Origin of the sequence: Fodinibius roseus (assembly GCF_900129315.1) — a bacterium.
GTDB classification, from domain to species: Bacteria; Bacteroidota; Rhodothermia; order Balneolales; family Balneolaceae; genus Fodinibius; species Fodinibius roseus.
In genome coordinates this window covers 173,015-230,685 of sequence record NZ_FQUS01000006.1, presented here as the reverse complement: position 1 = coordinate 230,685, position 57,671 = coordinate 173,015, and the positions used below count along the sequence as shown (strand labels likewise).

At 50.4% G+C, this 57,671-nt stretch carries 51 protein-coding genes, 1 tRNA gene and 1 pseudogene (2 of these 53 running past the window's edge); 33 read left to right on the top strand and 20 right to left on the bottom strand.

From position 1 onward, the window contains the following. Positions 1-789: the 3' portion of a mechanosensitive ion channel family protein gene (locus tag BUB16_RS07620; RefSeq protein ID WP_073061707.1), read on the top strand. 606 nt of this gene lie to the left of the window's left edge; 789 of the gene's 1,395 nt are visible here — the last part of the coding sequence; its start codon lies off the left edge, out of view; its stop codon occupies positions 787-789. A gap of 22 nt (positions 790-811) precedes the next feature. On the opposite strand, the gene BUB16_RS07615 is transcribed toward BUB16_RS07620, so the two are convergent. After that, positions 812-1,174, bottom strand: coding sequence for a hypothetical protein (locus tag BUB16_RS07615; RefSeq protein ID WP_073061704.1), 363 nt, complete (start codon positions 1,172-1,174; stop codon positions 812-814). A gap of 80 nt (positions 1,175-1,254) precedes the next feature. Here BUB16_RS07615 and BUB16_RS07610 point away from each other — a divergent pair, with 80 nt between their 5' ends. From BUB16_RS07610 to BUB16_RS07585, 6 genes are all read left to right on the top strand, one after another. Then, on the top strand, positions 1,255-2,595 hold the full coding sequence (locus BUB16_RS07610) for a DNA polymerase Y family protein (protein ID WP_073061701.1): 1,341 nt from the start codon (positions 1,255-1,257) through the stop codon (positions 2,593-2,595). Between the two features lie 418 nt (positions 2,596-3,013). After that, entirely contained in the window at positions 3,014-3,418 is a 405-nt protein-coding gene (locus BUB16_RS07605; protein WP_139240226.1) for a hypothetical protein, read from the top strand. 60 nt (positions 3,419-3,478) lie between these two features. After that, positions 3,479-4,717: a TolC family protein gene (locus BUB16_RS07600; protein ID WP_084088114.1), complete on the top strand. Its 1,239-nt coding sequence runs from the start codon at positions 3,479-3,481 to the stop codon at positions 4,715-4,717. A 4-nt stretch (positions 4,718-4,721) separates the two neighbouring features. After that, the gene (locus BUB16_RS07595; protein WP_073061693.1) at positions 4,722-5,288 is read left to right on the top strand and encodes a hypothetical protein; all 567 of its coding nucleotides are present in this window, start codon (positions 4,722-4,724) and stop codon (positions 5,286-5,288) included. Between the two features lie 196 nt (positions 5,289-5,484). Further along, a complete protein-coding gene (locus tag BUB16_RS07590) occupies positions 5,485-7,152 on the top strand; it encodes an efflux RND transporter periplasmic adaptor subunit (RefSeq protein ID WP_073061690.1) in 1,668 nt (555 codons plus the stop codon). A 61-nt stretch (positions 7,153-7,213) separates the two neighbouring features. Then, positions 7,214-10,288, top strand: coding sequence for an efflux RND transporter permease subunit (locus tag BUB16_RS07585; RefSeq protein WP_073061687.1), 3,075 nt, complete (start codon positions 7,214-7,216; stop codon positions 10,286-10,288). Positions 10,289-10,595: 307 nt separating this feature from the next. Here the strand turns inward: BUB16_RS07585 and BUB16_RS07580 are convergent, their stop codons facing one another. Continuing rightward, on the bottom strand, positions 10,596-11,471 hold the full coding sequence (locus BUB16_RS07580; RefSeq protein WP_139240225.1) for a hypothetical protein: 876 nt from the start codon (positions 11,469-11,471) through the stop codon (positions 10,596-10,598). A gap of 405 nt (positions 11,472-11,876) precedes the next feature. Here BUB16_RS07580 and BUB16_RS07575 point away from each other — a divergent pair, with 405 nt between their 5' ends. The 8 genes from BUB16_RS07575 (at position 11,877) to BUB16_RS07550 (ending at position 17,898) form a co-directional block, all read left to right on the top strand. Then, a complete protein-coding gene (locus BUB16_RS07575; RefSeq protein WP_170864322.1) occupies positions 11,877-12,086 on the top strand; it encodes a PAS domain S-box protein in 210 nt (69 codons plus the stop codon). A gap of 273 nt (positions 12,087-12,359) precedes the next feature. Beyond that, the gene (locus BUB16_RS07570; RefSeq protein ID WP_073061680.1) at positions 12,360-13,238 is read left to right on the top strand and encodes a hypothetical protein; all 879 of its coding nucleotides are present in this window, start codon (positions 12,360-12,362) and stop codon (positions 13,236-13,238) included. After that, entirely contained in the window at positions 13,225-13,677 is a 453-nt protein-coding gene (locus BUB16_RS07565) for a hypothetical protein (protein ID WP_073061677.1), read from the top strand. Before BUB16_RS07570 ends, BUB16_RS07565 begins: the two co-directional genes overlap by 14 nt. A 202-nt stretch (positions 13,678-13,879) precedes the next feature. Beyond that, positions 13,880-14,074, top strand: coding sequence for a DUF6544 family protein (locus tag BUB16_RS22385; protein ID WP_350354133.1), 195 nt, complete (start codon positions 13,880-13,882; stop codon positions 14,072-14,074). Further along, complete coding sequence (locus BUB16_RS07560) at positions 14,049-15,614, top strand: serine hydrolase domain-containing protein (RefSeq protein WP_073061674.1); 1,566 nt, start codon at positions 14,049-14,051, stop codon at positions 15,612-15,614. The genes BUB16_RS22385 and BUB16_RS07560 overlap by 26 nt, the downstream gene beginning before the upstream one ends. Next, a complete protein-coding gene (locus BUB16_RS21450) occupies positions 15,589-15,756 on the top strand; it encodes a hypothetical protein (RefSeq protein WP_170864321.1) in 168 nt (55 codons plus the stop codon). The genes BUB16_RS07560 and BUB16_RS21450 overlap by 26 nt, the downstream gene beginning before the upstream one ends. A 124-nt stretch (positions 15,757-15,880) precedes the next feature. Then, a complete protein-coding gene (locus BUB16_RS07555) occupies positions 15,881-16,789 on the top strand; it encodes an alpha/beta fold hydrolase (protein ID WP_170864320.1) in 909 nt (302 codons plus the stop codon). Between the two features lie 41 nt (positions 16,790-16,830). Beyond that, positions 16,831-17,898, top strand: coding sequence for a BamA/TamA family outer membrane protein (locus BUB16_RS07550; RefSeq protein WP_170864319.1), 1,068 nt, complete (start codon positions 16,831-16,833; stop codon positions 17,896-17,898). Positions 17,899-17,941: 43 nt separating this feature from the next. On the opposite strand, the gene BUB16_RS07545 is transcribed toward BUB16_RS07550, so the two are convergent. The 6 genes from BUB16_RS07545 to BUB16_RS07520 all read right to left on the bottom strand — a co-directional run bounded on the left by BUB16_RS07545 (position 17,942) and on the right by BUB16_RS07520 (position 23,989). Continuing rightward, entirely contained in the window at positions 17,942-19,192 is a 1,251-nt protein-coding gene (locus tag BUB16_RS07545; protein WP_084088112.1) for a serine hydrolase domain-containing protein, read from the bottom strand. 58 nt (positions 19,193-19,250) lie between these two features. After that, a complete protein-coding gene (locus BUB16_RS07540; RefSeq protein WP_073061666.1) occupies positions 19,251-20,135 on the bottom strand; it encodes a CPBP family intramembrane glutamic endopeptidase in 885 nt (294 codons plus the stop codon). A 105-nt stretch (positions 20,136-20,240) separates the two neighbouring features. Then, on the bottom strand, positions 20,241-21,263 hold the full coding sequence (locus BUB16_RS07535; protein ID WP_073061663.1) for a DUF6268 family outer membrane beta-barrel protein: 1,023 nt from the start codon (positions 21,261-21,263) through the stop codon (positions 20,241-20,243). 389 nt (positions 21,264-21,652) lie between these two features. Then, positions 21,653-22,432 carry a helix-turn-helix domain-containing protein gene (locus tag BUB16_RS07530; RefSeq protein ID WP_073061660.1) on the bottom strand — a complete coding sequence of 260 codons (780 nt, stop codon included), beginning with the start codon at positions 22,430-22,432 and terminating at the stop codon, positions 21,653-21,655. A gap of 143 nt (positions 22,433-22,575) precedes the next feature. Beyond that, on the bottom strand, positions 22,576-22,995 hold the full coding sequence (locus BUB16_RS07525) for a DUF4386 domain-containing protein (RefSeq protein ID WP_084088120.1): 420 nt from the start codon (positions 22,993-22,995) through the stop codon (positions 22,576-22,578). Further along, positions 22,988-23,989 (bottom strand): NAD(P)-dependent alcohol dehydrogenase, encoded by a 1,002-nt coding sequence (locus tag BUB16_RS07520; RefSeq protein ID WP_073061654.1) that lies wholly within the window; start codon positions 23,987-23,989, stop codon positions 22,988-22,990. The genes BUB16_RS07525 and BUB16_RS07520 overlap by 8 nt, the downstream gene beginning before the upstream one ends. Before the next feature lie 384 nt (positions 23,990-24,373). On the opposite strand from BUB16_RS07520, the gene BUB16_RS07515 reads away from it, so the two are divergent. From BUB16_RS07515 to BUB16_RS22175, 4 genes and pseudogenes are all read left to right on the top strand, one after another. Further along, complete coding sequence (locus BUB16_RS07515) at positions 24,374-25,039, top strand: DUF6064 family protein (protein WP_073061651.1); 666 nt, start codon at positions 24,374-24,376, stop codon at positions 25,037-25,039. Continuing rightward, positions 25,032-25,859: a hypothetical protein gene (locus BUB16_RS07510; RefSeq protein ID WP_073061647.1), complete on the top strand. Its 828-nt coding sequence runs from the start codon at positions 25,032-25,034 to the stop codon at positions 25,857-25,859. Before BUB16_RS07515 ends, BUB16_RS07510 begins: the two co-directional genes overlap by 8 nt. Positions 25,860-26,395: 536 nt before the next feature. Further along, positions 26,396-27,253, top strand: a pseudogene (locus tag BUB16_RS21925) (IS256 family transposase). After that, a complete protein-coding gene (locus tag BUB16_RS22175; RefSeq protein WP_350354132.1) occupies positions 27,198-27,473 on the top strand; it encodes a transposase in 276 nt (91 codons plus the stop codon). Before BUB16_RS21925 ends, BUB16_RS22175 begins: the two are co-directional and overlap by 56 nt. Before the next feature lie 217 nt (positions 27,474-27,690). On the opposite strand, the gene BUB16_RS07500 is transcribed toward BUB16_RS22175, so the two are convergent. Beyond that, positions 27,691-27,764, bottom strand: a tRNA-Arg gene (locus BUB16_RS07500). Between the two features lie 423 nt (positions 27,765-28,187). Here BUB16_RS07500 and BUB16_RS07495 point away from each other — a divergent pair. Continuing rightward, entirely contained in the window at positions 28,188-29,339 is a 1,152-nt protein-coding gene (locus tag BUB16_RS07495) for a PQQ-dependent sugar dehydrogenase (RefSeq protein ID WP_084088119.1), read from the top strand. Between the two features lie 199 nt (positions 29,340-29,538). Here BUB16_RS07495 and BUB16_RS07490 read toward each other — a convergent pair whose 3' ends face one another. Further along, positions 29,539-30,552, bottom strand: a complete 1,014-nt coding sequence (locus BUB16_RS07490) for a hypothetical protein (RefSeq protein ID WP_073061644.1) — start codon at positions 30,550-30,552, stop codon at positions 29,539-29,541. A gap of 317 nt (positions 30,553-30,869) precedes the next feature. Between BUB16_RS07490 and BUB16_RS07485 the strand changes: the two genes are divergently transcribed. Further along, the gene (locus tag BUB16_RS07485; RefSeq protein ID WP_084088111.1) at positions 30,870-31,721 is read left to right on the top strand and encodes a dienelactone hydrolase family protein; all 852 of its coding nucleotides are present in this window, start codon (positions 30,870-30,872) and stop codon (positions 31,719-31,721) included. Between the two features lie 117 nt (positions 31,722-31,838). Here BUB16_RS07485 and BUB16_RS21445 read toward each other — a convergent pair whose 3' ends face one another. Beyond that, positions 31,839-32,006 carry a hypothetical protein gene (locus tag BUB16_RS21445; RefSeq protein ID WP_170864318.1) on the bottom strand — a complete coding sequence of 56 codons (168 nt, stop codon included), beginning with the start codon at positions 32,004-32,006 and terminating at the stop codon, positions 31,839-31,841. A 136-nt stretch (positions 32,007-32,142) separates the two neighbouring features. Here BUB16_RS21445 and BUB16_RS07480 point away from each other — a divergent pair, with 136 nt between their 5' ends. Together BUB16_RS07480 and BUB16_RS07475 are read left to right on the top strand one after the other, a co-directional pair. Beyond that, a complete protein-coding gene (locus tag BUB16_RS07480) occupies positions 32,143-32,814 on the top strand; it encodes an FAD-binding oxidoreductase (RefSeq protein ID WP_073061638.1) in 672 nt (223 codons plus the stop codon). A gap of 168 nt (positions 32,815-32,982) precedes the next feature. Continuing rightward, positions 32,983-33,606, top strand: a complete 624-nt coding sequence (locus BUB16_RS07475) for a class I SAM-dependent methyltransferase (protein WP_170864317.1) — start codon at positions 32,983-32,985, stop codon at positions 33,604-33,606. 46 nt (positions 33,607-33,652) lie between these two features. Here BUB16_RS07475 and ppgK read toward each other — a convergent pair whose 3' ends face one another. After that, positions 33,653-34,417 (bottom strand): polyphosphate--glucose phosphotransferase, encoded by a 765-nt coding sequence (gene ppgK / locus BUB16_RS07470; protein ID WP_073061633.1) that lies wholly within the window; start codon positions 34,415-34,417, stop codon positions 33,653-33,655. A gap of 6 nt (positions 34,418-34,423) precedes the next feature. Beyond that, on the bottom strand, positions 34,424-37,819 hold the full coding sequence (gene secA, locus BUB16_RS07465) for a preprotein translocase subunit SecA (RefSeq protein ID WP_073061630.1): 3,396 nt from the start codon (positions 37,817-37,819) through the stop codon (positions 34,424-34,426). Positions 37,820-38,070: 251 nt separating this feature from the next. Between secA and rpmH the strand changes: the two genes are divergently transcribed. The 6 genes from rpmH (at position 38,071) to BUB16_RS07435 (ending at position 43,394) form a co-directional block, all read left to right on the top strand. After that, positions 38,071-38,226 carry a 50S ribosomal protein L34 gene (gene rpmH, locus BUB16_RS07460; RefSeq protein WP_073061627.1) on the top strand — a complete coding sequence of 52 codons (156 nt, stop codon included), beginning with the start codon at positions 38,071-38,073 and terminating at the stop codon, positions 38,224-38,226. Continuing rightward, on the top strand, positions 38,207-38,641 hold the full coding sequence (locus BUB16_RS07455; RefSeq protein ID WP_073061624.1) for a ribonuclease P protein component: 435 nt from the start codon (positions 38,207-38,209) through the stop codon (positions 38,639-38,641). Before rpmH ends, BUB16_RS07455 begins: the two co-directional genes overlap by 20 nt. Beyond that, positions 38,638-38,871, top strand: a complete 234-nt coding sequence (gene yidD, locus BUB16_RS07450; RefSeq protein ID WP_073061621.1) for a membrane protein insertion efficiency factor YidD — start codon at positions 38,638-38,640, stop codon at positions 38,869-38,871. Before BUB16_RS07455 ends, yidD begins: the two co-directional genes overlap by 4 nt. Positions 38,872-38,885: 14 nt before the next feature. Continuing rightward, positions 38,886-40,697 carry a membrane protein insertase YidC gene (gene yidC, locus BUB16_RS07445; protein WP_073061618.1) on the top strand — a complete coding sequence of 604 codons (1,812 nt, stop codon included), beginning with the start codon at positions 38,886-38,888 and terminating at the stop codon, positions 40,695-40,697. Positions 40,698-40,924: 227 nt separating this feature from the next. Continuing rightward, the gene (locus BUB16_RS07440) at positions 40,925-41,842 is read left to right on the top strand and encodes a type I restriction enzyme HsdR N-terminal domain-containing protein (protein ID WP_073061615.1); all 918 of its coding nucleotides are present in this window, start codon (positions 40,925-40,927) and stop codon (positions 41,840-41,842) included. 220 nt (positions 41,843-42,062) lie between these two features. After that, positions 42,063-43,394 (top strand): aminopeptidase P family protein, encoded by a 1,332-nt coding sequence (locus BUB16_RS07435; RefSeq protein ID WP_073061613.1) that lies wholly within the window; start codon positions 42,063-42,065, stop codon positions 43,392-43,394. Between the two features lie 123 nt (positions 43,395-43,517). Here the strand turns inward: BUB16_RS07435 and BUB16_RS07430 are convergent, their stop codons facing one another. Then, entirely contained in the window at positions 43,518-45,191 is a 1,674-nt protein-coding gene (locus BUB16_RS07430) for a UDP-N-acetylmuramoyl-tripeptide--D-alanyl-D-alanine ligase (protein ID WP_073061610.1), read from the bottom strand. A gap of 120 nt (positions 45,192-45,311) precedes the next feature. Between BUB16_RS07430 and BUB16_RS07425 the strand changes: the two genes are divergently transcribed. Then, positions 45,312-46,322, top strand: a complete 1,011-nt coding sequence (locus BUB16_RS07425) for a sugar phosphate nucleotidyltransferase (protein ID WP_073061607.1) — start codon at positions 45,312-45,314, stop codon at positions 46,320-46,322. Here the strand turns inward: BUB16_RS07425 and BUB16_RS07420 are convergent. After that, positions 46,315-47,247, bottom strand: coding sequence for a cation diffusion facilitator family transporter (locus tag BUB16_RS07420; RefSeq protein WP_170864316.1), 933 nt, complete (start codon positions 47,245-47,247; stop codon positions 46,315-46,317). The genes BUB16_RS07425 and BUB16_RS07420 overlap by 8 nt on opposite strands. 405 nt (positions 47,248-47,652) lie before the next feature. Between BUB16_RS07420 and BUB16_RS07415 the strand changes: the two genes are divergently transcribed. The 3 genes from BUB16_RS07415 (at position 47,653) to BUB16_RS07405 (ending at position 52,838) form a co-directional block, all read left to right on the top strand. Further along, a complete protein-coding gene (locus tag BUB16_RS07415; protein ID WP_073061602.1) occupies positions 47,653-49,074 on the top strand; it encodes a CCA tRNA nucleotidyltransferase in 1,422 nt (473 codons plus the stop codon). A 352-nt stretch (positions 49,075-49,426) separates the two neighbouring features. After that, entirely contained in the window at positions 49,427-50,290 is an 864-nt protein-coding gene (gene ispE, locus BUB16_RS07410) for a 4-(cytidine 5'-diphospho)-2-C-methyl-D-erythritol kinase (RefSeq protein ID WP_073061599.1), read from the top strand. 79 nt (positions 50,291-50,369) lie between these two features. Further along, positions 50,370-52,838, top strand: a complete 2,469-nt coding sequence (locus tag BUB16_RS07405; RefSeq protein WP_073061595.1) for a glycogen/starch/alpha-glucan phosphorylase — start codon at positions 50,370-50,372, stop codon at positions 52,836-52,838. A gap of 10 nt (positions 52,839-52,848) precedes the next feature. Here the strand turns inward: BUB16_RS07405 and BUB16_RS07400 are convergent, their stop codons facing one another. The 5 genes from BUB16_RS07400 to BUB16_RS07380 form a co-directional block, all read right to left on the bottom strand. Next, complete coding sequence (locus BUB16_RS07400) at positions 52,849-54,228, bottom strand: amidohydrolase family protein (protein WP_073061591.1); 1,380 nt, start codon at positions 54,226-54,228, stop codon at positions 52,849-52,851. 535 nt (positions 54,229-54,763) lie between these two features. Then, positions 54,764-55,438, bottom strand: coding sequence for an alpha/beta hydrolase (locus BUB16_RS07395; RefSeq protein ID WP_073061588.1), 675 nt, complete (start codon positions 55,436-55,438; stop codon positions 54,764-54,766). An 84-nt stretch (positions 55,439-55,522) separates the two neighbouring features. Further along, positions 55,523-56,455 (bottom strand): VOC family protein, encoded by a 933-nt coding sequence (locus tag BUB16_RS07390; RefSeq protein WP_073061585.1) that lies wholly within the window; start codon positions 56,453-56,455, stop codon positions 55,523-55,525. A 10-nt stretch (positions 56,456-56,465) separates the two neighbouring features. Next, positions 56,466-57,395 (bottom strand): VOC family protein, encoded by a 930-nt coding sequence (locus BUB16_RS07385; protein WP_073061583.1) that lies wholly within the window; start codon positions 57,393-57,395, stop codon positions 56,466-56,468. Between the two features lie 242 nt (positions 57,396-57,637). Further along, positions 57,638-57,671, bottom strand: the 3' portion of a protein-coding gene (locus BUB16_RS07380; RefSeq protein ID WP_073061788.1) for an alkene reductase. 1,076 nt of this gene lie beyond the right edge of the window; the window shows 34 of its 1,110 coding nt (coding positions 1,077-1,110); the start codon falls outside the window, past its right edge — the gene reads right to left on this strand; it ends in the stop codon at positions 57,638-57,640.

The window sequence follows — 57,671 nt, the reverse complement described above, 5'->3', positions numbered from 1 at the left end:
GCTGACTTAACCGGTGTGGCCCTCACGGTATTGGGCGGTACCGGCCTGCTGGGGATCGTTTTGGGGATCGCATTCCGGGATATTACCGAAAATTTCCTGGCCAGTATTTTTTTGAGCATCCAAAATCCTTTTCGCGCCGGTGATCTTGTGGAAATTAGCGGCACCACCGGTTTTATCCAGCGACTTACCGTTCGTGCGACGCTGCTTATGACGCTGGACGGCAATCATATCCAAATTCCGAATTCCACGGTTTACAAAAGCAGTATCCTCAATTTTACGAGCAATCCCAATCAGCGGACGACATTCACGATCGGGATCGGCTATGATGACAGTATCACCAAAGCCCAGGAAATAGGGGCGAAAATTTTAGAGGATCATCCCGCAGTACTCAGGGAACCGGAGCCCTGGGTTTTACTGGATAAGCTGGCCGCTTCTACCGTCAATGTACAGTTTTACTTTTGGGTGAATGCCCATAAGCACAACCTGCTGAAAGTCAAGTCCTCTTTGTTGCGGTTGATAAAGACAGCCTACCAGGAAGAAGGAATTTCTATGCCGGATGAAGCGAGAGAGATGGTCTTTCCCAAAGGTGTGCCGGTACAGTTAACCGGGGATTCCCCGGCTCCCCAGGGAAGGGAAAGGGAAAAAGATACGGAGAATCAACTGTCAGAGGATTCCAAAGTGGCGGCCGAGGGGGAGGGTGAATTAGAAAGTAATGATGAAGAAATACGGGAGCAGGCCCGCCAGTCGCGATCGCCGGAAGAGGGGGAGGATCTCCTGAAGCCGGAATAGCCGTTGTTCTGATCCATTCCAATTACCTTTCAGTTCCTGATAACCCATTCCACTGAATCTCGACGTCCACCTCTTTTTCGTCAAAGAGCATCTGGTCATCGAACTCGTAGAGCAGGATCCACAGGATCTTATCCGAGTCGTAGACCAGGTGAAAATAGCGGTCGCCTTCGCAGCAGATCACGAAATGGACCTGCAGTCGCTTCCCCTTGCGCTGGGCGTAGGAGCGGCGCACCTCCGTGACGGTCAGCACTTCGCCCTTTTTCCGCTTCACATAGCGCGGCTGGATGCGCTTGTGTTCCCACCCGCTGCGGGTGTGCTCGGCCTGGTCCTTGAAACTCCGGAAGACCGCATCCACGTTAACCTTTTCTTTTAATACGGTTTGCATTGGAGATACTTATTTTTAGTTTTCATATTTCTTTTCATGTATATTACTAATAAAACACCCAATAGTTCAATACTATTTTCATGGTTGAATTTCCCGCCGTCGATCCCGGCACCTATCATCCGGACGACGATGTGCATAAGATTACCGACTACCGCTGCGTCAGCCGCGACATGCAGCACGCCTCCATCAAAGAGCGGCTGTACCTGCACCTGGACATGAACTGTTTCTATGCCCAGGTGGAGCAGCAGTGTTTTAAGCTCCACGGGCTGCCGGTCTACATCGGCGGGTGGTACAAAGGAGAGAAAGGCATCCCGCGCGGTATTGTGGCTACCAGCTCCTACGAGGCCCGGGCGCTGGGCGTCAAGACGGCTATGAGCGCCTACGAGGCCGAACAGATCTGTCCCTATATCATCGGACTGCAGGCCGACTATGAAAAGTACAAAGGCATCAGCGGACTCATTGAGGATGTGCTGGGTGATTTCGCCCCCACGGTGGAAAAATATTCGATGGATGAGTATTTCCTGGATATCAATTTCTTAAAGAATAAGCGCCGGGACGAAATTGCCTGCTACGGCAAGACCCTGCGGGACCTGATCTACCGGGAGGTCGGCCTGGTCTGCTCGATCGGTATCTCCTACTCCAAAACCTACTCCAAGCTGGCCAGCGATCTCAACAAGCCCGACGGGATCACCCTGGTCCTGGATAAAGAGGAAGCCGCCGAGCAGCTGGGTCCCAAGCCGCTGGACGAGGTCTGGGGCATTGGACGCAAACGGTACCAAAAGCTCAGGCAAAAAGGCCTGCGGACTATCGCCGACGGCATCCGGCGGGGCTACCCGGTTTTCCAGGAGCTGTTTGGCGCCTATTTCGGAAAGCTGATGTACGAAATGGTGGCCGGCAAAGATCGGGCCCGGGTACTGGCCGACCAGCTGGCGACCAGGGACCAGCTGAACTACATGCATACCTTCAGCAGCCAGTCGACCGACGTCACCGAAATCCGGGGGGAGATTATGAAAGGAATTTCCCGGCTTTGCTACCGGATGCGGGGGTACCTAATGCGGGCGCGCACCTATTTTTGTTACCTGCGCATCCAGCACCGCGAGCACCGGGGACTCACCTTCCGGTTTAATACGGATGGGTACACCAATATTGACGGTTATATCCACCACGAGTGCATGAAAAGGGCAATACCCCGCATCGAGAACCTGCTCCGGGGCGGACATGCGCTCCGGGGGATCGGGATCGGCACCGTCAGCGTCGACCACTCGGGCCAGCAAGAGCTGTTTTTCAGGGAGGACGCCCAACAACGGCAGTTCTGTCTGGTCCAGGACGCCATTAATAACACCCACGGCTCCCATACCATAACCAAAGCGGCCATGATGGACGCCGTGCCGGGGAAGACGCATTTCCTGAACCGGTCGTAAGGGATATTACCTCCTCTACCGCTTCCGACATCCGGGAGGGAGCTGTTATCAATAGCGATTTCCGTTGAACGAATTGGCTCTAAAAGCAGGTTGGTGGATTTATTGGGACCGTTTTTACGGTACCTCCGCAAATCGCGTTCTGTTTTTTGTGCTCCAAATAAGTTGCCGGGATGCCGGCAATATCCACAGCAGCTCATCGTAAAAAGTATCCGAATGGACATTTCAAAACTTCGCCGGGGGTCTGTTCAACGTTCCGGTATAGCGGTAATGTTTCTAAAAGAAGAATCTTTATCAACTGTTAATGGGCTTTTTTGATGGTGCATCATTTCACAGAACTTTCTTTTAATGTTGATATTAACCACCCTTCTAACTATCCTTAAAGGTGTTTAATTATAGTACGCATAACGTCAACAGATTTTTGGCCCATCTAATATTGCTGGGAAGCCTTTTCTGTGTTTTTTTTGGACAGGGGCTTCATATCCATTCGATTTCCCTGCATGTTGAGGATTATTTTGATATCCATGCTCATATGCACGCCCATGAAAGTCATGATGAGCCGAGGCAGGATGATCATAATGAAGAGGAAGATAATCACCAGCATGAGGTGAGTACGGCCTCTGATATTATTGGGACTCTGACATCCCCATATCAGGTAGAACCGGACATGCAGTCGTATGCAGTTCATGGGTTTGATACTGAATATAATTCCATCAATCCGGGGCTTGAGCAGTCCCCGACACTTTTCGGCTTGCCGCCGCCGAGGCTGTTAGCCCACCAATATCACCTTTCTTCTTTCTCCAGTCGCGGCCCTCCTGTAGCCTAACTTGCCCTTGCCAGGGATCCCCTCTTCCTAACTGTACACTCAAATTATAATTTGACCGCCATGAACAGGTATATCCGGTGGACTCTATTGCTGGTAATCTTTCCCGTGACAGTCCATTCGCAATCAACGTCCATTTCACTTGATGAAGCCGTAGAGCTTTTTAAGCAGAACAGCCTTCAGCAGGAACTGGCGCGGTACGACCGGCTGCGCAAGCAGGGAGAAGCGATTCGCTACAAATCGTATCCCAATCCGGAAGTCAGTATTAACCGGGAACAGCTCAATGCCGGAACTATTGATTACCGGGAAACGACTTATATGCTGTCTCAGCCTGTTGAGTTGTTGGGACAGCCCTTTCTGCGCAGCAGGAGTGCCTCCAAATCACGGGAAGCAGCTGAGCTTCAGTTTGAATATAACCGGTTGCAGCTGTTGGCACAGGTAAAGGTACTATATGCCGAGTACTGGCAACTGTCACAAAAGAGGGAGATTTACAGTCAGGCACTGGAAGTGATCCGGAAGGCCCGGGAGTCGGCCCGGGAAAGACAGGCCGAAGGCACCTTTTCCGGCCTGCAGGTACAACGCTTCAACGTGGAACTCAGCCGGTATAAAAAGCAGCGCGACGAGGTTAAGCTGGATCTGCGGCAAACCGGGAACCGGCTCGCCAGCTACCTTTTTGCCGGGGAGAATCCGGAAACGGAATTTCAGCTCTCAGATAGCCTAACTGTAACTCCTGTTGCCCTTCAAGAAGAAGCAATTATCCGATACGCCCTGGCAAATCGGGCGGATTTGAAGGCCTTGAAGCAACGGTCTGAAGCTTCGAAGCTACGCTATAAAGTAGAAAAGCGGGATCGCCTGCCGGATCTGAATATTGATGTTGGATATAAACAGCAGTCAGACGGTGCAGAAGGTTTTGTCATCGGCGGTTCTGTGAAGGTCCCGATTTTTGACCGGAATCGCGGGAATGTGACCATGAGGAAGGCGGAAGCGCGTTCGCGTGAAACCGAAATTACCTTAAAAAATCAGCAGGTACGCAACCAGGTGGAAACCGCCTACGAGCGAGTGGAACTTATATTAGAGCAGTGGCGGTCGATGCAGGAAGATGACTTACAGGCTTCGATGCTGGAAGCGGCACGCGCTGCTTACCAGGAGGGCCGGTACTCGCTTGTTGAACTGCTTGATGCCACCCGGGCATATGTAGATGGGCAGACGATGATCTACGAAACCATAGCAGAATACAACCAGGCTCTTTTTGGACTGGACGCAAAAACCGCAGGACAAATTTCTAACGCTCAAAACAACTGATATTATGAAACGCATACTTCTTATTCTATCGATCGCAGCAGGATTAACCATAACCGGATGTGGCTCAGATGATTCCGGGCACAGCCATGGCGAAGGGGCCGATCATAGCCACGAAACCGAACAGCACGCCCATGATGATACGAATGCAGGCCACCAGCACACAGCTGAGGAGGGCCATGATCACTCTGAGGGGGAAGATGGACATTCCCACTCCGGGGAAACTGCGTCCCCTCATGGAGGCGAAGATTCCGGGATGATGCTGGGACCCGGCGAGACCTACGAGGACGTCCGAAAGGGTATCCGCCTGACCTTGTCTTATAACAGTGAAACCAGCTCTTTCACCGGCACGGTAGAAAATACTACCCAGGATGCGCTCCCACCGGTATCGGTTGGAGTTGAATTGTCAAACGGAACAGAGCTTGGCCCGACTACCCCGTTCGATCTTGCCGCCGGGGAGAGTCAGTCCATTGAACTGGATGCCGCCGGGGAAACCTTCGACAGCTGGACCGCTCATTCCGAAATGGGAAGTGACGGGCACAGCCACGGCGAAGGCGGCGACCATGAACACTAATACAATACATGTTCTCGCAGAAACAGTTCAACATACAGGTATGGCTGCCTGTAAGTCCCCCCGGAAGGGGGACGCGTGGAACGAGGCGGGGTGGATTTCGAAGCTGATGAAGTCAGGCTAAGAACAGAAAATATTATTGACACCACACGCCATGGGCTGATGGAAAGCAAAATCTAACTCAAAATACCGAAGACCTATGAAGCGCTTAATCATACTCTTATTTATAACCACAGGGTTCTCGATCGCCGGCTGCGGTTCCGGCGATGACGGCCACAGCCATGGCGAAGGAGCAGACCACAGCCATGAGCAGCCGGCCGGGCAATCCCAGCAGGAACATACGCACGAACAGGAGGAGGATCAGCATGAACACGGCCAGGGAAATGCTTCCCAAAATAGCGGGACGCAACGTGAGGGCAGCGGTTCTGTGACCCAATGGACCGGCGAGACTGAGCTTTTTATGGAATACCCGGAAATCATCGTCGGCCGGGAAGCCACTTTTGCGGTTCATCTGACCCGCCTTTCCGATTTCAGCCCTATCTCCAACTCTGAGGTGTATTTTACGTTCCGCTCGGATAACGGCACTGAGATATCGAGAAGGGAAACCGAGGTGCAGACGGCCGGTATTTACGGCCCGGATATCACTTTTAGTGAAGCCGGGCGGTATGACCTGACTATCGAGATTTACGGCATGGTCAACGACACGATACGGGTAAACGGGATTCCGGTGTATAATTCAGCTGACGAAGTACCCCATGCCCACGCCGGGGAGGACCCCAACCTGATTACTTTTTTAAAAGAGCAGCAGTGGGACATACCCTTTGGAACGCAGGAAGTGCAGCAGCGAACGCTTACCCGGACAGTGGATGCGACCGGAGAAATTATGGCCGCTCAAAATAGCCAGGCGATGGTCTCTGCTCCCTTTTCCGGTATTATATTGTCCAGCCAGAACACCAGCCTGCCCGTTGAGGGACAGCAGCTGCAAAAGGGCGCCTCACTGGCGGTGTTGAACCCGGCTATTCAATCCGGGGAAGGTGACAACTACGCCCGGCAGTTTATCAATGCGCAATCGGAGCTGGAGCTGGCCGAATCCAATGTAGCGCGTTCCAGGCGCCTGTACGAAAAGGAAGCAATACCGCAGACGGAGCTCCAGAAAGCCCGGATTGAATATCGGCAGGCGTTGACCCGCTACCAGACGATCAGTGAAGTTATACAGGTGGATACCACGGCCATCAATGGATATGGAAGCTCAACCGAATCCTATCGCTTCGAGATCAAGGCTCCTTTAAATGGTACTATTGTCAAGTCCTACGTCACCCCGGGCATGCAGGTTGAGGCCGGCCAACCGCTTTATCGTATTGCGGATGCCACCAAAGTGTGGCTCAGAGCAGAGGTCCCTGCGGCTCAGTACAGCCGTATCGCCAATGCCGGTAATGCGGCCTTCAGCGTACAGGGGAGTGGCCAACTGCACGAAGTCAGTGACTTAAATGGGAGGTTGATTAGCCGCTCCAACAGCATTGACCCGCAAAGCCGGACCCTTCCCCTGATTTATGAGCTTGACAATACGGAAAGCGGATTGCCCCTGGGCATGTTTGCTACCGTACATGTAAATACCGTCACCAAGCAAAAGACACTGGTTGTGCCGAAGTCGGCACTGCTGGAAGAGGAAGGTACGTATAACGTGTATGTACACGTCTCGGGTGAAGCCTTCGAGAAGCGCCGGGTAACAACAGGCATTGGGGACCGGGGATGGGTAGCGATCACTTCCGGGCTCCGGGAGGGAGAGCATGTGGTTACAAAGAACGCCTACCAGGTAAAACTGGCCTCGCTTTCCTCCGAAGCTCCGGCGCACGGACACGCTCACTAATCCCGCTTTCTTGCCAATATCTTTGTGAGAAAACCGGGCTAAACCAAAAGAATATACTAATATGTTAGATGCCATTATCCGGGGATCGCTCAGGCAGCGTCTCCTTGTCGTTATTACTTCAATTGTGTTATTTTTGGCCGGCGCTTGGATTGTCTACCAGATGCCGGTGGATGTATTTCCGGATCTCACCGCTCCAACGGTTACCGTAATGACGGAATCGCACGGCATGGCCCCTGAAGAAGTGGAAAAGCTGGTAACGATTCCCGTGGAAACAGCGGTAAATGGGGCAACCGGCGTTCGCCGCGTGCGGTCTTCCACCTCAAAAGGCATATCGATTGTATGGGTGGAGTTTGACTGGGGCACTGATATTTTCAAAGCCCGCCAGATTGTAAGTGAGAAACTCCAGCTTGTTTCCGGGCAGCTGCCGGAAGGGATTTCCCAACCTGTTATGGGACCCATTACATCTATTATGGGCGAGATTATGCTGGTGAGCGTGGACAGTGAGCAGCACTCCGAGCTGGAAGTCCGTACGGTAGCGGACTGGGATATACGTCGTCGCCTGCTGGCGATTCCCGGAGTAGCCCAGGTAATTCCGATCGGAGGCGGACAAAAGCAATACCAGATCCAGGTCAACCCCGACAGGCTTAAGGAGTATAATATAACACTCGACCAGGTGTTGGGCGCTGCCGAAGAGGCCAACAGGAATTTTTCGGGAGGTTTTTTCCAACAGCACAGCCAGCAATATACCATCCGTGGGATCGGGCGGGCTTATTCAGTGGAAGATCTTGAAGAGTCAGTGATTACCGAACGCGGAAATCAGCCCATTGTGATCGGCGACGTAGCGGAGGTCACCATTGCGGCCAAACAAAAAATAGGGGATGCTTCCGTTAATGCCGACCCGGCCGTCATTATATCCATCCAAAAACAGCCGGGAGCCAATACACTGGAGCTCACCGAACGCGTAGATCAAACGCTGGCCCAAATTGAGCAAAGCCTGCCGGAAGGTTATAGCGTCAATACCCACCTGTTCCGACAAGCTGACTTTATAAGTTTGGCCGTTGGCAACGTGGCGGAAGCTTTGCGCGACGGGGCAATTCTGGTTGTGATTATCCTGATGTTGTTTCTGGTCAATTGGCGAACCACGGTGATCTCGCTCACGGCCATTCCGATGTCGCTTATCTTTGCCATCTTTGTACTGGAGTTTTTCAATATTACGATCAACACGATGACGCTGGGGGGCATGGCGATTGCTATTGGCGCGATTGTGGATGATGCCATTATTGACGTGGAGAATGTATTTCGAAGGCTCAGGGAGAATACTGAAAAACCATCGAGTGAGCAACGTCCCTATATGGATGTGATTTTTGAGGCGTCCAAAGAAATTCGGACGTCGATTATCAACGCGACCCTGATCATCATGATCGTCTTTATCCCGCTCTTCTTTTTAAGTGGTATAGAGGGCCGGCTATTGCAGCCATTGGGACTGGCGTATATCGTTTCCATTGGGGCTTCTCTGGTTGTTGCTTTAACACTCACCCCGGCACTGTGTTCCTACCTGCTGCCACGTCAGGCCCGGCGGGGCAAGCTGGAGGAGAGCTGGTTTACAAAGAAGTTAAAACACGGGTATGACCAGGTACTCGAATCGGTTCTTGCCTACCGGAAGACGGTCATCATATCTGCGCTGGTACTGTTTCTGTGCACACTGGTCATTATACCATTCCTGGGACGCTCTTTTCTGCCGGAGTTCAATGAAGGGACCCTTACCATCAGTGCTGTAACCATTCCGGGTACTTCTCTCAGTGAATCCAATGATATAGGCCGGCGTATTGAGGAGATATTGCTGGATCATCCGGCCATAAAGTCGACTTCCCGCCGAACCGGACGCGCGGAGCTGGACGAACATGCCCAAGGGGTCAACTCATCAGAAATTGATGCCGACTTTACCCTCCCGGAAGATATGAGCAAGGAAGAGATGCTGGCCCAGCTGCGGGAAGACTTCAGCGTAGTTTCGGGTACGAACATCACGATTGGCCAGCCCATAGGTCACCGCATTGATCATATGCTGTCGGGAACCCGAGCCAATATCGCCGTGAAGATTTTCGGAGAAGACCTCTCCCGCCTGCGGACGCTGGCCGAGCAGGTCCGGGGCCAGATGGAGGGCGTGCAGGGAGTGGTGGATCTTTCCGTAGAGCAGCAGCAGAATGTGCCCCAGATTCAAATACGTCCCAATCGCAGGGCGATGTCCCGCTACGGCATGACCGTGGGAGAACTTTCGGAGACGATTGATGTCGCATTCGGCGGAGAAGTGGTCTCCCAGATGCTCGAAGGGGAAAAGTCCTTTGATGTGACTGTTCGCTACGACGAGGAACACAGAGGCAGTATCGAAGCGGTGCGAAACGCACAGTTTACGGTAGAAAGCGGAGCGGTCGTTCCGTTGACCGAGTTGGCCGGCGTTCAATCACGCAGCGGCCCGAACACCATCAGCCGGGAAAATGTGCAGCGAAAGATCGTGGTTTCGGCCAATGTAGCGGGACGCGACTTGCGTAGCACGGTGGAAGAAATACAGGGCAATGTGGCGGGCAGCGTGAGCTTTCCGCAGGGATACTTTGTGGAGTATGGCGGACAGTTTGAAAGCGAGGCACGGGCATCCCGGATTATTTCGTTGCTCAGCATTGTGGCTATTCTGGGTATTTATCTGTTGCTTTATCTTGAATTTGGCTCTCTTAAAACCGCGCTGCTGGTGATGGTCAACCTGCCGTTGGCGCTGATCGGCGGTATTCTTACGGTTTACTTTACCAGTGGTATAGTCACTATTGCATCACTGGTTGGCTTTATTACGCTATTCGGTATCGCCACCCGAAACGGTGTTCTGATGGTTTCCCATTACCAGTACCTGCTGGAAGAAGGCAGGGACTTTATGCAAGCCGTCCGCCAGGGATCTATGGAGCGGCTCAACCCGATTTTAATGACTGCTCTCACCGCCGGCCTCGCATTGGTACCGCTTGCCCTGGCAGCTGGCGAGCCGGGAAATGAAATTCAGTCACCGCTTGCACAAGTTGTCATCGGGGGACTGATTAGCTCTACGCTGTTGACCCTTGTGGTAATTCCGGCACTGTTTGCGCAGTTTGAGGAGTGACTTATTTATTTCTGCTGGATTTACGATGGAATTACTTTTTAACAGTCCGAAAAGCCGGTAACGAACCCGCTCTCCGTAAAACCAAAATAGCCGTAAACAATCAAAGCCCGGAGTCGAACCCGGGCTTTGAGTAAGTTTTGTTAGCTGATTATAAGAAGCCTTTGCAAAACCGTTCTTTTTGGTTAATCTCGGCGTTATCGGTCGGTTGAAATCCTCACGTATGGGCGATATGCTGCGAGGGCAACCTCCCTGGGGCTTTAACCTTGAACAAAATCCTGTTTTTTCAAAGGCTTCTATAAGATACAAGTTAATCATCGTCTTCATTATCATCGTCATCGTCTTCGTCCTCCTCATCGTCGTCTTCAAAATCATCGTCATCCACTTCGATCTCCTCTACGCCGTCTTCGAACTCAACTTCGAATTCTATCAGCTCCTCATGTTCATTCCAGTCGTACTGCCTGAGATCAAGGACGGAGCCATCCTCGTTTTCCAGCCACTTTGCGGGATTGATGCGAACCGAAACAACTTGCTGTATATTATCCTCAGTCACCTCAAGCGGCGGATTAAATTCCCGCTCAATCTCAATTTCGGCCTTGGCAAAAACTTTAAACGATTGTGGCTGGCCATCCGTGGAGGTAAACGTACCTGTTAATACCATGCTGGCTTCATCCGGCCAGTCAGAAAACCCGGAACGGATGGAATCGGCCAGGGCCTGGTGTTCCTCTTTTTCTTCATCTTCCGCCTCATCGAAATCCAGGTCCTCAACCTTGAATTTCAGTTCTTCATACAAACCGGCCCGGACCTGACTGTTGGCAAGGCTGAGTGTCTCTTCCCCGAGGGGCAGGTCAACAAAAAAGGGTTGCGATTCAAACTCCTCGATCTCCTCAGAGTCCCCTTCTGTATCTGCGGGCTCCAGTTCAAATTCTGAAACGATAAAACGAATATCATCAACCTGTAAGGTCCCGTTGGTGCCCTTTATGGTGAGCGAATCGTGCGTGGAGGCAATGGTGCCCGATGAAGCGGTCTTAGCAGTGGAACTGCCGGAAACCGTTTTAAATTGCAGCTCAACTGTTCCCTCTCCTTTTTCCGGTTCCGTGTTGGTACTCGTTGTGTCACAACCGGTAATTAAGAATGCCAGTAATGCAAAAAGCGTAGTGAAAGAGCGTAGGTCGGTTAATTTCATAGCGTATAAAAAATTGCAGGTGATCATTAAACAGCGTATGTAAGACGATTGAACTGCGAAAAAGTTACATGCCTTTTAAGCTCTCGGGTTTTAACATATGGTTAAATTAAACTATCGGGATTTCATTTATTTTATTTAAACAATCGGGGTTTAGTGGGTACGGATAGCTTAGCGAAAGCTTGCAATTTTATTGCAGTTATTACCTACAATACCATGAATAGTCGGTAATACGGGATGTATAAACTAAACTCTGTCTGATTTGTTTACTTTTTTTTAATGTATTTCTAAAACAGTTAAGAATAAGAAAAGATCAGCCGATCAAGGCTGACCATTAGTTGAATTTCTTATCGTTTTAAGGAATATTGAAAACTCAGGTAACGCCATTCTAAGATGCGGGGGCAGATTATGGAGATTAGAAATTTCGATCAGTTTTTCCGTGATAATCCCATTCCTATTTGGGTGTATGATCCAGAGGATTATTCAATACAAAAGGTCAATCAGGCCATGGCCGATAGCCATGGGTATTCGCGGGAAGAGATGCTCTCGTTCACCTTGTTTTCTGATTTCCCCGGCGCACCTGAAGGGGAGCATATATTGGTTTTAACGGGGGAATGATTTAAAGATTCTATTTCTAACAGGTTTGCTTGATAATAGTCAATGACGAGACCAGTATCTGCGGCTCAGATAGTCCCCCACTATCTCAGTGTGTAATAATATTCTTACCGGCGGTAAGTGGATGTAAATTTGCGAAATTACGCTTGGCTTTATTGCAAGATTGCAATAGCAACATGCCTTAAATAGAGTCCCATTAAATAAATGAGAGGATAGTACATTGGCACAATATTTTCTGTATATATAAGTAACTGCAGTAATAATTGCTGAACTATTATGAAATACCGAAAATCCATAACTCTTTTATCCTCAATCATAATAATTCTGGCAGTTGTCGCGGCATCAACGGGCATTTTTTCGACCGGTGGTCCCGGCCCGTATGACATCGAAACGGTAAGAGGGGAAACGGTGACTGTTTACGGGAAAGGACTCTATAAACATATGTCGCAGGATGTTGCTCCACAGGGCATTGCCCAGGATTATGTAACCCTGTTTGTCGGAGTGCCACTATTGATACTATCACTAATTTGGGCACGCAGTGGTTCTATGAAAGGCCGGTTCCTTCTGGCAGGCACGCTGGCCTATTTTCTGGTAACTTACCTGTTCTACCTTGTGATGGGAATGTACAACGTGTTGTTTTTGGTTTACGTCACACTACTTGGCACCACTTTTTTTGCCTTTGCCCAAGCGTTACTTTCGTTCGACCTTCCCAGTATTTCTGAGCGATTCAGCGAAAGCACACCGGTAAAATTTATTGGCGGATTTCTGATATTCAACAGCATAGCAATTGGACTCATGTGGATGCAGGTAGTTGTTCCGCCCCTGCTGGACGGATCGATCATCCCTGGCCAAGTGGAGCATTACACAACGTTAATTGTACAAGGATTGGACCTCGGTTTGCTGTTGCCGCTCTCATTTGTTTCCGGGCTGTTGTTTATCCGGGGAAAACCATTTGGGTATTTGCTTACCCCCGTATATTTCATCTTCCTCTCGATATTGATGACAGCCCTGACCGCAAAAGTTGTAGCCATGGGAATGCTTGGACAAAACATTATGCCGGCAATCGTAATTATTCCATTCTTTGGGGTGGTCTCGATTATCTGCTCGATTCTTATTTTTAAAAATATCAGGGAGCCAGCTCATGAATACGCCTGACAAAAGGCCTATCAGTTTTTATGCGCTTCTGACTTTACTTTTTTTTCAGTCAGCAAGTGGACTCTATGGCGGGACCGCTTTACTAATGGATCCCACCGGTAATTTACTGCAGATTCCAATGGCCCTTCTAGAGAGTTCACCTTTTCAAGATTTTCTGATTCCCGGCATCATACTTTTCTCTATTCTGGGGATCTTTCCGATGATCGTATTCGTCGGCTCGTGGCAGCGAAAAATGTGGGCGCGGCCGGGAGCTATATTGGTAAGTATGGCGTTGATTATATGGATCGGGGTGCAAATAGCCATGATCGGCTATGAACCCGAACCACCGCTTCAGCTTGTCTATGGATTGGTCGGAGTCGCATTGTTGATTTTAACCCAACTATCGGCTGTACGGAAAATACTAAAATCAAAACCTATTCATAATGAAACCAACAATTGATTTAGAAAAAGTTAGTAGAATACGGGATAAAAGCACCATCGGGTCACAATACTCAGCCTTGGTACTTCACGATTGAAGATAATGAAATCGAGATCCATCCTGACTTCAGTTGCGCGTTGCCAGTGGTGGACAGCGACAATCATGCTCTTTATATAAGCCTGGGTTGTGCTGTTGAAAATATTGCTGCTATCGAATTTAGACCTTGGTCCAGTATTATTCCCTGCACCCTAACTACAAATGGACAACCCCATTAAGCAATTATCGTGATTATAAAGACAGGAAAGTAGCATCACACGGAGAAGCGGTTTGGCATAAATCGGATGGGAAATCTACCTGTGCCAAAATAGATCTGGAGCAGATAAATTACACTTATGATGAGATGGAATGGTTTCAATAGCTTTATGAAAATATGGGCAAGAAAGGTGTTTTCTTTGTTGCTTGTTTATTCGATCATATTCTTAGTAAGCTTTGCTTGTTCCAATCATCAGGGGACACAGAAAGCAACTCTGGAAACATTCACCCAACAATTGGATGCACGTATATCGACAATAATGGATAGGTACGACATACCCGGTACTTCCATTGCACTCATCCAGGATAGGAATTTAGTATGGTCCAATGCCTATGGTTACGCTGATATTGAGCAGCAAAAGAAGCTGACTATTGACGCTGTCTGCAGGACAGAATCCATCTCAAAGTCAGTTACAGCCTGGGGCGTGATGAAGCTAGTAGAGCGTGGCCTGATAAACCTGGATGATCCTGTCAAACAATACCTTGGTAATTGGTCCCTGCCTGAATCGGAATACAATCTGGATGAGGTAACCATCCGAAGACTCTTAAGCAATAGTGCCGGGATACCACTCGGCTCACTTGGTGAGGAATATTCGCCCAGTAGCGAGAAACCCTCATTGCGGCAATACCTTAGCGAAGAGGTACAGCTAACCTATGAACCGGGTTCAACCTACGAATACTCCAATCCCGGGTTTAACCTGTTGGAATTGGTAATCGAAGAGGTGACGGGACGCGATTTTAACGATTATATGGCGAATGAGCTGCTCATCCCACTTGGCATGCATAACTCAAGTTTTGACTGGGATGAAGAGTGGTCCTCAAGGGTGCCCATGGGATATGACCTACAGGGCAATTCTGTTCCTCCGTATGTATATCCTTACAAGGCATCCGGCGGTTTGTTTTCAACGGTTGAAGATATCGCTCGCTTTGCGATTGCCGGGATGGCTCAGGGCAATAAACGGCAGCCTAAAGTCCTGAATAGGGAAAGTATTCAAGATATCCAAACCCCACAGATCAATACTTCGGGTATTTTTAGCTTTGTGGCAGACGATTATGGCTTCGGACACTTTATTGAAACGTTGCCGGATGGCAAAAAGGCGGTGTGGCACGGCGGGCAAGGACATGGCTGGATGACCCACTTTCATGTTATTCCAGAAACAGGTGACGGTATTGTGATTTTTTCCAACAGTCAGCGCAGCTGGCCATTTATAGCACAGGTATTAAATGATTGGTCGCGTTGGACGGGCTTTGGGCCCGTAAAATTTGGCCGGATCATCAAGGTTGTAACCGGCTTGAGAATCATCATCGGGCTGGTTTTGCTTGTTACGTTTTGGCGGGCAGGCCAGGTTTTCTATGGAATTATTACCGGTTACAGAAAGCTGAAGATTACTCCAGGTAAAGCTCCTATTATCAGAGTCACAGAGCTAGCTGCAGGAGTAGCCATACTTACCATTCTTATATGGTCCGTTAGCCAGGATTATCTATTCATCACGTCTGTATTCCCGGTAGGGGCCATCTGGTTAGGATGGGTACTGCTGTTTTTATCCCTGACCCTTTTGTGCTCTGCCCTGCTACCGGTTCTCAGTAACGATCAACTATCCAATTTAAATCACGAAAGAAATGAAAATAAACGAAAACTGGCATAAGAAGCACCCGATGCCCAAAAATCCTACTATTGACCAACGTATCGAGTGGCATATCGAACACGCGAAACAATGCAAGTGCCGTGATATTCCTGAAAAATTAAAAGCTGAGATGGTTAAACGTAAAATTAAATTTCCTAAATAAAATGAAAGTAAAATGGGTCGCATATTTATTGACCTTTGAACTCTTATCAAGTTGTGGAGCGCGTACAGAATCCATACCTACGCCAAACTCTGTTGCAGATTTACTATCCCTCGAGATTGGTGGAATGCAACAATGGCTTTTAATCAGGGGCGAAAATAACGACCACCCTGTTTTACTTTGGCTACATGGCGGACCGGGATCGGCACAAATGCCGGTTCATCATGCCTATACCAAGGAGCTCGAAAAGGAATTTATTGTGGTACACTGGGACCAACGTGGTGCAGGCAAGTCCAATACCCCTGAATTCAGGGAAGAAACGATGACGCTTCATCGCTTCATCGAAGATACTCATGAGCTGACGAGATATCTGAAAAAGAGGTTTGATAAAGATCAAATTTATCTGTTGGGACACTCCTGGGGTACGCTTCTCGGTATCCACGTTGTGAAAGAATATCCTGATGATTATGAGACTTTCATATCGGTATCGCAGGTCGTGGATCCTGCAAGAGCCGATAGTATTTCATGGAGCTGGCTACAGGAAAAGGTTCAGAAAAGTGGTTCCCGGGATGAAATAAAAGCATTGGACAGGCTCGGTGGTCCACCTTTTGATGATCACGATCGTTTTGTCCGCTTCATTAAAATGGTGGATTCTTTTGGCGGGGGCATGGATGCCGGCTTTACCCAACTGCTGTGGAAATCACTTGGGGCCAGCGAATATACCCTAACCGATTATATAAAGTGGTTCAAAGGGGCAAACAGGGGCAGCGGGCCAATGTGGGAAGAGACCAGAGATATTGACCTGTTTTCTTCAGTCGACTCACTGCGTATTCCGGTATACTTTTTTACCGGGGAGAAAGATTATAATACTCCGAACCAGCTGGTGAAAGCGTATTATTACTTTTTGGATGCTCCCCAAGGGAAATACCTGGTGCGGTTTACAAATTCTGCCCATACTCCTTTTATCGCAGAACCGGAGAAGTTCAACCGTGAGGTAGTTCGCGTAAAACAACAAACGGAGCGGCCCATACCATGAAATCTGTCATCATAGCTTTCCTCTTAACCGCATTTCAACTTTTGTCACTTACTTCTCTGAGTGCACAGGACAGTACCTTGGTTGTTCTGCCCGAATACAAAAACAAGCTTCTTTTTTTACCGGCCATAGGATCAAGCCCTGAGACGGGATTCCTGTTTGGGGCAGTGGTTGTTCCCCAGTTTAAAATTGGTGCAGCTGGCCCCGAAACCCGCTCCTCAAGCGTGTTTACCTCAGCGATCTATACTGTAAAGAATCAGATCCTCTTTAGCGTACTTCCTGATATTGTTTTGCCGGGAGAAAGTTGGACCTTGAACGGCAACTATTTTGTCAATTACTTCCCGGAAAGCTACTGGGGAGTAGGCCCCTCTAGTAGCGAGACGGATGAGGTGACCTCGCTCTATACCCAGGTAAATCTGGAACAGAACCTGTTGCGGCAAATAGAGCCGGGATTCTTTGTTGGGCCCCAGGTACGCTTGTCCAAGCTTTATAACGTGTCGTTTGAAGATAGCGATGGAGAACGAATAGCTCCGCCAGATGTCAGTGGTGCGGGTGGGAGCACAACGGCAGGGATTGGCTGGATAACGCGCTGGGATCGCCGAAACAGTAACATGATGCCTACCCGAAATCATTTTGTGCAATTCACAATTATGGGGAACCCGGACTGGTTGGGCAGTACTGAATCTTATACGCTCTATGAGTTGGATGCGCGAAAATACCTGGAATTGTCAGGCAATAGCCGGACCGTACTTGCAATGCAGAGTCTGGTTACGCTTCATTCGGGAAACCCGCCCTTCAATGATTTGGCAACCATGGGGGGCGATCGTATTAATCGTGGATATTACAGCGGTAGGTACCGGGATCAAAATGCCGCCCAGATACAGGCAGAACTTCGACAGCATGCCATCGGCAGGTTCGGCTTCACGGTTTTTGCTGCAAACGGGGAGGTTTGGAACCGCTTTGAGCATTTCTCGCTAGATAACTACAAGTGGACGGCCGGTGCCGGCTTGCGTTTTAACATCAATAAAGACGATCCAACGAATGTGCGCATTGATTTCGGCATAAGTAAGGAATCCACTGGATTTTATCTGCAATTTGGAGAGGCGTTTTAACCTAAATGTTGTTAAACAAAGTATAATAGTTTCTGATAATTATTTATTGCTTCGATGATAGCACTATCTCAGCCAGCCGGGATTCCATGGTTTGTACCACCGAGCTGGTATCTTCTACAATTCCAATATCGGTGTTGATCTGAAATGCGATTGTAACACCATAATCTTCATAAAAACGAAGACTGGAGCTATATCCAGGAATCCATCCACCATGTCCATAGACCCTGCCGTAAGGCCCATCCTGATAGATAGCAACTCCCATACCGTATTGAACTTTTGGGTTGCTTGAATCAATCGGCTTAGAGTCAAGCAGCAGATTGAGAGCCTCTCCTGATAAAGCTTTTCCCCCAAACAGATATGCTCCCCACCGGGCCAAATCACTTGAGGTGCTGACTAAGCCGCCCCCTGTCCATTCTATGCCAGGATGCCAAACCATCTCACCCTCTGATGTTGTTGTTTTTTCTGGAAATCCGAATGCGTTCTCAGCTGCATATCCGGATGCGAGTCCTGATAGAACTCGGGTGTTTGAGGGACTTGTGAATTTTAAATTGAGCGGAATCAGAAATCGTTCTTCAATAAGAGCATAATAGCCCCGGCCAGTTGCCTGTTCAATGATCATGCCGACAAGTATAAAGCCCGTATCTGTATACGCCCAACCTTCACTGACCTCAAATAATGGGGGCTTATCCAATATAAACTGAACCAGTGAGTCCGGTGGAAACGGAAGATTTTGTGCACGCCATCTCCGGGAGGCTTCGGCTGCAAATTCGTCCATATAAACATGATTAGGAAGTCCCGATCGATGGGTGAGCAAATGGCGCAATGTTATACTATCGTGATTCGGAAGACGGGTAAACCATGATCTGTCACCTAACCACCGAACTATTGGAACATCCAGATCCAACACGCCTTCATCTGCTAATGAAACTGCAGTCGCTCCTACAAAAGTTTTCCCGATACTTGCTGCCAGCATACGAGATTTAGGGGTCATGGGAGTACCCACTTCTACATCAGCAAATCCTGAAGCGGCAACTCCTGCTGTGCCGTCTTTCAACACGTACGCGGCTGTAGCACCGGGAAGATCATAGCTCACACGCATCGAATCTAGGGTTTCTTGGAATACATCCCTCAGACTAATATTACCTGTGGTGATTGATACTTCTTCTGCATTTTTCTCGTATTGACTCGGTGAATTCCAAGCTAGAAAGAAAATTCCGGCCGTCAGAATAAACAGGACATTTTGAAATATCCCTGAGGATTTCAGCCGAATGTAAGTTTCTTTTTGGTAATCCATATTGATCAAATTTTTGTTTTAAAGTACCATATCATGATTTCTTTATCTTTCGATGTGGTCATGTTCTGTGGGATACCGGTCGTTTATTTTTTACCTCTTTCATTTCATTCTCCTTAGATTTTAGTGGCAGTAGAATCGCTGTAACACCGCCATTCTTCTTGAGCATTGTTTCCCGATTCAGCCAAACAACCAGGATAGCAACAATAACAAATGGAATCGTGTCATAGGGTTGGGCATCAGGCCAGAGCGGATTTATAACTTGAAGGTGGAATAGGGCTGGGAGCAAGATACTACCGCGAGAAGCGTTGTAAAGGGCCGTTGCGATGATACTGAGCGCAATGGTGCCGATAAAAAAATCAGAAAAAGACCAGGCGCTTTGTGGAGTCCCACTTAATAGGAAGGCGGGCAGATGCCAAAATCCCCAAATGATACCAATTAGGAGTCCCGCCCAAAGTGGTGACATTTTGCGCTGCAATAGAGGAAGCGCAAATCCTCTCCATCCTATTTCCTCGATCGGACCTTTTATAGCAAACATGAAGAGAGCCACAAGATAGGTACCTAATGATGAAACAGGGAACATTTCGGCTAAAGGAAGCCCTTTTATGGCGGCTCCAATGTAAAAGGGAGCTGGAACAACAAGAATTAGAAATAGATACCAAGCAGCAGGGGCGTGCCACATTAAGAGGCGACTGAGAAACCGTTTGGTGCCCTTAAGTCCAGTTTTATATAGAACGATAGTCAGTGCAGCAATTGCAGGCCCATACGTTGCAAGATAGAACAAGGGATGCTCTCCTGTTAATTGACCAAAGACACTAGCCATTTGATCCGGCAGGAAGATGTATAATGCAATAATTCCCCATGCTATACCAAATGTAATGATCAGAAATGGGATAATAGAGGAAATCGTAAACGAATCTGTGGAGGGGTTCTTTGAGTGTTTCATTTTTCAGTGCCTCGAAAATACTAAAGTTATGATGTTCATTATGTTATTCAGTGTATGCCGTAATTCATCATACTAGCTTTTTAAGCTATTCCAGATAATATTTTTTTACTCATCTCTTAATGGTGATTGACCTCCAACTGTAAACTTCCAGCGCAGGAAGCCTGCCTGATCAGGCTCAAATTTGATAACTTCATTCCTGCCATCAGTTATTTGCATTTGACGGTATATAGAAATTCCGGACTCTACATTTAGATTTAACCATGGGGTGAGATAAACAATGACAGATGGACCCAGAACGGTATCAAAGTAGTCTGAGTAAGGTTTATCTAAAGGAACAGTTCCTATTTCTGTTATGTGGTGACGATCACCCAGTGATTGCAATTGTATGCCAATTTCCACCCGTCGAGTTGGAATGACCCATGCTTCAATACTTGATGGCAGTAAGGCGTTGCCTCGCCATGCAGGTCCCCCGGCCCAGAGTGATGCTTGGTAATCAAATTGTAACAAAGGAATGGGAATCGGAGCACCGAAGTTTGTTGAGTAAGCAGCACCAAAGCCAAATGCGAAACGTTCATTTGCTTGTCGAATGGCAAGAAATGCACCTTCAATAGCAAAGTCTTGTCCTGCCAGCTTTTCTTCCAGCCCTGACTTTATTGCCGGAGTAACCTGACCAAGTAGCGACCAACGATTTTTCAGTTGACGCTGAACTATAATATTAAGATCAATGATATAAGCATCGGTAGGACGTGGTAATTCTTCAGTCCAATTTTCATGTCTGAACTCAATTCGCTGAAATCCGGGCTGGACATCTAAAAACATTAGTCCACCTTGCATTATGATAGGATATGATCCGCGTATAAACCTGGTATCTGTCCAAACCTTAAGATCGTCTAGACCTTGGTTATATGTTTGGTCAAGCTCTAAATTTGAAACCGACATTGAGGGCCATGTCTCATGCCCGAATGATAAGCTCGGTCTTAGTTGAGCAAGTACAGGTTGGGTATATAAAAGTGAAGAGCCAATAAGTAAAATACCTGACAGGTTCTTATAGGCCGATCCTTTCTTTTTTTTAGGAGTCCATAGATAGGTACTCACTGTTGAAAGTAGAAGGGTTTTTATTTGGTTCATGATTGGAGGGACTATTGGTTAGAGTTACTTCATCCAATTGATCCAGATAACCACAGCCATTACTGCTATACTGACTATTACCAGTATTGTAAAACCCAAAATTTCGATAATTTTACCGGCTTTGAATCTGGATTTTTGTACCATTGGATTGTTGACTTTTTGTTACAATATCAAAGTCAACCAGTTATGTATCGTCCTAACCTGTAGGGGTGAACGTATTAGGCGTCCAGAGTGATAGGGCTGGACCTATATATTTGATAGAACCTCAACTTTTTGGCAAATCAGTATATAGCTGTGAATGGAATTATCATTTCCTCGAATAAAAGCAAAGCTGGACAGTGCAGAAAGTCAGACTACCCTAAGAGCAAAGGAGTAAGACGAAGTATCGGTTATGAAGTGGATACCTTGCGAGTATTCAAATATTGAGAGGGGGTTTGGCCGACCATCTTTTTGAAAACTTGGTTAAATGAGGATTTGGAATTAAAACCAGAATCATAAGCAATAGCCAGTATACTGTAATTGCTGTTTTCTGGTTTGAGAGCTCTTCTTTTAAACTCCTCAATCCGGTACTCATTTACATAATCATAGAAATTTTTTTCTTCATATTGATTAATGACTTGGGAGAGGTGGTTCGGAGATATGTCGAGATAGTCTGCGAGTGTACTTAGTGAAAGCTTTGGTTCCAAGTACGGTCTTTGGGTTTCCATGATTTCGGTAAGATGCCGATGATAATATAATGCATCTACTTCTTTTAAACCAGAATGGTTGTATTCACCTGAAGTTTTAGGCTCGGCGAGTTGATTTGAATTCTTATTGACGGAAAAAGTTCCTTGATGAATAATCCCTGAATAACCAACATAAAAGATGAAAAGTATGATTAAGGAATAGAAAATGATGTCTGTATTAAAACCAAAATTGATTCCCAACCATTCTTGGGAAACTGCAAATGTTATTGCTATAACAAAAATTAGCCCGATCCCCCAGATAAAGTGTTTGAGCCAGTTCAAGTCAATTGATTTCCGAAAAGAAAAATTATGCTTGGTGAAATCTTGGTAGCGATTCAACATTTGGTACGAAGTAATGGCATATCCAACACCCGAAGTAAGGAAGGCCACCAGCGAAAATGTGATAAAAAATGAGTAACTATCCCCTAACCCATTATTCACCATTGATGTTCATTTTTGGGATACACCTCTTTAGCTATTTTATCCATTTACAGGGATACTGGGAAACTTACCCCAGTTTAGCCGGGATTCATCATCCTCTCCCCTTGCTACACGGACCACTGCTTTATCTCTATGTCCTGTTTTCCTTACGTGTTACCCAGCGTTTCACATGGTGCCAGCTGTTCCGGCCCGAACACTTCTCGGTACCCAGGATGCTGCAACACGTTCAGTGCGAGATAGTGGTTGAGCAGGTTCAGGCTCCCAATAGCCGGATGGGCGATCAACCGGAACGAAGCCGCGATCAGGGAAAGCGTATGGCTGACCGGTTTCAGCAACTGATAGAGTAGAATAGATACTCCCACATCACACATAAAAGCAATCAGATCACCAGCCAGTCCGAATCGCCAGAGTAGAGCAGATTCCTGTATGTTGGCAGCGCTCGCACCAGCATCTCCCGGGACAATGAGAGACTGCCGGATATACCCTTCGCTGAACCCGGCACAGATGATAATAACCAAGTATAGTATCCCTGCCAGCCGTGCTTTCTGTTTTAGGGGGTTATCCATGGTATTTTCTTCCTCCCTCAAGTGCAACAGTTATGACCACGTTGCCTTTTTTTCGGCCACTATCCACGTAGCTGTATGCTTTGGAAATTTCATCCAGAGGATAACTCCGATCAATTACCGGATGCAGTTCTCCCTTTTCAATTAAATTTTTGATGAAGGCCAGATCGCTGTTTTTCTGTTCCGCCGGTCTTAAACCGGTCAGGGCTAGTACTGCTTTTTTGCCTCTTAAAACAGAGGTCATCACCATTTGGCCGAGTATGGCAAAGCTCAATACAGTGGTTAAGTATAACCCTTTGTTTGTGAGCATATGTTTGCATTCCGGGAAGGAGTATTTACCGACGGTATCGAAAATTACATCCCAACGGCCGGATTGGTCCGTCACGCTTTCCTTTTTATAATCGATCACACGATCGGCCCCCAGGGTTCTGACAAGCTGGACGTTTCCACTGCTGCAAACGCCAGTCACTTCAGCCCCCAGATGTTTGGCAAGCTGAATCGCGTAACTCCCAACGCTGCCCGAGGCCCCGAGAACCAAGACCTTCTGTCCGGATTGTACTTTCCCGTTGTCTCGCAGAAACGCGAGTGCTGTTAATGCTCCATAGGTAACTGCGGCCGCTTCTTTAAAAGAGAGATTGTTTGGTTTCAATATGACCGGATCCTTTTTAGAGATTACTAAATACTCCGCATGTGCTCCGTAGTTCGTCCCGCTATCAGCAATCACCGGGTCACCTGGGCTGAACTCATGGACTTTTTTTCCGACTGATTCCACAACGCCCGACAGCTCGGTGCCAAGAACAGGTATTTTGGGATGCACAATTCCAGTGGCCAATCTGGGAAACATTTTATTACCCCTTCTAAATATGCTATCCACCGCACTTACCGTGGTAGCGATTACCTTGATGAGAATATCATCATCTCCAGGGATTGGCTTTTCAATTTCTTGTATCTGCACCACCTCTGGATCTCCATACCTTTCATATACTGCAGCTTTCATTTTTGTCCTGTGTTGTTGGTCGTTTTAAGAAATGGATATTAATCCAATTTCTACTTTTCAACAACTGGTAATATGATCATAAAAAACATGATAAATGGACCAGGATGCCACTGAAGAACTGATGAATTGCCTAACAGCGGTTTGAACGTGGACTTGGCCGCCATTTGCCATATCAAAATTCTTATACTCACAGAAATACCCAATTTTTAATTACCTTATTTGCCCATAAGGCCAAGCCGGTTAAACCGCAGGCCGTTATACAGAACTTCGAACAAATAGCATAATAAGGTTTTTCCCCACAATCAGTTTCCTAAAATCAACTTAATATAGAAAATGGGATAATTTATTATTTGTATGTAAATAAGAATATATAGTGGGGATATTATGGTAGACCTACCATTTACAACTGAGCAATTCCTTCAGGTATTTCGAGAATACAATTTGGCAATCTGGCCAATGCAGGTTGTAGCATATGTTTTAGGTCTCGTTTCCATAGGTTTGTCAGTATGGTGGCAATCATATGCTAACAAAGTTAACAGTCTTATCTTATTTGGAATGTGGATATGGATGGGGATGGCCTACCACATCACATTCTTCAGTCAGATAAATCAGGCTGCGTTCCTTTTTGGAGCTATTTTTTTACTACAGGGACTATTGTTTGCGTATTTTGGTTTCTTACGAAATGAGTTAAACTTTGGCTACAGGAACGATGCATACGGTATTATTGGAGCTATTCTTATTGTGTATGCAATGGTAATATATCCGATAATTGGTGCGATTCTTGGTCATACTTACCCCAGCTCCCCTGTATTCGGGGTTGCCCCGTGTCCCACAACCATATTCACTTTTGGCCTCCTACTCTGGACGCGACAACACGCACCATGGTGGCTGCTTATCATTCCTGGCATATGGTCTGTTATAGGTTTCACCGCAGCTATCAAACTCGGAATAAGAGAAGACATTGGATTACTTGTAGCTGGCATCATCGCCATATCGATGCTCGTATATCGTAATCGAACTAGGGATGGTTTAGAAACAGCCTATGGGTGAAGACATACAAAACAAACAAGTACGTAACTCCAATTTCTCAGATTCTCCAACATCTTCTACCCAAATATTTTTGGTAGTTGTAATCCTATTTTTAATATGGACAGGTACGACCTATTTGCTTGAGGGAAGGATTCTTACTTTTAATCGCCCAGAAGCAGTAGATGATAGACTGGTCTATACCCTAATCGCCAATGTACTGATTGGAGTCATAGGGACAATTATAACTCTCTGTTACTTTGTTCAGAAAGTCGATGTCAAACTGAAACGATTTGGATTCAGGGATACACGCAGAACCTTAATTGGTGTTATAACAGGTACAATCCTGGGATTTTTTATATTCGTACTTCAGGGTCCACCGACGTTGGAACCCGTTGTTCTCGCAAATGTCTTTTCCCAAGTATTTGTGGTATCGACTGCTGAGGTTATGGTTTGTTGGGTAGTTTTTGGGGGTGCTATTGAATGGATCAGTAGAGACTTTCCTACAGCAGTTATGGCCATCTTTGTAGTTCTGTCTTCAGCTGTCATCTTTGGACTTTATCACTATGCCCACAGTCCCCCCTTTAATACACTTTCTATGGTGTTACTATTAACAGGGATAGGTGTAGCCACAGGAATATTTTATTTTCTGGTTCGTGAAATATATGGTACGATCATTTTTCACAATTTCTTTGCTATGTATGGAATAGCAGATGCTTTAGCTAAAACTGGACAAATTGAATATTTTTCCGAACCGCAATATCCATTATTCTTCACTGCATTTGGAACGGTATTAGTTTTAGTCTACTTAGAACGTAAATTTTTAAGAAACAAGTGTTTATGAGGATTACAAAGAACGCATTTCTCAATACCTTTGTGATAACGAGATACTTTACATAAAGGTCATTGACAATTCTTCAGGCAGGCAAGGTTTAAGCGTTGAAGGTGCAATGTATCATGTAAGAGGGGAATACCTGCGACAGTATTTTGATGCCGTAAGAGATATTGTTGACTATATCATGTATCCACACACCAATGATAAACAGGCCCTGGCATCGCTCTTGAGCTACAGGATTTTGTAATTGGTGAACTGTACGAACGAAGCCAATCACACAAATTTTAATCCCTCTTTACACAGAATAGCCGACCAAGGCAACCACACGGTAGAAGCCTCCTATCTTAACTGGTAGGGGGCTTTTTTAATATTAATTTGATAACGAAAGAAAACATTGATATCAGATTAACTGATACATAATAGTATATCGGTATTAGTCCGATAGTGTCCCAAAAAGTGTGTCTGTAGTGTAGAAAAAGAAAGCCTCCTTGTGTAGGTTTGGAAGCGTCAAAACTAAACCAAGAACCCAGACACAAGAAGGCCCCATGAAGATTAGTAATCTGCAACTACGCACGCTTATTGGCAACCACCTAAAACAAGAAAACGGACTTAATGAGGTCTTGGAAATGACCCTTAACGCTTTGATGAAAGCTGAACGAAGTGAGCATTTAAACGGGCAGACCGGCAACAAAGCCAATGGGTTCCGACCCGGGCGGGTTTACGGCAAAGGCAAACTCCCGGAGCTGCGCATCCCTCGAGACCGCAATGGAAACTTCTATCCAAAGGTTCTGGCGCTGCTTCGGGCCCAGCAGGAGGAAACTGATCGGATGGTCAGCGCCCTGTACGGACAAGGGCTGACCCAGGCGCAGGTTGGCCAGGTCTTCGAGGAGCTCTACGGGCGCCACTACAGCCCCTCATCGGTCTCCCGGGGGACCCGCTGGATGCGCCAGGAGGTATCGGAGTGGTTGGAGCGACCCCTGGAGACGTATTACCCGGTGATGCCATTCACGTGAAGGTACGCCGGCAGAGCGTAGCCATGGAAGCCTTCTACGTGATTCTGGCTGACCCCCGAGCGACGTCGGGAGGTGCTGGAAATCGCTCATATGCCCAGCGAGAGCGCCACAGGATGGAAGCTACAGCTGCAGGTGCTTCGTCAGCGGGGCGCCCGAAAGATAGGCTTGGTGGTAGCGGATGGTATTATGGGACTAGAATCCGCTCTGTCTGCCAGCTTTAGCGGCACGCCTCTGCAGCGATGTACCACCCACATTAAACGGAACCTGCTGGCCCGGGTACGAGCGGGCGATAAACCGGAGTTGGCCGAGGATCTGAGACAGGTATTCCGCACCGATGCTCCCGAAGATAACCCCCCGGGCCGGATGGAAACGATGGCTGGCGATGTGTGAGAAATGGGGCCATCGCTATCGATCCTTCAAGAAACTAAGGGGTGATCAGAGCTATCGCAACGGCTTTACCTACCTGCAGTTTGATTACCGGATTCGCTCAATGATCTATACAACCAATTGGATTGAGCGGCTTAACAGAGACTTCCGCAGAGTCTTGCGGACTCAGCCAGCATACCGGGGGACCAGTCGGTTATTGTGCTGCTGGGTAATGTGGCCATGAATAAAAAAGCCTTTGTCCGAAGGCTCCCTAAAATGAACTACGACAAAAAGCTATTTCCAGAGGACTATTTACAGATGAAATAGTACCAGAATTGTATTAGCTTCCTAATCTATTGCAAGGAGCCCCAGACACACTAAATGGGATACTACCAAAAGAGAGGCTATTCACCAAAATAAAAAATCCCCTATCTGTATGACAGATAAGGGCTTATAGAAAGTACGCCCGGAAGGATTCGAACCCTCAGCCTTCTGATCCGAAGTCAGACGCTCTATCCAGTTGAGCTACGGGCGCAGGAAACAATAACAATGTGATATTTATCCATCTCGTATCAAAGCATCCGTCCCGATAATGTTTTCAGGGTAGCCGGTCGGCAGCAATGTGCTGATTCAAGATCCTCCTGGGTCCCTGTAACAATGCTACCGGGTTGCGAACGCAAAGGCCGTAAATATCTCGCTTCAAACGGTAAATTACAAGCTTTCAGGCTTAAAAACTTATTTAATTCCGGGAAATAAGCAGCTTTTGCCAAAATGTAAGTGCCAATATAAATATAAAATGTCGAGGGACGCTATTAGTCTCCAGCCGGGCCCATCAGTATTTACGGCCCCCGCATAAATAACATAAATAATTGGCAACCATACGATAAAAACCGCATATTAGCGCTCATAAATGTTTAGGGCTAATTATAAAATCAGGTATTGCATAATGAACACGATGATGAATAAACCGGTTATCTATTTTTTATTTCTGCTGTTGGCGGGGTGTGGCGGTGCTTCAGAAGAGGCGGAAAAACAGGGGCAGGGCGAAGCGGCACTCGAAACGCCCCGGGAATACACGACGGAAACGATCGTCAGCGGGGATGATATCCCGCTGCCGTGGGGCATGACGTGGCTTCCGAACGGGACGATGCTGGTGACCAACCGCGAGGGGGAGATCTATCTGGTCAGCGACGGGCAGCGATCGGAGGCGTCGCTGGAAGGCGTGCCGGAAGTCTGGGCCAACGGGCAGGGAGGATTGCTGGACATTGCGGTGCACCCGGAGTACGGGGAAAACGGGTGGATCTATATCACCTACTCCAGCATGGAAGGGCCGGGAGAAGGAGCAAATACGTCCCTCCTGCGCGCACAGCTGAGTGAGGATCGCAGCAGCCTGGTGAACAAGGAGGTGCTGTACAAGGCGGAGCCGAATACGGAAAAGGGCCAGCATTTCGGCAGCCGCATCAGCTTTGATGAGGAAGGATACGTCTATTTTAGCGTGGGCGACCGGGGCAATCGCGACGAAAATCCCCAGGATATTACCAGAGACGGCGGCAAGATCTATCGCCTGCACGATGACGGGACGGTGCCGGATGACAATCCCTTTGTGGGCGAGGAAAATGCCAAAGAGGCGATCTACTCCTACGGGCACCGCAACCCGCAGGGAATGGACCGGCAGCCCGGGACCGGTAGCATATGGACCCACGAGCACGGTCCCCGCGGCGGCGATGAGGTGAATCGTATTGAGCCGGCTAAAAATTACGGGTGGCCGGAGATCAGTTTCGGTATCAACTATGACAGCACTTCTTTTACGGAGGATACGGCCCGGGCGGGTATGGAGCAGCCCGAGTGGTACTGGGTTCCTTCCATTGCTCCTTCGGGCATGGCGTTTGTAACCAGCGATACCTATCCCGGCTGGCAGGGCGATCTCCTGGTGGGTTCCCTGAAGTTCAGCTACCTCGTGTTGTGCCGTGTAGAGGGCGGTGTCATTACAGGAGAGGAGATCCTGTTTGAGGATATCGGGCGGGTGCGCGATGTCCGGCAGGGTCCCGATGGTTATATCTATGTAGCCACCGAGGGCAACGGCATCCAGCGCCTGGTGCCGGATGAGTAAATGGGGCCTATTGACCAGTGAGCCTATTGGCTATTTTGATCATATTGCGCCCCTTGCCACAAGCGATATCAGTGTGTTACATTCATGAGTTAAAGCGTTGCTTTTCGCGGGGCGGTTCTCTTTTTTGAGGATCAACAGTATTCCCCAGTGCTGAATAGTCCTGACCCTTGACACCTTTGAGCTGGATGCGGAGGCGGGCTTACTCCTCCTCCGTCCCCTGCTTGTCCAGGTCTTTAACCTCGTCCACTTCCTTCAGTTTGAGGTAATCGACCAGGTCGTCCTGCAGCTTCCCCATAATACGATCCGGGTGGGTGATCTTGGTATAGAAGATGGTGAAGTAGATTACCTTGACCCCGGTCACGGTTCGGGCAACGAGACTGCTGATCAGCTTACCGATCCACAGGGCGATAATCACGGGCACCCAGCTGAACTGCAGGGTGGTAAACCAGTAGTCGGTGGGAACCTCAGAACCCTGGATTTCGGTGGAGGGCAGGGAACCGGACAGCCATACGCCCAGGCCAACCGATATAATAGCCAACCCGATATAAATCGGTACCACGATCTGCCGCGTCACGCTGCCCAGGAAGTCGATGCCGAAGACCCCGACCAGCGATTCGGGGACCTGGCTTTTTAGCTTTTTCATCTTTTTGACGGCCGGTTTGATGTCCAGCCGGTCGACGGCCACGGAGGGCAGCAGGTAGTGGTTGACCAGGTCCCAGACCTCTTCAATCCCGGCAATGAAAAACCGGATGAGCGTCATCAGGAATCCCCCGCCCGTCTTTTTGGCTTTATTAATGAAGGCCATGCCGATATCCAGCCAGGCGATTTTCCGGATCTGCGACTGTATCGGCTTACAGGCCGCCACGGCTGATTGGTAGGAGGGATCGTTGCCGATGATGGTTTCGTAGACGATGTGGCTCATCCGCATCTCCTGCTTGTTGTAATAAAAATACTTGTAGATGAAGAGGACGATCGCGACAAAGAGTCCCCACCCCTCAAGCGGGAGATCATACCACCAGCCCAGCCAGGCGTAGAACAGTCCGCTGACCATCACGAGGTTATAGAGCAGCATGCGGATCCAGGGCTTGATGATATCCTCATCCTCCCCGATAATGGTAAACGTGTATTTAATGAGATGCCCGACTGATTTCAGCCGGTCGGAAAAAGATAAGTTATCCAGGGCCTGTTCCGCTTTTTTAAAATCAAAGTCCATACCGTAAAGTTATATTAATAGTGATGATTTGTTTAGGGTGCTGATACTTAGCTAATGGTCCGGCCGCTCCTTTCTGCCTGAGGGGGGAACGGTACTTTCATCTTTTCTCCCCTTATATATATGCGTAACTCAAATAAATAAGGATCTCTCTCCCTTCCGGTACCAGCGGAGAAGAGATCATACCGGTGACTGTACCCCGATTCCCAATAGCCACTCATATATACGTAAAATCCCGTAAAAAGGGCTCAAGATTGTGATATAACTTTCTCCCCAATATTTTATACATTGAAGAATCAACCGCAATTAATCACGGGATTATGGAAAAAATTTGGATGCTTTGCTGGGCCATTAGTCTGGTGCTGTTGGCTATGGCCTGCAGCTCAGGGGAGAGTGATGAGTACATCGACCGCATGGACAAAGAACATGAAGGCGACCGTCCGGTCGCCAATGCCGCAACCCAGTCGGAGAATCCGGACAGGATAGCGGTGTCGGGCGAAGAGGTACCGTATGCCACAGTCAATGGAAAGGAGATCACCGGATACCTGTCCACGCCGGACGGAGCCGCGGAAGGCGGTCCCGCCCTGATCGTGATCCACGAGTGGTGGGGACTGAATGACAATATCCGGATGATGACCGACAAGCTGGCCGGGGAGGGATACACGGCCCTGGCGGTAGATCTGTATAAAGGAAAAGTGGCCGAGTCGCCCGACAGCGCCGGCACCTATGCCCGCTCGGTCAATGAGGATGAAGCGCTCGATAACCTGGATCAGGCCTACCGCTATCTCACCGGGCAGCAGGGAGCTGAGAAGGTCGGGACCATCGGCTGGTGCTTTGGCGGCGGATGGTCGCTGCAGACAGCGCTGGCGATGCCGGAGGCCATTGATGCGACGGTCATCTATTACGGCCGGCTGGTCACGGATGCCGGGGAGTTGTCCACCCTCGATATGCCGGTGCTGGGGATCTTCGGCGCCGAAGATAACGGTATCCCGCCGGAAGAGGTAAAAACCTTTGAGGGGGCGCTTGAGGAAGCGGGTGTCACCAACGACATCCATATTTATGAGGGGGCCGGCCACGCCTTTGCCAACCCGTCGGGCACCCGCTACAACGCGGAAGCTGCCGAGGACGCCTGGCAGAAAACGGTGGATTTTCTGGCGGAATATTTGAAGTAGGTGCCACAAAATCGGGCCCAGTGCAAAGTAGGATATTACTTCCTGGTCTACTCACGGTCGAAAATAATGTTATCCAGCGCCGCGCCCGGATCGGCTTTCTATCGGTCATCAGGCTTCTTAATTCAGGATTGAACTATATTCCGGAAGAGCTTGCGGCTCTATTCCATCTTGATAAAACTTTTTTTTACTTTTTTGAATGGAACAACGACAAAAAACATTTTTATAACGTGCTAAGCTGATATTATTTACAGAGGACATTGTAAAACCGGCTTTTTCCAGTGTCATTTTTTGGGCTGGTTGAAATTCTTACGTATGGTTGCATGCTGCGTTTTCAATCTTCCCCTTGGACAAAAATTCTGGTCTTCAATGGCCTCTTATCATATTAATGAATGATCATCCATAAAATTATTGAGAACGTATTATGAGCTACAAGGTAACGATTCGCGATATCCGGCAAATTACGCATGACGTCAAACAATTTAAGGTCGACAAGCCCGACGGCTTTGAATTTATACCGGGACAGGCGACGGAGGTATCGATCGACAAGCCGGAATGGCGGGATGAAAAACGACCCTTTACGTTTACGAGTCTCAACGGGGAGCCCGACCTGGAGTTTACCATTAAGATATATGACGACCATGAAGGAGTGACAAATGAGCTGGATACCCTGAATGTCGGGGATCAGCTGATCATCAGGGAGCCGTGGGGGACGATCCAGTATAAAGGTCCCGGCGTCTTCCTGGCCGGCGGGGCGGGGGTAACGCCGTTTATTGCTATTTTGCGCCGGCTGGCCCGCGAGGAGGATATTGAGGGCAACAAGCTTATTTTCTCCAACAAGACGGACAAGGATATTATCCTGGAAGAGGAGTTCGAGGCGATGCTCGGCGACGACTTCATCAATGTTATAACCGATGAGCCCACGGACCGGCATATATTCCTGGACGGATTTATCGACAAGGAGTTCCTGGAAGAGCAGATCGATGATGTTGATCAGCCTTTTTATGTCTGTGGACCGATGGCTTTTAATGATGCGATAATAGAGTACCTCCGAGAGCTGGGCGCCGATCCGGACGCCCTTGTTTTTGAGGAGTGAGGAAAACGGGATGGCGCATAGAAGGCATTGCAAAACAAAGATTTTTGGTTAAGATCAAGACCAGAGGGATTTTAAAATCCCAGTCACAATAAGTTTGGCAAGAAAAACCGTTTTGTAAAAGTCTTCGTATGGTATATCACAGAACATCAACCCGACATGGAGTATCTTATGAAAAAGACAATAATGCGGACGTGGTTTTTTGCGGCTCTTATTCTCATAATGGGGACGACAATGGCCTGCGGGCAGGAGAAAGAGGACGTCAGCTGGCTGATTGACGTGTTGAAACTTTCCGAAGGGTCGGTTGTGGCCGATATCGGCGCGGGCGACGGCAGCATTAGCCTGGCCCTGGCCGAGCATGTCGGTTCCGAGGGACGCGTTTACAGCACGGAACTGGGAGCGGATTCGGTGGAGTATCTCCGGGAGGTGGTGGATTCGGCACCGGTATCGAATGTGACGGTTTTAGAGGGACATCCGACGCGGACGAACCTGCCGGAGGGGTGTTGTAATGCCCTGTTTCTGCGCCGGGTCTATCATCATTTCAAGGATCCTGCCGCCATGAACGAAAGCATGTGGCAGGCGCTGAAGCCCGGGGGACGACTGGCGGTGATAGACTTTGCGCCGAGGGGCGGGGAAAGCGGTGATCCGGAGGGCCGGGCCACCGGTGATCACCATGGCGTGACGGCCGAAACGGTTGCCGGGGAGCTGCGGCAGGCGGGATTTACGGTCATTAGCTCAGAACAGCGTTCGGGCAGAGACGTTTACGTAGTGGTGAGAAAGCCCGATGACAGCTGACCCCTCTACAAGATTGCTGACAGATTCAGGCCGTCCCCGGCACGGTCTACCCCCGTCTTTCTTTTTCGGGCTGACGGGCGCGGGCTGCTGTCATGGCCGCACCGACGATGCCGGCGTCATTCAGAAGGGCGGCCGCTTTGAAAGGGGTCATAATCTTTATAAATGGGAAAACTTTTTTTGACCTCCGGCTCAGCTGTCCCCCGAGAATAAAAAGATCGGGATGAAAGATCTTTTCAAAATGTTCAAGAACCGGCTGCAGTCGGTTGGCCCAGCTTTCTTTGGAAATCCCCTCCTCCCTGCGAACCTGGTTGGAGACGCGCTGCTCGACGGTCATCCCGTCGATTTCCATCCGTCCCAGTTCCGTGTTGGGAATCATCTGACCATTCATGAAAAGCGAGGAACCGATGCCGGTACCAACCGTAAGTATGATGGTCAGGCCCTCCTGGTGCCGGCCGGCCCCGAAATGCACCTCCGCAAGTCCCGTGGCATCGGTATCATTGACAACAGAAACGGGATTATCCGTGATTTCGGAAAAAAGCTGCTCTGCATTGGCATCGACCCAGGACTCGTGAATCCCTCTGGATGACAACACGATCCCGCGGTTGACGGGGGCGGGAAAGGCACAGCCGACCGGTCCCTTCCACCGGAACTCTTTGTTGACCACCTGGTGTATGCGGGCCAGTATTTTATGCGGCGTGGTCTCCTCCAGCGGGGGCGTACTGACACGGTCCGACAGGATAGTGCCTTCGGCGGTATCCACAATACATCCCCTGAGGCCGTGGCTGCCAATATCAATCCCTAATACTTTCATCAGCTCCTATTTCTCGATGAGCACCCAGCTGTCCTCATCAATCATGCGCTTGGCTTTTTTCCACTTGATATCGATGACTTCCCCGCTGCTCATATTTTGGATTTTGACGTAGTCATTACGCCCGGGTTCCTCCTCAACGGTGACCGGTTCGGGCTTCTTGTCGCTTCGCTTCTGCTGTTGTTGAGGTCCCCCATTTTGACTTTGCCGCCCGCCGGTCTTGAAGCCCATATTTGTAGCATCGGAATGCTCTGTTTTGGCCTTGTCCATGTTGACTTTGGCACGTTTTTCGGGCGCCTGCTGCATGCGCTGCTGGTCAGCCTGCATCTCGGGAATGGCCTTCCAGATAAGCGAGATAGCCTCCTGGTTAATTTCATCCAGCAGCTGCTTGAACATCTCGAACGCCTCGCGCTTGTATTCCAGCAGCGGGTCTTTCTGTCCGAACGCCCGGAGGCCGATCCCTTCCTTGACGGCATCCAGCTCGCGGAGGTGATCCATCCACTTGTCGTCAATAATCGAGAGGATGGCGGTTCGCTCGAGTGCCCGGGCTACCTCCCGCCCCTCGTTCTCCAGGGCTCTTTCCACATCCACAACCACCCGCATCCGGCGGATGCCGTCGGTGAAGATCACCTGTACCTTGGTGGGTTTGTTTTCGGCGTCGGAAGCGTCGATATTTTTAATGACCTCGTGAAGCGGCTTCGAAATCATCTCCTCCTTCTGCCGATAGACTTCGTAGGCGCGTTCGATGATATGGTCGATGAGCATATCGGGACCCATTTTTCCCATTTCATCGCGCTCCAACTCGATATCGACGGCCAGAAAACGTAAAATGGTATCCCGGATTTCATCCAGCTCTCCATTGGGGTAGTGTTCTTCAACCACGCTCTCCACCAGGTCTTCGAGCATGTCATAGATGTCGCTGCGCAGTTCATCGCCCGACAGCGCATGCTTGCGGCGTGCATAAATAACCTCCCGCTGGTTGTTGAGCACATCATCGTACTCCAGCTGCTTTTTACGGATGCTGAAGTTGTTCTGCTCTACCTTGGACTGGGCCCGCTCCAGGGACTTGGTAATCCAGGAGTGGGTAATGACTTCGCCTTCCTCGAAGTTGAGGCGGTCCATGACTTTGGCTACGCGATCGGAGCCGAACAGCTGCATCAGGTCATCTTCAAGAGAGACATAGAACTGCGATTCGCCCGGGTCCCCCTGACGTCCCGCCCGTCCCCGCAGCTGCAGGTCAATACGGCGGGAATCGTGCCGCTCGGTCCCCAGGATAGCCAGCCCGCCTTTCTCCTTGACGCCGGGGGCCAGCTTAATATCCGTACCGCGTCCCGCCATGTTGGTAGCCACCGTAACGGCCCCGGGCTGTCCGGCTGCCGCAACGATATCGCTCTCTTCGGCGTGATGCTTGGCATTCAATACATTGTGGGGAATGCTCTCGCGCTTGAGCATCCGGCTGATGGTCTCGGAGACATCCACACTGGTGGTCCCTACGAGTACCGGCTGCCCTTTTTCGTGGTATTCGCGGATCGTTTCGATTGTAGCGTTATACTTCTCCCGCTTGGTACGGAACACCAGGTCCTCTTTGTCCTCCCGGATGACCGGCTCGTTGGTGGGAATGATAATCACGTCGAGGTCGTAAATTTCATTGAACTCGCCCTCTTCGGTAGCGGCGGTACCGGTCATACCCGCGAGTTTGTTGTACATCCGGAAGTAGTTTTGCAGCGTGATGGTGGCATAGGTTTGAGTGGCCGCCTCCACGCTCACATTTTCCTTGGCCTCCAGCGCCTGGTGAAGCCCGTCGGAATAGCGGCGGCCCGACATCACACGCCCCGTGTGCTCATCGACAATCTGGACTTTGCCTTCCTGTACAATATATTCTTCTTCGCGCTGAAACAGGGTATAGGCTTTCAGCAGCTGGTTGACAGTATGAATGCGGTCGCTGCGTTCGGCAAACAGGCGGTGCAGCTCGCTAAAGCGGCGTTCGCGCTCCTGTTCCACCTCCTGCCTTGCTTCTTTAATCTTTTTCTCCTTGTACTCATCACTGAACTCCTCGTTGTCTCGTATCTTGCCGATCTTCTCTTCCCGGAGCTCTTCGATCTCGTTCTCAATTTGAGAGGTTTCGGTCCCCAGGTCGGGAATGATGAAGAAATCCTCATCTTCATCGGCCCGCGTGATGAACTCCTGTCCCTTTTCGGTCATCTCGATGTTATTCATCTTCATATCCACCGAGTAGTAGAGCTCTTTATCCACTTCGGGCAGACGCCGGGCGTTATCCTGCAGATAGAACGCTTCGGTCTGCTGAACCAGCTTCTGGTTGGCCGGTATCTGCATCATCTTGCGGAACTTCTTGTTCTTCGGGAACCCCCGCTGCGCACGATAGAGCGCGAGTCCAGCTTGTTCTTCATTTCCCTGGTCCAGTTCCTCCTGTGCCTCTTTGACGAAGGATGCCACCAGCTTTTTCTGTGCGCTTACGAGCGACTCGACGCGCGGTTTAAGCTCTTCATATTTTTGCGACTTGTTGTCCTCGGGTACGGGACCGGAGATAATGAGCGGGGTACGGGCTTCATCAATGAGAATGGAGTCGATCTCGTCAATGATGGCGAAGTTATGGTCGCGCTGCACCAGCTGTTCGGCGTTGCTTACCATATTGTCGCGCAGGTAATCGAAGCCGAACTCATTATTAGTGCCATAGGTGATGTCGGCGCGGTACGCCTTGCGCCGCTGTTCGGAGTTCGGCTGGTACAGGTCCACACAATCGACTTCGAGCCCGTGGAAATTGAACAGGGGCTCGTTCCACTCCGCATCCCGCTTTGCCAGGTAGTTGTTCACCGTCACAATATGCACCCCGCGTCCGCTGAGAGCATTCAGATAAGCCGGCATAATGGCGGCCAGCGTTTTACCTTCCCCCGTTTTCATTTCAGCAATCTTGCCCTGGTGCATTGCGATGGCGCCCGCCAGCTGAACGTCATAGGGAACCATGCCCCATTCATTCATGCTGCCGCCGACCTTCCATGTCTTGCCGAGAAAACGGCGGCAGGTGTCTTTCATCACGGCAAAAGCCTCGGGCAGGATTTCATCCAGCACCTCTTCGATCGTATCGGTATGTTCCTGCTCAAGGCTGTCCAGCTCTTCGCTCAGCTCCCGGCGGCGTTCGACCGAGAGTTCTTCATTGCTGTTCAGAATTTTTTTAACGGCGTCAATTTCTTCGGTAACCTCCCGGGTGGCCTCATCTATCTGCCGGCGGAATGATTCTGTTTTTTGTTTGAGCTCTTCATCAGTGAGCTCCTCCATTTTTTCGTAGTGCTCGTTGATTTCGTCAACGATGGGCCAGATCTTCTTCAGGTCACGTTCGCTTTTGGTTCCGAAAATACTGGTTAAGATATCGCCTATTTTGTCGAACATATAAGAGTTGGTCTTATCCGCGGTAATTTATGTGAATTATTAAAGTTACGGCTTACACAGAGCCTGTTCAAATTAATTAGGGCTTTACCCCGCATTTATTACCGAAAAATATGGTTTAAGCTGCTTTTTTATCGTTTGTTGCCTTCACATTCATATAAATGTAACCCATAAATTATGGTTCTTATTGTCTAAATTTATTTTTAAATTATGGGACTCTCTACGAATTGAAGTTTTCATTAACCGATTTACCAATGAAACGCACGTATCAACCAAGTAAACGCAAGCGAAAAAACAAGCATGGATTCCGTAAGCGTAACAGCAGTAAAAACGGGAAAAAAGTTTTAAAAAAGCGTCGAAAAAAAGGACGCCATCGTTTGACCGTAAGTGATGACAAAGGACCGAAGTAATCAGTCTTCGGCCTCAAACGGTGATTTTAGTTTACCCAGAGGAAAGATCCTGAGGGGCCGGAAGAATTTTCAACGTCTCTTTGAAGGAGATGTGCGGATACTCCGCAAGAAACATGTGGGGTTGCGCTATCATCTTACGGATGATCCCTCTTCCGGCTGTCTCTTGGGATTTATTGTTAAAAAAAGCCTGGGCGATGCCCATAAAAGAAATCATATGAAACGGCTTCTCAGAGAAGCCTATCGGCTTCATCAACACATACTGACTGATCCATTGCAGCGGATCCAGCGAACGCTTCACGGTGCATTTATGGCCCATACCGTAGATGCCTCCTTTGCAGAAGTTGAGCACGATGTAACCTCGTTGCTCGCACAAGTTCGAGATCAACTACCTACCACCTCGCCCGATCATTCATGAAGTATCTCTTTATAGGACTTATTCGCGCATACCGGCTGGTTATCTCTCCGTGGATGCCCGACAGTTGCCGTTATCATCCTACTTGCAGCGCCTACAGCATGGAAGCATTCCGGCGGCACGGGGCGATCAAGGGACTATGGCTCACCGTCAAACGCATTAGCCGCTGTCATCCCTGGGGTGATGGAGGATACGACCCCGTACCCGAATCAAAAACAGAAACGAAATTTTAGACTGAGGATTTCTCTTGGATCGTAATACCGTAACCGGACTAATACTTATCTTAATAGTGATGGTTGCATGGGCCTATTTTACCATGCCTACCGAACAGGAACTTCGCGAACGCCAGGCGGAACAGGCCCGGCAGGATAGTATAACCGCTGTTCAGGAAGACAGCCAGCAGGTGCAGCAGCCGGCGGGAGACACTACAACTGCAGGGGAAGAACAGTCCGGTTCGGATACCGGTATGCCGTCTGTAGGGGGCCAGGAAGAGGATGAGATCCGGGAGATGGGCATGTTTTCGGCAGCCAGCAAAGCCGATACGTCTGAGACCATAGTCGAAACGCCGTACTACAAAGCTACTTTTACGAATGTGGGTGCCGGACCGTCGCAGGTGATGTTGAAGCAGCATGAGACCTGGAATCACCAGCCGGTGCGCATGATTCAGGATACCACACAGTCGGCCTACTCGCTGGGATTCCTGACTACCGAGAACTATAATGTGGAAACGGACCAGCTGGTTTTTGAACCGCTCTCGCAGGATGAAAATGTGATCCTGGAAGAAGGCGAAACGACGCAGCTCCAGTATGCACTGAATATCAGTGATTCGCAGCGTCTGGTGTATACCTATACGCTGAGCGGTGATACCTATGAAATTGATCTGGATATCCGTTTTGAGGGACTTGAACAGACGATCGTCGGGGGGACGGTCGATTTTGGCTGGAAGCCGCAGCTGCGATTTACGGAGAAGTACGCCAGTACGGAGGCCACCTATGCCTCGGCTTATGTATTCACAGGCGGTGAAATGGAACAGCTGAAACTTAGCGAAGCCGGCCAAAATGAACGCAATTATAACGGATCGATCGGCTGGGTGGCTACGCGCACAAAATTCTTTTCCCAGATTATAAAGACGGATAACTCCACGCAGGGAGCACTGCTGGTGGGACAGCAAACGGGGGCCACAGATCTGTCCACAACGGAACATCATTACCAGTCCTTTATTACGACCGATATTTCGCAGGAAAATACCGTTTCCTACCAGATGTATGTGGGGCCGATGGCCTATAAGGATTTACGAAGGTACCACGAAGAAGCCTATGATATGGTGGATGTGGGGTATTCCTGGCTGCGCTGGCTTTCCGATCCGCTCGTAAAATACATGATCATTCCCTATTTTGGCTTTGTGGAAGATTATATGAATGTGGGGCTGGCGATTATTCTCTTTGCGGTCCTGATTAAGATGGTACTGTATCCGCTGACAAAGAAAAGCTACCGGAGCATGGCCGCCATGAAGGAGCTGCAGCCGGAGATGAAGGAGATCAAGGAGAAATACGCTGACGATCCAGAGAAACAGCAAAAGGCCACGATGAAACTGTATAAGGAGTCGGGGGTCAATCCCCTGGGAGGCTGTCTGCCCAACCTTCTGCAGCTGCCTATCCTGATTACACTCTGGCGCTTTTTCCAGAATTCCATCCTGATCCGCCAGCAGGAGTTCCTGTGGGCAAGCGATCTTTCGGCCCCGGATTATATCCTGAGCCTCCCCTTCAGTATTCCCTTTTTAGGCGATCAGGTGGCGGGCTTTGTACTGCTGATGACGGGAGCGATGTTCGTGCAGAGCAAGCTAACCGGCGGCATGGGTCCCGGTGGCGGCGGCGGTGCGGCGGGGGGACCCAATATGCAGGCCCTGCAGTATGTGTTTCCTTTTATGCTGCTGTTTATCTTTAACAACTTTGCGGCGGGACTCAGTCTCTATTATCTCATCTATAATGTTGTTTCTATTGTCCAGCAGCTGCTTATTTACCGCCAGATGGATCAGGAAAAAGAGGCGGCGAATGCATAGGGTAACCATATTGCCTGCTTAAAAATATGCTGGAGGTACTCCTTATTGCCTTCCTTTGGGAAGAGAAGTGAAATTCCGGCTTCGCCGGTAACAACGGGTGTTCTTTCGGAATATACAGCAAGAGGAGTTTTTATACTACCTCTGTGGAAAGAAAAAGGTAATTTTTTAAGGATCCTTACCGGTAAAAGCTCCAACGTTAAGGCAAATCATTCCTATATTTACCTCCTATGGAAAGTGTTGCCGCGTACATATATCCGCAGGTCGTCTGGAGGGAAGACCAAAAGATGCTCTGGAATCCCATCCACCGCAAGCCGCTGAAGAACCGCCCGGAGGAGCGGGTACGCCTGCGCATCATTGAATTTTTACTTTCCGTCGGTTGGTCGAAACACCGGATCTCCACCGAAGAAGCGATCGGTACACTGGCCGACAGCCGGATGCGAACGGACATCATCTGTTATAACCGGGAATTCGAGCCCCGAATCCTGATCGAGTGTAAAGCCGAGCATGTCCCCATATCCCGTAAAGCGGCTGAACAGGTGGCCCGCTACAATCAAAATGTCGGCGCCCCCTACCTGTTGATGTCTAACGGCAGAGCTGATTTCTGGTATGCCGTAAGGGACAGCCGGGTGGATATGCTGGAAAAACGGCCTGAACCGATCGGCCCATCGGTCGAACAGCCCACCTACCATTTTGAGGGATGGCACCGGCGGGGATTTGCGGGATCAGAGGCCTCGCCCGAGCTGCGAAAATGGCTCTCCGCCTTGCTTCCCGGCCTGTGGCATTCTCCGGGGACCTCCGACATTCGGTTTTTAACGTTTAACCAGGAGCTGACCGATCTCAACCTCAACCACTACTATGTCGTTCACCCGCTGTCCGGCCGGCGCCGGCTGGCCCTGTCGACCCTGACCACCGCCTACGGCGGCAGCCGCCTCGTAGCGATCCTCAATGAGGACAACCAAAACAGGGCGGTGCTGGAGGTTAACCTCGATCTGCTTTTTGACGGGAAGGCCAAAAACAGTACCATGTATTCGGAGGCCGGGGTCGAACTGATCGATGCGGCCGGATTCCTCGACCGGTCCCCCGCCCCGGGCAGCGCATCTCTGATAAAACAGGTGAAAACTGTTTTTGGGGAGTACGCTGCGTAACCCTTCTTTGCCATAAGAAATCAAAGCAAGAAGATGCCGGCTGTTTCAGGTGTCCGCCGGGGATAAGGGTAGGTGCCTGTGGCGCCTGGGTAAATTTTTTGGCATCCCGGGTTCACGTGATAATAGAACAATGGCTGTATAGTTTTGCGAATGCCATTTTTCTCGTAACTTCCGGACCCGGTTTCATAAATTTTATGGTAAATAGATCAGATTAATAATTATGCATCATCTACACCGCGACAAATTGTTTTCCCTGTTTGATGAAGAAGATAACGCCATCATCTATATGAAGGGGGCCGAGCTCATGTACCGATATGAGACGGATTATGAGTTTCCCTTTCGGCAGGAGTCCAACTTCTGGTACCTGACTGGAGTAAATGAACCTGATTTTCATCTGATCCTGGACTTGGAAAAGCAGGAGTATCACCTGTTTGCCCCAAAACGCGATGCGCAGTACGCCGTCTGGCACGGGCGGGTTAAAAGCAGGGAGCAATACCGGGCGCAGTACCAGCCCGATCACCTGCACTACGAGGGCAAACTGCCGCAGGTGCTCAAAGAGCTGGATCCAGGTATAATTTACTGCGTAGATGAGGTCCAGGCTGAGTTTATCGAAGAGTTTGACCGCAAGACGCCCATCGACCTGGATGCGCTTCCGGAAGCCATCACGCACTGCCGCGTCTTCAAGACGGACTGGGAGCTGGAGCAGCTGCGGGAGGCGGCACGCGTTAATAATATTGCTCACCGTGCTGTCCTGGAGGCGCTGGAGCCCGGCAAGTTCGAATACGAGCTGAAGGCCGTTTTTGACTATCACCAGATCCGTAACGGCTTAATGCAGGATGCTTATAACGGCATTTTTGCGGGAGGCCAGAATAGCGCCATCCTGCATTACGTGGAAAACAACTACAGGATTGAGGACGGGGACCTGTTTCTGATCGATGCCGGATTTGAGTGCAATGGATACGCTTCCGATTTCACGCGCACCTATCCCGCCAGCGGGTCGTTTACTTCCATCCAGTCGACCGTGTACGAGGCGGTGCTTGACGCCCAGAAGCAGGTGATTGAGGCTGCGAAGCCCGATGTTAAAATGGAAGATCTGCATGTCCTGGCGGCGCGCGTGATGATGCAGGGGCTCAGGGACGCCGGTATCGTTTCGGGTACTCTTGATGACCTGATGAAAAAGGATGTCTTTGCGCTGTTTTTTCCCCATGGACTGGGACATTTCCTGGGACTCGATACCCATGATGTGGGAGGGTATCCGCAGGGGGTGGAACGCATCGAGCGCCCGGGGATAAAATACCTGCGCATGCGCCGTACGCTGCAGCCGGGTATGGTGCTGACGATCGAACCGGGACTTTATTTTGTGCCGGCCTTGCTGAAGCCCGCCCTTGAAGACGATACTATTTCTCAATTCCTGAATGCCTCCAGGCTGCAGGAACTGATGGACTTCGGAGGCGTGCGCATCGAGGATAACCTTATCATTACCGACGACGGCCACGAGAACCTGACGGATGTCCCCAAGGAGCGAGCTGAGATAGAGCAGATAATGGGATAATAGCCGCCTACAAACAATGACAAATTTTTCAGCCGTGCGTTTTTGCACCGCTTTGGGAATCAAAAGTGGTAGAGGCTTTTGAATGGGCACTCACCGGATTATGTCGTGTAATATTCGGATATATTACTCATCAAAACTGTCGGGCAGGTCGTTTTCATAGAGCACGACGTCCCCCGGCTGAGCGAACTCCTGCATCAGGCGATTGGCTTCGGAGAGACTTTGAACCGTCCGGACGTTTTCGATATCAAAGCCGGTGGAACGGATGCCTTCCCGGATGGGTTCGGTTTGCTTTTTACCCACGAGAATGACCAATTCCAGCTCCGCCTCCCCTATCTGCCGGCCGAAGGACCGGTTTTTTTCCTCCTGGATATCACCCAGCTCAATCATGCCCGGGGTGATGATGATGCGCCTGCCGCTGTCAAAGCGGGAAAGAATATCGACGGCATTTTTGGCGCCCGCGGGGTTGGAATTAAAGGCATCGTCGATGATCGTAAGCCCGCCCTGCTGCTTCAGCTCCAGCCGGTGCTCTACCGGCTCCATGCGGGCGGCGGCCATCGCCATCGTGGTCAGGCGCATACCGAAAGACCGCGCCACGCCGATTGCCAGCAACATGTTCCGGACGTTGTGAGCGCCCAGCAGCCTGGTGGTAAAAGTTTCGGATTCGTCCCCGGCCGCGGCGATAAAACGCATGCCCTCCTGGTCATACTGAATATGGGAAGCCCGGATCTCCCCGTTGTGCAGTCCCACGTAGATGATATCGAGGTCGTCGCGGAGATCCGCCATGGAAGCAACCCGTTCGTCATCGGCATTAAGGACGGCCGTCCCCCCGGGCCGGGTGCGCCTCACCAAGGTGGACTTGGTCCGTGCGATGGCCTCCCGGGAGCCGAATGTTTCCAGGTGGGCAATGCCGACATTGGTGATGACGGCAATATCCGGCTCGGCAATGTCGCACAGTTCATCGATGTTGCCTTCGTAGCGGGCGCCCATTTCGAGCACTAAAATCTGGTGATAAGCCTCCAGATCGTTGTTGATCACCTTGCAGATCCCCATCGGGGTGTTGTAGCTGCCGGGCGTAGCGCAGACCGAAAAGCGTTCGCCGAGCAGGTCGCGAACCATGAACTTGGTGCTGGTCTTTCCGTAACTGCCGGTAATAGCAATAACGGTCAAATCGGGCATGCGCTCCAGCTTTTGTTTGGCCAGCCTGATGAAATGTCGGTGTACATAGGTTTCAACCGGCTTGGTAATCAGGGCGGCTATAAAGATAAAGAAAGGGACGAGGGCGTTTCCCAGTACCCATCCGAACGACAGAATATAGATATCCGCCGAGTACAGAATATCCGTATTGAGTTGTGCCCGGACAAAGGGGATTTGGCCGGTAAAAGCGATGTAGGACGTCAGTACCGGCAGGATGGACGCAAAGAGGACAAAAGGGATGGTAAGGCGAATCATCCGGGGGGTGAACACCAGCGGCTTTTTGGGCTTTTCTCCCCGGTAGTAGTCAAAGGGTCCGAACCAGGATATCCCGAAGAGGGTCAGGATAATAATGGCCGCGCTGCCCGTAATGGTGGTCGACAGAAAGAATAGCAGGATGGCGATGACAACATTGTAGAGCACGTGCTCGGGGGTGATGACCCGCTGGTTCCAGTGCTGCATAAGCCACTGCCAGAATTCACCGGGCTTGTATCCGCTTTGTTGGAAGATGTGCAGAAAGTAGCGTCCCCGGAGTATCGTATGACGGACCATGACGATCACGAATAAAAGGATCAGCCCGTTAATAATGTTTAAATACCAGTTCAATAGTGTCCTGTTAATTTGTGAGGATTAGCTCAGATGCAAAGTCGCTAAAGTATGGAACTTCTGTTATATTATTGCCGATAAACAAATACGATAAACTTTCATCTAAATTCGTTCAAATATATGAAATTAATAATCCCAATGGCAGGCCGGGGCACAAGAGTCCGGCCACACTCGCACACCGTTCCCAAACCATTGTTGCCGGTAGCGGGCAAAATGATCGTTGAACGCATCGTAGAGACGTTTGCACGCACCCTGGACCGTACCATCGATGAAATAGTATTTATCCTGGGCCCCGATTTCGGCCGGGAAATCAAGGATGCGCTGCAGGCAATGAGCGACCGTCAGAACGCGAAGGCCACGTTCCGCGTGCAGGAAACGGCTGAAGGTACGGCCCACGCAGTGTATTGTGCGAAAGAAGATCTGAACGGGGAATGCATCATCGTGTTTGCGGATACCATTTTTGACATGGAGGGGTCGGTTTCCATTGAAGAGGCCGACAGTGTAATCTGGCTGAAAGAGGTGGAGGATCCCTCTCGTTTTGGAGTGGCGGTTGAAGAGGATGGCAAGATTACGGACTTTGTGGAAAAGCCCAGCGAGCCGATCTCCGACCTCGCCATTATCGGCGTCTATTATTTCAAAGAGGCCGGAAAGCTGAAGAGGGAGATCGAATACCTGCTGGAGAACAATGTACGGGGACACGGGGGCGAGTTTCAGCTGACCGACGCCCTCGATCGCCTGCTGAAGAAGGACAATGTCTTTAAAAAGGCTACGGTAGATGAATGGCTCGATTGCGGAACTCTGCCGGCCTGGCTGGAGACCTCCGGCGTCATTGTCGACAAGGAATACGAGGAGGTGGACCAGGATCGGTTCGTGGATACCAAGATTATCCCCCCGGTCTATATCGGGGAGGATGTAAAGCTCGAAAATTGCATTATCGGTCCCAGGGCCAGTATCGCCCGCGGCAGCAAGCTAAAAAAATGCACGGTCAAGAACAGCCTGATCCAGGAGGAGGCCTCCCTGAGGGATTGCAATATTGAAGATTCGACGATCGGCCGGCATGCGGAACTCCGGGACGTTACCCAGGAAGTACACCTCGGCGATCACTCCAAGGTTGGTGTTGAAGTTAAATAAAATCTTCGAGTGGTCGATCCTGATCGGCGTCTTTCAGGGTATCGTGGACCTCCTCGTGGTGTCCCTCGGGCTCGAGGTGGATGGTGACAATCACATCTCCCTTGACGGCGTTAATCAGCCTTTTTTCGAGGAGGGTGGCGTCGTTGTGTGCGGCCTCGAGGTTGATATCCTTTTTAAAAACGGCATGGAGCTCAACCCAGGTAGTATTACCCGTGGTGCGGTGACGCAAATTATGGACGCTCTGCATAGAGCCGGGCAGCTCTTTTGAGAGCATGTTGCGGACCCTTTGGTCTATCCAGGGGTTGCGCGAATCCATCAGTCCGTCTACGGAATACCGGAGGAGCTTGAATCCCTCGTACATGATATAGAAGGACAGCAGTCCCGCCACAATCGAGTCGAGCAGGATGAAATCGGTGAACCGGATGATCAGCAGCGTCGCCACCGCACCGGCGCTGGTCCACACGTCAGTCAGGGTGTGTTTGCCGTTGCTGACGACAATCATGTTGTTTTCACGGCGGCCTGTTTTAACCAGGTAGCTGCCGAGGACTAAGTTAATGAGGCCCGCACCGCCAATGAGGTAGACACCGCTCATCAGTTCCGTCAGATCATGTCCGTACAGGTAGTTGTCGATCGACTGATAGATGATGGTGATGCCCGCCAGGATGATGACTGCGCCCTCGATGCCGACGGAGAGAAACTCCACCCGTTCATGTCCGTACAGATGTTTCTCGTCGGCTGGTTTGGTGCTGAGCAGCAGCCCGTAATATACGAACGAAACGGCCAGCAGGTGAATGACCGACTCGGCGGCATCCGACATGGCCGTGGTGGAACCGGTGATCCAAAAACCACTGAGCTTGAGTCCCAGTGACACGGCGGATACCACCAGGCTGATGCGCAACGCGGTTTTTGCGGGGGATGATTTCACATTAAACAGGTTATGTCATTCTACTGTCCCGTATTTCTCACTATAAATCGGGGCTAAAAGATCCCTCAAAGAATTCCTGAAAGCAAGCGGATTTGTTCTTATTTTTACGCTTATTTTAAAACGGCCGGAGAATCACCGAGACACTAAACAATGGACTGAGACAAGAGTATTACAGGAGACTCAGTACGTTCCCGGGAGGGGGCTAATTTGTGCATGTTCGATCCTTGCCGGACGGAAGGAGTATCTTTTTGGTCAAGGCTTACAGTATTGACGTAACAAGAGCCGGAGTTGTATACTTTTTATTCGGACCAGGAAAAGCAGCACAAAAAACCGTTCCGCGGGGACGCTGAGTGTTTCTTTCAAGGAACAAGTAGTTGAGTCTTTGTGAGTTCGCGGCATAAAAAAATGGAAATCGTGCAAGATATTCATCCCAAACATAATAATGTATTTGAAGTCATTTCCCGGGCCGGCGAGGCAGTCGGACAGCAGGTCTATGTGGTCGGGGGCTATGTGCGGGATTTCTATCTTGACCGCACAAAAGAGGATCGGGACCTGGATATTGATTTTGTGACGGTCGGTTCGGGCATTAAGCTGGCCCGAAAGGTCGCTGATATGCTGGGGACCGACCGGCTGTCGGTGTTCAAGCAGTTCGGGACCGCCCACATCAGCTACGATAATATGGACCTGGAGTTTGTGGGGGCCCGGAAGGAAAGCTATCGGCGTAATTCCCGCAAGCCGATCGTGGAAGATGGCTCGCTGCGGGACGATCAGCTGCGTCGCGATTTTACGATCAACGCCCTTTCCTGGTCGCTCAACAGGGAGAATTACGGTCAGCTGATGGATCCGTTCGGGGGCATCCAGGACCTGAAAAAACGATTGATTCGCACCCCGGTCGATCCGTTGACTACCTTCGATGACGATCCCCTGCGTATGATGCGTGCGATCCGTTTTGCCACGCAGCTGCAGTTCGATATCGAAGGGGAGACCTATCGCGCAATCGAAAAGATGGCCGAACGCATTGACATTATTTCCAAGGAACGTATTGTGGAGGAGCTCAACAAAATAGTGATGGCGCCGAAACCATCTACCGGTTTTGCGCATCTCTTTAAAACGGGGCTCCTGCACCACTTTTTCCCCGAGATGGTAAAACTGCACGGGGTCAGGGAAGTGCAGGGCATACGTCATAAAGATAATTTTTGGCATACGCTGAAAGTGCTGGATAATGTGGCCGGAATGGGCGGGGACCTGTGGTTGCGCTGGGCGGCTATCATGCACGATATTGCCAAGCCGGCCACGCAGAAGTTTGTGAAGGGAACCGGCTGGACGTTCCACGGACATGATGCGCTGGGCGCGCAGTGGGTGAAGCGTATTTTCCGGAGACTGGGACTGCCGCTGGATGAGCGGATGCGCTATGTCCGAAAGCTGGTACGCCTGCACCTGCGTCCCATCGCCCTGGTTTCGGATGAGGTCACCGACAGTGCTGTCCGCCGCCTTATCTACGAGGCCGGGGACGACATCGATGACCTGATGACCCTGTGCCGGGCCGATATCACCAGTAAAAACGATTACAAGGTCAAGCAGTATAATCGTAATTTTGACTACGTAGAGCAGAAAATCAAAGAGGTCGAGAAAAAAGACCGGATGAGGCAGTGGAAAAATCCGATTAGCGGCGATGAGATTATGGAGGCCCTGGATATTTCGCCCGGACCTGCGGTCGGTGACATTAAAGATGCGATCAGGGAAGCGATCCTGGATGGGGAAATTCCCAACGAGCACGATGCCGCCTTCGATTATATGATGCGTATCAAGGACGAGTATATCAGTTGACCGTCCGGGATTCCCGGCTAATGGGTGAGTAATTCTTTTCTTTATCCTTGTGAAAGATAGACCCGTCTCCCCTTGCGGGAGCGCCGCCCGGGTTTTGGGCGGAAACGGGCTTCGCCACCTGCTTAACGGCCGGTAGAAGTGTAAGCTATGTCATGCTGTATTAATAGTAATAGAGGCCTTGGCAAAACCAGGAATTTAGATCAAGATCAAAGCCTGAGCGAATTCGAAACCACGGCATATAAGAGATTTGTGAGTATTTTGAATTCTCGAAAATACAGAAACTGGTCAATAGATCGATTTACAAAGGCCTCTAAAAAATAGCAGATAACCAAAACCAATAACGAGACTTACCATGTGGATCGCTGAATCGTATGCGAAGATAAACCTCGGCCTGCATGTGCTGGAGCGCTTGCCGACCGGCTACCACCGGATTGAAACCGGTTTTTGTTTTGTGGAATGGAGCGACCGCTTCGAGGTAAAGCAGGCCCCCGAAATGAAGCTGGAGATCAGCGATGAGGATATTCCTACGGGTGAGAGCAACCTGATCAACAAGGCGGTCGCCGCGCTTGACCGTTATGTAGGGCTGAAGCACAACTACCTGATCAAGGTTGACAAGCATATTCCCGCCGGGGCCGGGCTGGGCGGCGGCAGCAGCAATGCCGCACTGACCTTCCGCATGCTCAACAAAATTGAAGAGATGGGCCTGAGCGATGACGAGCTGATCGACCTGAGCCGAAATCTCGGGGCCGATATCCCCTTCTTTATCAGGGGCGAAGCCGGCATCGGCCGGGGGGTGGGACACGATATCGAGCCTGTTGACATCCAGCCGGACTATTGGATTGTCACCTGCTTCCCGGACAAGTCGAGCAGCACTGCGGAGGCCTACCAGAACTGCCGGCCCAATCCCGAGCCCGACTTTGATCTCAGGGAAACGCTTACTGAAACCGGAATTGATGAGTGGCGCTATACGCTGGTCAATGACCTGGAGCAGGCGGTCTTCCCGCGGATCCACGTGGCGGGTAACCTGAAAGACCAGATGTATGAATTCGGCGCGCTTTATGCTTCGATGACGGGCAGCGGATCGGCTGTATACGGTATCTTTGAGCAGGATTTTGTGGCTACCAGTGCCTACAAGGGGTTCCTGGAACTCGATCTGCCCTGTAATCTCACGCGTCCCCATTTTACGCCTGACTACGGTATCTACCGTAAAGAATGAAGTTGTTTTCATTTTTAATTGTCCGTTTTTAATGATTACTTACCGACTTAACCGATTATCCAATTAGCACAGCGATTTTATGCCTACCGATTCTAAACAGACTATTCATCCGCGCACCGGCATGGACGTGGATGCTTTCCGCGAGGACATCAAACAGCATTTGCAATATACCCTGGCCAAGGATCAATATGTTTCCACAGAATGGGATCACTACCACAGCGTCGTGATGACCGTGATGGATCGCCTCCACGACCGGTGGATCGATACCCAGCAGGGCTATTACCAGCAGAAATCCAAGCGGGTCTATTACCTGTCCATGGAGTACCTTATTGGGCGGTTGCTGGACAATATGCTGGTCAACCTGGGACTGCAGGACGTGGCCGCCGAGGCGATTGAGGGACTGGGCCTGGATTACGACGAACTCCGCGAAACCGAGGTGGATGCGGGACTGGGTAACGGGGGACTGGGACGCCTGGCAGCCTGTTTCCTGGATTCGATGGCGACCCTGGGCGTGCCGGCGATCGGTTACGGCATCCGGTACGACTACGGCATCTTCGATCAGGATATTGAAGACGGGTGGCAGATCGAAAAACCCGACCTGTGGCTCGAATACGGTTACCCGTGGAGCATCGTTCGTCCCCGCAAAAAATACAAGGTGCAGTTTTATGGAGAGACGAATGCCAGCAAAGACAAGGAGGGGCGCATGCATTTCGACTGGGTCAACACGCACAAAGTCAATGCGCTGGCATACGATACGCCCATCCCGGGTTACCGGAATGAAGTCGTCAATACGCTCCGTCTCTGGAAAGCTACTTCGGACGAAGGGTTCGATCTGAAGAGTTTTAACCAGGGCGAATATATCGACGCGGTGCGTAATAACCTGCTGGAGGAGAATATCTCGCGCGTGCTCTATCCCAACGACAAGGTGTTCAAGGGACAGGAGCTGCGGCTGAAGCAGGAGTACTTCCTGGTTTCGGCCTCCCTGCAGGATGCCATGCAGCGGTTCAAGAAGCAGTTCGACGACCTGCGGAAAATTCCCGATCAAATGGCGGTGCAGTGCAACGACACGCATCCCAATCTTGCGATCCCCGAACTGATGCGCGTGCTGATGGATGAGGAAGGACTGGAATGGGGGCCGGCCTGGGATATTGTTACCCAAACAACCAATTATACCAACCACACGCTGATGCCGGAGGCGCTCGAGCAGTGGCCCATCTCGCTGATGGCCAACCTGCTGCCCCGTCATACCCAGATTATACGGGAGATCGATCGCCGCTTTCTGAACACTATTGAAGTCGCCGGGAGCGGGGAGGAAGGGGACAAGAAAGACCGGATGCGCATTATCAGCAACGAAATGAATGCCCGGGTGCGGATGGGCAACCTGGGCATCGTGGGAGCCAGGAAGGTGAATGGCGTCTCTGAGCTGCACAGCAACCTGATGAAAAAAACAATCTTCAGGGACTTTGCCCGGCAGTTTCCCGAAAAGTTCACCAATGTTACCAATGGCATAACGCCGCGTCGCTGGCTGCGGCAGTGTAACCGGGCGCTGGCTGACCTGATATCCGATCGCATCGGTGACGACTGGATTACGCAGCTGGACCAGCTCCGGCGAATCGAGCAGTTTTCGGAGGATGAGGAGTTCCAGGACTCGGTCCGGCAGATCAAACTGGCCAACAAAAAGCGGCTGGCGGCCTATATCAAAAAGGAGCGGGGTGTCAGCGTGGACCCTCACTCCATCTTTGACATCCAGATTAAGCGTATTCACGAGTATAAGCGCCAGCTGATGGCCCTCATGCATGCCATAACCCTCTATAATCGCCTGAAAAGCAATCCCGGTGCGGATATAGAACCGCGCACACTGCTCTTTGCCGGCAAAGCCGCGCCCGGCTATACCATGGCGAAATTGCATATCAAGCTCATTAACAACGTGGCGGAGATCGTGAATAACGATCCCGATGTTTCGGATACGCTGCGCGTGCTGTTTCTGCCCGATTACAGCGTGTCACTGGCCGAGAAGATGATTCCCGCTGCGGACCTTTCCGAACAGATTTCGACGGCCGGTATGGAAGCCTCGGGCACCGGGAATATGAAATTTGCCCTGAACGGGGCGCTGACGATCGGGACCCTGGACGGTGCCAACATTGAAATCCGGGAGCAGGTAAGACCGGAAAATATCTTCATTTTTGGCATGACGGTGGATGATATTGAGCATAAACGCCGGGAGGGGTATGAGCCGAAAGAGATCTATGACTCGGATGAAGAGCTGAAACAGGTGATCGACCAGATTCACGAGGGCTATTTCAGTCCCGAAGACCCGGATCTTTTTCATCCCATTACGAACGCCCTGCTGAATGAAGGCGATTATTTTATGGTATTGGCCGACTACCGGTCCTATGTGGAGAAACAGGCCGAAGTAGAGCGGGTCTATAAAAAGAAAGACGAGTGGTGCCGCAAAGCTATTATCAATATAGCCAATATGGGACATTTTTCTTCGGATCGGTCGATTCGCGACTACTGTGAGCGAATCTGGGATGTGGAGGTTGATTAAAAACAGCCCGTCATTGATGTTTTTCCGCTATAGCATTCAGGCGCTCTTCAATTTCATCCCCGGACAGCCAGTTTCCCCGGTACATCACTCCGGCAATGGAATCCGAGTTGGCAATGTCCTCCAGCGGGTTGGCTTCCAGTAACACCATATCGGCGACCTTGCCCTCGGCGAGGGTCCCGCTGTTTTGCAGGTCATCGAGGTACCGGGCGGTATGGTAGGTGCCGGTCCTGAGCGCTTCATAAGGCGTTAATCCCGCCTCGACGATATAGCGCAGTTCGTGGTGAACCGAAAAGCCGGGTACATTGAAGATCTGGGGCGCATCCGAGCCCAGAAGCAGTCCCGCCCCTTCCTCGTGGAGGCCCTTGATGATATCCCGGCGAAGCTGCAGGTATTCCCGGGCCAGCTCTTCGCTGTAGGCCTCGTTACCGGTAATGGATTGTTTGCTTTCGATCCACTGCTGGACCGTTTCGGGGGACATATACCGGAATTCGGGGCGCTCTGCCAGTGTTTCGGGGTCGTCGGTCCCGATCACATGCTCCGAGAGCGCCTGCGTCGGCACATTCCAGGCTCCCGCTTCCGCTGTACGCCGGGCTATTTCCGAAATGCGTTCGCGGTCGGCCTCGGGCGTCAAATGCATGCCAAAGAAGATGACTCCCGGGTTTTCAACCTCATCCGTATTTATGGATTCAGCAGCGAGGGCTTCCACGTATTTGTCCAGGTGATCGATGGTCGTCTGTCCCGCTTCCAACGCCCTTTCCAGGCCGACAGAAGCGGGGATATGCCCCGAGAATTCAATACCCACGGAGTCTGCCTCATCCGCAATGGCGTTATACTCTTCAAGAGTGAGGCCCGGAAATATTTTAAGAAAGTCATATCCGGCCTCATGCTGATCCCGCACCTGCCGGCGTGCCTCTTCGGGGCTTTCAAAATCACCCCCGAAACCGGGTCCCGATGTGTAAATACGCGGGCTCAGCAGCTCGTTTTGTTCCGCCTGCCGGCGCAGCTCCAGATGCAGAGGATCCCCAAGCATGCCCCGGATGGTCGTAATGCCGTTGGCCAGGTAGAGAAACAGCACATCATCGATATAGGACCGGTCGTTATCGCCCGATGGAATATGAGCGTGCATCTCAGAGAGCCCGGGTATCAAATATCCCCCGCCGCCATCAATGATCTCGGCCTCCTCTACTGCCGCATACCGGTCATTTTCGGCGATCCGGACAATACGATCTTCCTCTATAAAAACCGTACTGTTTTGCCGGACCTCTTCCTCCTCGTCGTTCATGGAGATCACATGAACGTTTTCTATCACTTTATCGGCCTCTATCGTTTCCTTTGACGAACAGCCTATCAGTAATCCCGCTAAAAACAGAAAAACTATTTGTCGTATCATGATATCAATTGTTTTATTGATTAGAATATCAGAGACACTCATCCCATTATACTATATTCAAGTGTAGACGGTTTTGTCATCCCAGCCTACCTGCCCGGAGCAGGGGATGCACAAGTTCCTACCCACCGACGGTAACACCAACCGTGCGGGAGGTTGCGTAACGCTTTCTTAATAATCATCAATTAACGGAATGAAGGCAAATAATTTAATAAAATGACTATTGTCGGCCTTCAGGAGACGTTCTCCTTGTACTTCCTACATAAAGAAAACCTTTGAAAACAAGGGTTTTTAGGTAAAATCAACCCCTGACCGCATTCAAGCCCATCCCAAATAAAGCCTGTGTGAGGATGTTGAATGCGCGAAAATAAAGAGATTGGCCAACAGAACGGTTTTGCAAAGGCTTCTTAAAACTGTTTTGAAAATCCCCTCTGATGTATGATCATAAAACGGGGAATAGCAATGGTTTATAGACGGCCCTGCTGTTAAAATCCCCGCGGGTCGTGTGTAAGATCACCGGTTGAGCGTCATTGGTGCGTTAGATGCCCGTAATATCCGACAGCAGCCGGTTGATATGATCTATCTCATCCTGGTTGACGTTATGTCCCATGCCCTTGTAGATCTTCTTGGTGACGCCTGCTCCCAGCTGCCGGAAAACCTGTGCCGTAATGTCGACCCGCTCCCGGGGGATGTGGGCATCCCGGTCGCTGCAGCCCAGAAAGACCGGCGTCTGCTGCAGCGATCCGCTGTAATTCCCCGGATCTATCTCATCGCCGATCAGTCCCCCGCTGAGTCCCACGACTCCGCCATACCGCTGCGGATGCCGCGCGGCAAACTCCGTTGCCAGGCAGGCGCCCTGCGAAAAGCCCAGCAGGACCGTATGATCGGTTGAGATGCCGTTTTCACCGAGATCATGGACCTGGTCGTAGATGGCCTGCAGTCCGCTCGAAATACCCGGCTGATTCATTGGTATAGGGGATAAAAAAGACCGGGGATACCAGGTATGCCGCCGGGCCCGGAGAGCCCGGTAGTGGATGTCAGGCCGGTCAAATTCTTCCGCCAGGGCCAACATGCTTTCCGCTGATGCGCCCCGTCCGTGAATGAGGATCATGCCGACGGCAGCCTCCTCCGCGGCGGGACCGCGGGTGAGGGTTGACTGGTTTTGGTGTGGACCGCTAAACGGATGATCCGGATCTACTCGAAATAGGGCCATGATACGTTATTTGGTTGTGAGTGATTTAGCGTCTGATGCTGTGGCGATGAATGCGATATGGGGAATACGGCTACGAGGCCCGGCTTAAATTTCTATCGTCGGCAGGGCCGATTCAATCTGTTCGCGTTTGGATTCGTGCCAGGGCGTAAGCTCCAGCTTTTCCGCCTGGTCTTCCGAGGGATCCGAATGGACGAAATACCCGGGACCGTGCGTCGCCATCTCAAAGAGCACGCCCCCCGGCGTGCGAAAGTAGACCGATTTGAAGAAGTGCCGGTCAATGATTTCGGTGGGCTGGAGTCCCAGCCGTAAAACTTCGTGGCGCAATGTTTTCAGATCATCATCGTCCTCGGTTTGAAAAGCCACATGATGCACAATACCGGCCCCGTTCTGACCCTGTGCTTTTGGCGTTTCCTCGATAATGAGGGCATGGCCGAGCTCACTTTTCGTCCGGTAGAGCGTGGCGTTCCCGTCGGTGGCTTGTTGCTCAAAGCCGAGGATAGCGGTGAGAATATGTTCCGTATCCTCAACACGGTCGAGTGTAAGCGTCGTACTCCAGAACCCCTGAATTTGATGCTCGGCAGGGACCTCAGAGCGTTTCCAGCCGTCAAGGTCGCCCTTGCGGTCCTCAAAGACCAGGTGCAGCTGAAGTCCGTCGGGGTCTTCAAACGAAAGCAGCTGTTTCCCAAACCGCTGATGGGCCCCGCTATAGGTTATATGCTGATTTGCAAGCCGCTCACGCCAGTAAGGGAGCGAATCCTCGGGAACGGCCAGGGAAATGTCCGTGGCCTCCCCGGTTCCCGGCACGCCCCGACGGGCTCCCGGCCAGGGAAAGAAGGTCAGGCTCGAACCGGGACTCCCTTCCGCGTTGGCGTAGAAGAGGTGGTACTTCGTGGGATCGTCCTGGTTGACGGTTTTCTTGACCATGCGCATCCCCAGCTTCTTGACATAAAAGTCGTAATTCGCTTGCGGATCGCTGGCAATGACAGATATATGATGGAGTCCACGGTGTTCAGGCATAATAAACCAATTAATTAGTTAATGGGGTCAGTTCTGCTTCGATCCGGTGACGCTGGTCCTCGAGCCACCGCGGGAGCTGCAAAGCGCCGCCGAGCGATTCAAGCTTTTCGTCCCGGGTAAAGCCCGGGGGATCCGTGGCAATTTCAAACAATATGCCCCCGGGTTCGTGAAAATATACCGATTTGAAATAATCGCGGTCTTTTACTTCCGTAAGATAGTATCCTTTGTTCAACAGGCGCCGGCGTATCGCCTGCTGATCTTCTTCATCTTTTGCCCGGAAAGCGATATGATGCACCGTCCCTTTGCCGGGACGGCCATTGGGACCGAACCGGTCGATGAGTTCAATTGTTGAGCCAAGAAGTCCTGCCGACTCATACAGGTACCGATCATCTAACTGGTCGGTTAATTCAAAGCCCAGCTCTTCTTCCAGCAGCCGGCCGGTCGCCGCATAATCTTTTTCGGCCAGGGTAGCGCCGTGAATGCCGCGGATGGCACAGGCTTGCGGGACCGGCCCGCCGGCCCATCCCCCAAGGGCCTCCGCTTTGGGCTCCAACACCAGCTCCAGGTGCAGCCCGTCCGGATCCTGGAGCCCGATTATTTCTCTGCCGAACCGTTCAAAGGGGGGTTCCATATCAACGTCTTGTTCCTTCAGGCGGGTAAGCCAGAATTCCCTGGAATTCGCGGGCACGGAAAAGGAAACCGCTACCACTTGTCCCCGGTCCGGTTTGCCATCCTCCAGGTGTTCCCAGGGAAAAAAAGTAAGAATGGTGCCCGGTTCTCCCGATGCATTTCCGTAATACAGGTGATATATCGTGGGATCATCGAAGTTCACCGTTTTCTTTACGAGGCGCAGTCCCAATACCTGCGTGTAAAACCAGTAATTCCGCCGGGGATCGCCGGCGACGGCAGTAATATGATGGATTCCTTGAGCGTGCGACATGTTAGCTGTTAAACGTTAAATGCCTGGTTCGGGTTACCTGGCTTGGTCCCCGGTATAAACTTGTGCGTAACTGGCGGCTTCAGTAACATACGGCATGTAATGCGGACATGCACGGATGTATGCGGCGGGATTCCGGCTGCAAGCTATCGGCGCAGGAGTCGGGGCCTTGTGGATCTTCCCGAAACCTGTGATCCGAATGTACCAATTTAGACGCTTATCGCACAGCACGGACCCGCACCGTTTTATTCCGCAGCCTCATTTGAGGCATTATCCATA

Coding starts and splice junctions, on each gene's coding strand:
- BUB16_RS07405 (WP_073061595.1), top strand. CDS start 50,370: ATGCCTACCGATTCTAAACAGACTATTCATCCGCGCACCGGCATGGAC.
- BUB16_RS07485 (WP_084088111.1), top strand. CDS start 30,870: ATGGAAAAAATTTGGATGCTTTGCTGGGCCATTAGTCTGGTGCTGTTG.
- BUB16_RS07580 (WP_139240225.1), bottom strand. CDS start 11,471: ATGAAATTAACCGACCTACGCTCTTTCACTACGCTTTTTGCATTACTG.
- BUB16_RS07480 (WP_073061638.1), top strand. CDS start 32,143: ATGAGCTACAAGGTAACGATTCGCGATATCCGGCAAATTACGCATGAC.
- BUB16_RS07440 (WP_073061615.1), top strand. CDS start 40,925: ATGGAAAGTGTTGCCGCGTACATATATCCGCAGGTCGTCTGGAGGGAA.
- BUB16_RS07615 (WP_073061704.1), bottom strand. CDS start 1,174: ATGCAAACCGTATTAAAAGAAAAGGTTAACGTGGATGCGGTCTTCCGG.
- BUB16_RS22175 (WP_350354132.1), top strand. CDS start 27,198: ATGCTCCCGAAGATAACCCCCCGGGCCGGATGGAAACGATGGCTGGCG.
- BUB16_RS07385 (WP_073061583.1), bottom strand. CDS start 57,395: ATGTCGCACGCTCAAGGAATCCATCATATTACTGCCGTCGCCGGCGAT.
- BUB16_RS07515 (WP_073061651.1), top strand. CDS start 24,374: ATGGTAGACCTACCATTTACAACTGAGCAATTCCTTCAGGTATTTCGA.
- BUB16_RS07565 (WP_073061677.1), top strand. CDS start 13,225: ATGAATACGCCTGACAAAAGGCCTATCAGTTTTTATGCGCTTCTGACT.
- BUB16_RS07415 (WP_073061602.1), top strand. CDS start 47,653: ATGGAAATCGTGCAAGATATTCATCCCAAACATAATAATGTATTTGAA.
- BUB16_RS07525 (WP_084088120.1), bottom strand. CDS start 22,995: ATGGATAACCCCCTAAAACAGAAAGCACGGCTGGCAGGGATACTATAC.
- BUB16_RS07530 (WP_073061660.1), bottom strand. CDS start 22,432: ATGGTGAATAATGGGTTAGGGGATAGTTACTCATTTTTTATCACATTT.
- BUB16_RS07475 (WP_170864317.1), top strand. CDS start 32,983: ATGAAAAAGACAATAATGCGGACGTGGTTTTTTGCGGCTCTTATTCTC.
- BUB16_RS07560 (WP_073061674.1), top strand. CDS start 14,049: ATGATGAGATGGAATGGTTTCAATAGCTTTATGAAAATATGGGCAAGA.
- BUB16_RS07535 (WP_073061663.1), bottom strand. CDS start 21,263: ATGAACCAAATAAAAACCCTTCTACTTTCAACAGTGAGTACCTATCTA.
- BUB16_RS07520 (WP_073061654.1), bottom strand. CDS start 23,989: ATGAAAGCTGCAGTATATGAAAGGTATGGAGATCCAGAGGTGGTGCAG.
- BUB16_RS07570 (WP_073061680.1), top strand. CDS start 12,360: ATGAAATACCGAAAATCCATAACTCTTTTATCCTCAATCATAATAATT.
- BUB16_RS07395 (WP_073061588.1), bottom strand. CDS start 55,438: ATGGCCCTATTTCGAGTAGATCCGGATCATCCGTTTAGCGGTCCACAC.
- BUB16_RS07510 (WP_073061647.1), top strand. CDS start 25,032: ATGGGTGAAGACATACAAAACAAACAAGTACGTAACTCCAATTTCTCA.
- BUB16_RS07435 (WP_073061613.1), top strand. CDS start 42,063: ATGCATCATCTACACCGCGACAAATTGTTTTCCCTGTTTGATGAAGAA.
- BUB16_RS07425 (WP_073061607.1), top strand. CDS start 45,312: ATGAAATTAATAATCCCAATGGCAGGCCGGGGCACAAGAGTCCGGCCA.
- BUB16_RS07575 (WP_170864322.1), top strand. CDS start 11,877: ATGGAGATTAGAAATTTCGATCAGTTTTTCCGTGATAATCCCATTCCT.
- BUB16_RS07545 (WP_084088112.1), bottom strand. CDS start 19,192: ATGGATTACCAAAAAGAAACTTACATTCGGCTGAAATCCTCAGGGATA.
- BUB16_RS21450 (WP_170864321.1), top strand. CDS start 15,589: ATGAAAATAAACGAAAACTGGCATAAGAAGCACCCGATGCCCAAAAAT.
- BUB16_RS07390 (WP_073061585.1), bottom strand. CDS start 56,455: ATGCCTGAACACCGTGGACTCCATCATATATCTGTCATTGCCAGCGAT.
- BUB16_RS07555 (WP_170864320.1), top strand. CDS start 15,881: ATGCAACAATGGCTTTTAATCAGGGGCGAAAATAACGACCACCCTGTT.
- BUB16_RS07610 (WP_073061701.1), top strand. CDS start 1,255: ATGGTTGAATTTCCCGCCGTCGATCCCGGCACCTATCATCCGGACGAC.
- BUB16_RS07490 (WP_073061644.1), bottom strand. CDS start 30,552: ATGGACTTTGATTTTAAAAAAGCGGAACAGGCCCTGGATAACTTATCT.
- BUB16_RS07400 (WP_073061591.1), bottom strand. CDS start 54,228: ATGATACGACAAATAGTTTTTCTGTTTTTAGCGGGATTACTGATAGGC.
- secA (WP_073061630.1), bottom strand. CDS start 37,819: ATGTTCGACAAAATAGGCGATATCTTAACCAGTATTTTCGGAACCAAA.
- ppgK (WP_073061633.1), bottom strand. CDS start 34,417: ATGAAAGTATTAGGGATTGATATTGGCAGCCACGGCCTCAGGGGATGT.
- yidD (WP_073061621.1), top strand. CDS start 38,638: ATGAAGTATCTCTTTATAGGACTTATTCGCGCATACCGGCTGGTTATC.
- BUB16_RS07590 (WP_073061690.1), top strand. CDS start 5,485: ATGAAGCGCTTAATCATACTCTTATTTATAACCACAGGGTTCTCGATC.
- BUB16_RS07455 (WP_073061624.1), top strand. CDS start 38,207: ATGACAAAGGACCGAAGTAATCAGTCTTCGGCCTCAAACGGTGATTTT.
- BUB16_RS07600 (WP_084088114.1), top strand. CDS start 3,479: ATGAACAGGTATATCCGGTGGACTCTATTGCTGGTAATCTTTCCCGTG.
- rpmH (WP_073061627.1), top strand. CDS start 38,071: ATGAAACGCACGTATCAACCAAGTAAACGCAAGCGAAAAAACAAGCAT.
- ispE (WP_073061599.1), top strand. CDS start 49,427: ATGTGGATCGCTGAATCGTATGCGAAGATAAACCTCGGCCTGCATGTG.
- BUB16_RS07540 (WP_073061666.1), bottom strand. CDS start 20,135: ATGAAACACTCAAAGAACCCCTCCACAGATTCGTTTACGATTTCCTCT.
- BUB16_RS07595 (WP_073061693.1), top strand. CDS start 4,722: ATGAAACGCATACTTCTTATTCTATCGATCGCAGCAGGATTAACCATA.
- BUB16_RS21445 (WP_170864318.1), bottom strand. CDS start 32,006: ATGACACTGGAAAAAGCCGGTTTTACAATGTCCTCTGTAAATAATATC.
- BUB16_RS07495 (WP_084088119.1), top strand. CDS start 28,188: ATGAATAAACCGGTTATCTATTTTTTATTTCTGCTGTTGGCGGGGTGT.
- BUB16_RS07585 (WP_073061687.1), top strand. CDS start 7,214: ATGTTAGATGCCATTATCCGGGGATCGCTCAGGCAGCGTCTCCTTGTC.